The organism is Dokdonella soli (assembly GCF_039523175.1).
GTDB lineage: Bacteria > Pseudomonadota > Gammaproteobacteria > Xanthomonadales > Rhodanobacteraceae > Dokdonella_A > Dokdonella_A soli.
The window spans coordinates 527,696-584,751 of record NZ_BAAAEU010000006.1; the positions used below are offsets into that span (position 1 = coordinate 527,696).

The following is a 57,056-nucleotide window of genomic DNA, read 5'->3' on the forward strand; positions in this document are numbered from 1 at the left end:
GCGGTGCGAAACACCACGCAGCGGCGTTCGTGTCCGGCCAAGAGCTGAGGGGCGAGCGCACAGTGAGAGGACAGGCGTCCGGCCACCGCGTTACGGATCAGCAGGGCAGCGCGGCAATGCGTGCGTATGCAAGTGCTCCCACCGGCGCGACCGGCCCCTGAATTCCAGTCGTCGGCGTGCTCGCATACGCCGTGCGCCGGTGGGAGTGTGCAAGCACGTCAGCATGTTCCATGCCAGCAGCATCCGTGCGCCTTGGTAGAATGCGCGCCATGTACACGTATGACGTCATCGTGGTCGGCGGCGGCCATGCCGGCACCGAAGCCGCGCTCGCCAGCGCGCGCACCGGCGCGCGCACCCTGCTGCTCACGCACAACATCGAGACGATCGGCCAGATGAGCTGCAATCCCGCGATCGGCGGGATCGGCAAGGGCCATCTGGTCAGGGAGATCGACGCGCTCGGTGGCGCGATGGCGCGGGCCGCGGATCGTGCCGGCATCCAGTGGCGCACTTTGAACGCCTCGAAAGGACCGGCCGTGCGCGCGACGCGCTGCCAGGCGGATCGCATTTTGTACAAAGCGGCCATCCGACGTCTGGTCGAGACGCAGCCCGGCCTTGAGCTGTTCCAGCAGGCGGTTGATGCGCTGATCGTCGAGAACGGCCGCGTCGGCGGCGTCGTGACCCAGTCCGGCCTCGAGTTCCGCGCATCGGCCGTCGTGCTGACGGCCGGCACCTTCCTCGCCGGCAAGATCCACGTCGGCTTGACCCAGCACGCGGCTGGCCGCGCCGGCGATCCGCCCGCGCTGAAGCTCGCCGAGGCGCTGCGCGAGCTGCCGCTCGGCGTGGGGCGTCTGAAGACCGGCACGCCGCCGCGCATCGACGGCCGCACGATCGACTATTCCATGCTCGACGAGCAGCCCGGTGACGATCCCGCGCCGGTGTTCTCGTTCCTCGGCTCCGCGGCGGACCATCCGCGTCAGCTCAGCTGCTGGATCACGCACACCTCCGAGCGTACGCACGCGATCATCCGCGGCGCGCTGGACCGCTCGCCTCTGTATGGCGGCGTGATCGAGGGCACTGGTCCGCGCTATTGCCCGTCGATCGAGGACAAGGTCGTGCGCTTCGCCGACAAGACCTCGCACCAGATCTTCATCGAGCCGGAAGGCCTGGAGACGACCGAGATCTACCCGAACGGCATCTCGACCTCGCTGCCGTTCGACGTGCAGGTCGAACTGGTGCGCTCGATCCGCGGCCTGGAAAACGCGCATATCACGCGGCCCGGCTACGCGATCGAGTACGACTATTTCGATCCGCGCGGGCTGCAGGCTTCACTGGAAACGAAGACCGTTGCCGGGCTCTATTTCGCGGGCCAGATCAATGGCACCACCGGTTACGAGGAGGCCGCCGCGCAAGGCCTGGTCGCCGGCCTGAATGCCGCGCGTGCGACACAGGACCGCGAACCGTGGACGCCGCGCCGCGACGAGGCCTATATCGGCGTGTTGATCGACGATCTGGTCACCAACGGCACGACCGAGCCGTACCGGATGTTCACCTCGCGCGCCGAATACCGGTTGCAGCTGCGCGAGGACAACGCGGATCTGCGCTTGACCGAACGCGGCTTCGAGCTCGGTTGCGTGCTGCAGGACCGCTACGACGCGCTGCGTCACAAGCGCGACGCGGTCGCGGGCGAAACCGCGCGCCTGGGTGCGCTGTGGGCGACGCCTGGGAATGCGCTCGGGCGCGCGGTCGAAAGTGCGCTCGGCGTCGCGGTCTCGCGCGAGACCAACGGGCTCGAACTGCTGCGCCGTCCCGAAATCGGCTATCGCGATCTGGTCCGTGTCGATGGCATTGGCCCCGGCGTCGCGGATGCGTGCGTCGCCGAGCAGGTCGAGGTCGTGGTCAAGTACGCCGGCTATCTCGAGCGCCAACGCGAGGAGATCGAGCGCAACCGCCGCCACGACGACACCGCGATCCCGCCCGCGTTCGATTTCGACCGCGTGCGCGGGCTGTCGGTCGAGGTGCTCGCCAAGCTCAAGCATGCGCGCCCGCAGACGATCGCGCAGGCGCGGCGGATTTCCGGCGTGACCCCGGCCGCGGTGTCGCTGCTGCTGGTCCATCTCAAGCGTGGCGGCCAGCGCGTGGCGTGATGCCCGCGGTTCGCCCGAAGAGGCGTTGGCCCACCGCACGTTCGCGACGCAACAATCGGTGGGCTGAAGCCCTAAGGGTCTGTCAGCGAAAAGCGGAGAGCTGCGAAGAACCAACAAAAAGGCCGGGCAGAGCCCGGCCTTTTTGCATTCATGGAGCGCTTGCGCCTACTTCTTCTTGGCTGCGTCGACCTTTTCCTGGGCCATCTGCAAGACCTTCAACGCTTCGTCGTGGAAGCTCCGGATCTCGGCATCGCCCACCGTGCCGCCACCCGGTTTCTCGTTCCACAGCACGTCGCCGTTGTCGCCCCAGCCGACGGTCGCGCCGCCCTTCTGCTTGACCACCATCGGCTTGCCGTCCTTGAACGCGTACTGCACGGCACTGCGGCCGCCCGCATCCGCCTCGGTGTTGACGCGGATGAAGCGCACGGCGCCGGTCTCCGCAAACGCGTCCCAGCCGATCGAGGCGTTGTCGGTCGTATAGGTGCCGGCGACCTTCTTCATGCCGCCGATACGTCCCTGCAGCTTGTTGAAGTCTTCCTTGAGCTTCTCGGCCGGCGTGGCCTCCGCATTCAGCACCACCTGCGCGGTGGTACCGCCGCCATGCGTCAGCACCGGCGAATTCAGCGCGGGCACGAAATGGCGTGGGCCATCGGTCAGGCTCGCGTTGATCACATAGGTGCGCGATGCGGTGATCTTGGCCGGGTCGAAATCCAGCGAGAAATTGAACGGCGGCGTGCCGCCGACATCGAAGACCTTCTCGGCGATCGAGATCTCCGGCTGGGTGATGTCGACGAGCTTGACGTCGAGCTTTGCGCCGGTGCTGATCGGTATCTGGTCGTGGAAGGTCACCGTGCCGGTGATCGTCGTGCCCGGCGCGATCGCCGGGGCCTGCGGCTTGCCGGAAGCGGCAGGGTTCTGGTCTGCGGAATTGCATCCGCCGAGAAGAGTCGCCGCGACGACGATCGCCGCAATCCAATGGTTCCGCATGACTGCAATCTCCAACAATAACGAAAGGTATCGTACATAAGTCGCACCGCGCGGGGTCGCGGGTGGATCGAACGAGCCACGGGAGGCACCGGGGTTTGCGTCGCAGACGGCTGCTGAAGTCCTGCAGTCGGCGAAGAATTTCGATTCGTGCACGATAATGCGGACGGCGCCTGTGTGCAATTCTAGAACCGACGTGCAAATAGCCGAGTTCGTCGCGGCTTTCACACAGCGACTCGTCCGATCGAGGCAAGCGGCAACCACGCGTTGCAGAAATAGCGCGCTTCGCGTCAACCAATTGACGCCCTGATTAAATTTTCGTTACGTTCGAGTTGGCAGAAGGGTTCACCCACGTAATCGTGTGTGGTGGCCAATCACAGCGCCGTGCATGGCCATCCCGGCCAGCCGGGGAACGCAACAAGGCAAAGAGGGCGTTATGAATCAGCGACTGCTCGTGTCGTGCATCATCGTGGCATTGACCGCGTCACTCTCGTTGGGTTCGGTGCACGCGCAAAGCGCCGGCGACCAGGCAGCGCAGGGGCAAACCCAGCCGGACGAATCCAAGCCGAAGAGCGACGAAACGGCGCGCCTCGGCGTGATTACCGTCACCGGTTCACGTATCTCCAACCCGAATGTCGTCTCGCCGACGCCGATCAGCGTATTGACGGCCGCGGACATCCAGGCCGTAGGTGCGATCAACATCGGTGACATCCTGACGCGGATGCCGCAGCTGGCGACCACCTTCACCATGGGCAACTCGGGGCAAGGGCAAATCGGCACCGCCGGGCTGGCCTTGCAGGATCTTCGCAATCTCGGTCCGCAGCGCACGCTCGTGCTGGTCAACGGTCGCCGCTACGTCAGCTCGTCGACGGATTTTGCGGCGGTCGACACGAACCTGATCCCGGCCGACTGGGTCGATCGCGTCGAGATCATCACCGGCGGCGCTTCCGCGATCTATGGCGCCGACGCTGTCTCGGGCGTCGTCAACTTCATCCTGAAGAAACAGTACCAAGGCGCGGACCTGCACGCGCAGTCCGGCACCACGTCCCCGGGTGGCGAAAAATCGGGCTTCATCTCAGCCACTGCCGGCAGCAATTTCGCGCAGGATCGCGGCAACATCGCGTTCTCACTCGAACACAGCCGCCAAGACGAGTTGATGTTCCATGACCGTTTCGGCAACCAGCAGTACGGTACGATCCGGACGCCCGGCTCCGCGTATACGCGCACCCTGTTCCCCGATGCCGGCAGCTATACGATTACCGAAGGCGGCACCTTTTTCTTTGGCAGCGACTCCAAGGCGAGCAGCGGTGAACGCTATGTCTTCGATCCCGATGGTCACGTCCGTCCGCAACGCTTTGACGGCATTTACGACTCTTCGCGTTGCGCAAACTGCGATCACTTGAATGCCAACCAGACCATCCAGCTGCAGCCGAAATTCGAACGCACCACGCTCAGCACCAGCGCAAGTTTCGATCTGACGCCGTCGAACCGGTTGTACTTTGAAGGCAGTTACAACGTCATCGACATCAACAGCAAGTTTCAGCCGGCCTACGGATCGGTGCTCAACGGAGGCGTCGGCTTCGCTGGCGGTGGCTACGCGATCGCCGCGGACAATGCGTATATCCGGCAGGATCTACGCGATCTGATGACGGCCAAGGGCGTCAGTGAGGTCGATATTTCCCGCTTCGACGTGGACAGCGGGCTGCGCATCGAGGACACCCGGCGCGATACCGGTCGCATCGTGCTCGGCGCCAATGGCGTGATTGCCGACAAGTGGGAGTACGACACATCGGTCACCTACGGCAACACGCGGTCGACCGTCGCCAACGTGAACAACCGCGTCATCGAGCGGTTTTTCGCGTCGATCGACGCCGTGCGCGATCCGGTCACCGGCAACATCGTCTGCCGCTCGACGATCGACCCAAGCCACGTCGACATCAACACGGGCGCGCCGATTTCCGATTTCGGTCGCCAGGGCTGCATTCCGACCAGCATCTTCGGAGCTGGTGCGATCAATGCCGCCGCGCGCAACTGGTTCAATAAAACCACCTACGTCCGCAACAAGCTCAGCGAAACCGTGGCCACCGGCAGCGTGACCAACAACGACTTGTTCAACGTGCCGACCGGCGCCGGCAGCGCCAGCCTCGCGGCAGGCTTCGAGTACCGCAAGGAAACCATCCAGCAGACCAACGATCCATTGGACCAGTCCGGTGCCACGTTCAACAACGCGATCGCGAATTTCGATCACGCCTATAACGTGAAGGAAGCGTTCGTCGAATTCGGACTTCCCGTGCTGGCCGACAAGCCGTTCATCAAGAACCTCAGCCTCGATGCGGCGGTGCGCGAGTCCTCCTACAGCACGATCGGGAGCACGCAAACGTGGAAATACGGCCTCGACTGGGCGTTCGACGACAATGTGCGCGTGCGCGGCACGATGTCGTACGCCGTGCGTGCGCCGAACATCAACGAACTGTACAGCGGCCAGTCGCAGAACTTCTTCACGGTCACCGACCCCTGCTCGGCCAGCCGCATCCCGAACGGCCCCAATCCGGCCGTACGCGCCGCCAACTGCGCCGCCCTCGGCGTTCCGCCCGGCGTTGAAATCGATCCTTCCGCAAGCGTGGGCGGCGTATCGGGAAGCAACCCGAATCTCGGTCCCGAAGCCGCCAAGACCTACACCTTCGGCTTCGTCGTCACGCCGCAGTTCGTCGACGGGCTTGGTTTCAACGCCGACTATTGGAACATCAAGCTGAAGAATGCGATCTCGGCAGTCGACGCGCAGGCTATCGTCGACAAATGCGTCGACTCGACGGCAGGCATCAACAATGCCTATTGCAGCAACCTGCGTCGCGATCCGACAACCCATCAGTTGACCTTCATCCGCCAGATCAATCTCAACCTGGCGGGCACCAATACGTCGGGTATCGATTTCGCCGCGTACTACAGCCGCGACCTCGGACCTGGCAAGTTGCGCCTGGACCTGAACGTCACCCGCGTCATCGACTACACGGCGTTCCCGTTCCAGGACGACCCGACCCAGCACGTGCAGGACGTCGGCACCGATGGCTTCCCGGAATGGAAGGCATCGCTCGGCACCCGCTACTCGTTCGAACGGTGGCAATTCGACTGGAACATGCGCTACTTCTCCAGCATGTTGCGCGCCACCATTTCCAACGAAAGCTATGCGACCAAGCCGAACCAGACCACGCCGATCACCGAAGGCTCACGCACCTACAGCGACGTACGCGTCGCCTATGGCTCACAGAAGGAAGGTTGGCAGTTCTACGGCGGCGTCAACAATGTGTTTGACCGCAAAATGCCGGTAAACCTTTTCGGCGACGGTTTCGGCAGCGCGCTGTACGAACCGCTGGGTCGCAGCTACTACGTGGGTTTCAACTACCACTTCTAGACCATCGTCACTCGGGACGGCGGAATGGGCCAGCGATCTGCTGGCCCATTCTTTGTGTTTTCGCAAGAGGCGACTGGCGGCGCGAAGATCACCTTGTCGCGCGCGATGATATCGGTCAGGAATTCGGACCTGCAGCGTGAACTGCTGCAGGTCGCTGCCATTCGCCGTGCGCTCATGGAAGGTTTCGCGCCTGCGTCGCGACCGGTGCGCGGTTGCGCGAGCGATCGACGTAGGCGGGCTCGTACAGGCCGCAGTGCGGCACTGCGACGCTTACACCGTCGGCAGCAACGCAATATCAGCAACGCGCAGGAACAGGCTGCGCAATTGCGCGAGCAGTGCGAGGCGGTTCGTGCGCACGACCGTATCGTCGACCATGACCATGACTGCGTCGAAATACCGGTCGACCGGTTCGCGCAGGCGCGCCAGACGCTTGAGCAAGCCGACGTAGTCGCGTGCCGCGATCAGTGGAGCGCCATCGGCTTGCGCCGCCCGCAACGCGGTCGCGAGATCGCGTTCGGCGCCGCCTTCGAGCCGAGCCTCGTCGATCGTGGTGGTCTTCACGTCGCCCGCTTGGCGCAGGATGTTGCCGATGCGCTTGTTCGCGGCGGCCAGTGCCTGTGCCTCGGGCAACGCCGCAAATTCCACGACCGCGCGCAGGCGGCGATCGAAATCGGTCAGATCGTCCGGCGCGAGCACCCGCACGGCCTCGAAGGCCTCGCCTGAGATGCGCTGTTCAGTGTAGTAGCCGCGCAGGCGGTCGAGGATGAAGTCGTACAGCTCGCCCACCAGTTCCGCGCGGCGAGCACCGGCGTCGAGAGGGGTTGCCTTGCCGTCCTTGCCTTTCGGCAGGCCGGCTGAGAGCGCGGAATCCGGCAGCAAGGCGAACGCTTCCGCGAGTTGCGCGTTCAGATCGAGCGGCAGCCGCGCTTCGATCAAGGTACGCGCCAGTCCGAGTGCGGTGCGGCGCAGTGCGAACGGGTCCTTGTTGCCGGACGGCTTCTGGCCGACCGCGAAGATGCCGGCCAGCGTGTCGAGGCGCTCGGCGACGCTGAGCACCTGGGCGACCTTGCCTTGCGCGATTGCATCGCCGGCGAAACGTGGCGCATAGAACGCGTCGAGCGCTTGCGCGACCTCCGGATGCTCGCCGTTCGCGGTCGCGTAGTAGCGACCCATCACGCCTTGCAACTCAGGGAACTCACCGACCATGCGCGTGAGCAGGTCGCATTTCGACAACGCGGCCGCACGCGTCGCGAGACTCGCATCGACCCCCACGCGATTGGCAATCACGCGCGCCAGTTCGGCGGCGCGCACGCTCTTGTCCCAGACGCTGCCGAGCGCTTGCTGGTAGGTGACGTCCTTCAGCGCTTCCTGATTCGCGGCCAGCGGCGTCTTCAGGTCCTCGTCCCAGAAGAACTTCGCGTCGGCGAAACGCGGCCGGATCACGCGCTCGTAGCCCTTGCGGATCTCGGCCGGGTCCTTCGATTCGATGTTCGCGACGCCGATGAAGTGCTCGGTAAGCTTGCCCTGCGCATCGAACATCGGCACGAACTTCTGGTTCGTCTCCATCGTCGTCACCAGCGCTTCCTGCGGCACGGCGAGGAACTCGCGGTCGAACGCGCAAGGAATCGCGACCGGCCATTCGGTCAGGTTCGCGATCTCGGCCTCGAGCGCCTCCGGCAGCTGCGGCGTGACGCCTGCCGGCGCAACGCGCGCGACCTCGGCGCGCACGCGGGCGCGGCGCGCGACCGGATCGGCGATCACCTTTGCCGCATGCAGCGCATCGAGCCAGGAATCCGCATCGACGATATGCACCAGTTGCGGGTGATGGAAGCGATGGCCGCGCGACATGCGTCCCGAAGTCTGGCCGAGGATCTCGCCCTCGATGACGTCGTGGCCGTGCAGCATGACCAGCCAGTGCGCCGGGCGCACGAACGCGTAGTCGTGATCGCCCCAGCGCATCGGCTTCGGGATCGGCAGCGCCTTCAGCGCCTCGGCGACGATCTCCGGGATCAGCGCGGCGGTTGGCTGGCCCGGCTTGGTCGCGCGATGCACGAACCATGCGCCCTTGTCGGTTTCGAGCTTCTCGAGCTGCGCGACTTCGACGCCGCAGCTCTGCGCGAAGCCGAGCAACGCCTTGGTCGGCTCGCCGTTCGCATCGAGGCCCGCATTCACGGCCGGTCCGCGGCGCTCCTGCTGCTGGTCCGGCTGCGCGGTCGCGACATCGGGAATCCACGCCGCGAGCCTGCGCGGCGAGCAATACGGCTTCGCGCTTGCGACATCGGCGGCGACGCCGCGCCTGGTCAGACCTTCGCAGACGCCATTCGCAAACGCGCTCGCGAGTTCGTCAAGTGCTTTCGGTGGCAGTTCCTCGGTGCCGAGTTCGATCAGCAGCGATGGCGCACGGGCTGCCGACATCACGCGGCCTCCTTCTGGTTCCTGAGTCCGGGGAAGCCGAGCTTCTCGCGCTGCGCGAGGTACGCCTCGGCGACGCTGCGCGACAAGGTGCGCACGCGCAGAATGTAGCGCTGACGCTCGGTCACGCTGATCGCTCGGCGCGCGTCGAGCAGGTTGAACGTGTGGCTGGCCTTCATCACCTGTTCGTAGGCGGGCAGCGGCAGGCCGGCGTCGACGAGCTTCTTCGCCTCGGCTTCGCAGGTATCGAACCACGCGAACAGCTTCTCCACGTTCGCGTGCTCGAAGTTGTAGGTGCTCTGCTCGACCTCGTTCTGGTGGAACACGTCGCCATAGGTCACTACGCCGTGCGGTGCGTTGGTCCAGACCAGGTCGAACACGTTGTCTACGTTCTGCAGGTACATCGCGAGGCGCTCGAGACCGTAGGTGATCTCGCCGGTGACCGGCTTGCACTCGAGACCGCCGGCTTGCTGGAAATAGGTGAACTGGGTGACTTCCATGCCGTTCAGCCAGACTTCCCAGCCGAGCCCCCAGGCGCCGAGCGTCGGCGATTCCCAGTTGTCCTCGACGAAGCGCAGGTCGTGCACGAGCGGATCGACGCCGAGCGCCTTCAGCGAGCCGATGTACAGGTCGAGAATGTCGTCTGGATTTGGCTTCGTCACCACCTGGTATTGGTAGTAGTGCTGCAGGCGGTTCGGATTCTGGCCGTAGCGGCCGTCGGTCGGTCGGCGCGACGGCTGCACGTAGGCGGCCGCCCACGGCTCCGGTCCGATCGAGCGCAGGAAGGTCATCGGATGGAAGGTGCCGGCGCCGACTTCGATGTCGAGCGGCTGGATCAACACGCAGCCCTGCTCCGCCCAATAGCGGTTGAGGGTCTGGATGACTTCCTGAAAGGTCGGTCCTGGCATGGCACCTGGCTCACAAAGTGGCGTGCGAAAAGCGCGCTAGTATAGCGGCCGGCTCAAGTGCCCCGGGGACTCGACGACATGGCCAGCGTGACCCAGCCTCCCGCCAGCGCGCTCCCCGAAGCGACGCTCGGGAGGCATCGTCGCCTCGATCTCGACGAAACGCTCGCCGCGCTGCTCGCCGACGGCGTGCTGGCCGAGGCCGATGTCAAGCGCGTGCGCGCCGACGTGCGCACCGCGCGCGGGCGCACCGAGCTGCACCCGCTGGTGCTGGTCGCGAACCTCAAACTCGCGGACGCGCGCCATCCGGACAAGCCGCTGAGCCTCGAAGTGCTGACCCAGTGGCTTGCCGCACGCGCCGGCCTGCCCTATCTCAAGATCGATCCGATGAAGATCGACGTCGCCGCGGTGACCCAAGTGGTCAGCCACGCCTACGCGAACCGCTACCGCATCCTGCCGGTCGCGGTGACCGAGATGCAGGTCGTGTTCGCGACCTCGGAACCCTTCGATACACGCTGGATCGCCGACCTCGGCCATATCCTGCGCCGTGACATCCAGCGCGTGGTCGCGAGTCCGCTCGACGTCGGTCGCTACCTGACCGAATGGTGGGGCGTGCAACGCTCGATCCAGCGCGCCAAGGACGCCAAGAACGACGTCAACGACGGCCGCGCGATCCTGAACTTCGAGCAGCTGGTCGAGCTCGGCAAGTCCGGGGACATCGGCGTCGACGACCGCCATGTCGTGCACATCGTCGACTGGCTGCTGCAATACGCATTCGAGCAGCGCGCGTCGGACATCCATCTCGAACCGCGCCGCGATTCCAGCCCGATCCGCTTCCGCATCGACGGCGTGATGCACAAGGTGTTCGAGCTGCCGACGCCGGTGATGACCGCGGTAACCTCGCGCATCAAGATCCTCGGCCGCATGGATGTCGCAGAGAAGCGCCGCCCGCAGGACGGCCGTATCAAGACGCGCTCGGCCGGCGGCCGTGAGGTCGAGCTGCGCCTGTCGTCGATGCCGACCGCGTTCGGCGAGAAGATCGTGATGCGTATCTTCGACCCGGACATCGTGGTCAAGGAGTTCCGTCAGCTCGGTTTTTCCGCAGACGAAGAGAAGATCTGGCGCGAGTTCGTCGATCGCCCGCACGGTATCGTGCTCGTCACGGGCCCGACCGGTTCCGGCAAGACGACCACGCTGTATTCGACCTTGAAGGTGCTGGCCACGCCGGACATCAATGTCTGCACGGTCGAGGACCCGATCGAGATGGTCTCGCCCGAGTTCAACCAGATGCAGGTGCACAACGCGATCGATCTCGATTTCGCGGCCGGCGTGCGCACGCTGATGCGCCAGGACCCGGACATCATCATGGTCGGCGAAATCCGCGACCTCGAAACCGCGCAGATGGCGGTACAGGCGTCGCTGACCGGCCATCTGGTGCTGTCCACGCTGCACACCAACGACGCGCCGAGCGCGCTAACGCGCCTGCTCGATCTCGGTGTGCCGCACTACCTGATCCAGTCGACCTTGACCGGCATCGTCGCGCAGCGCCTGGTGCGCACGCTGTGCCCGCACTGCAAGACCGAGACGCCGCTCGACGTGCAAGCCTGGGCCGCGCTGACGCACCGTTGGCACCTTGCGCCCCCGGTCAAGCATTTCGGCCCGAAAGGCTGCCTCGAATGTCGCAAGACCGGCTTCCTCGGTCGCACCGGCATCTACGAGATGTTGCGCGTCTCGCCCGCGATCCGAGCGTTGATCCAGCCGAATCTTGACCTGGCCAAGGTCACCGCGACCGCGTTCAGCGAGGGCATGCAGCCGTTGCGCGCCTCGGCCGCAGCGCAGGTCGCGCGCGGCATCACCACGATTCCCGAAGTCATCCATGTCCTGCCACCGGCCGACTGAAGCGTGCGCCGCGGGAAGCGCTGAACCCTCCAGATTCTCTGCCGGCCATCCAGGAAACTCAGGATGAATGTTGCAGGCCATCGGAAATTTCTCATTGTGCAGACCGGCAGCACGTTGCCGGCGCTGCGCGCGCGCCGCGGCGATTTCCCGGACTGGTTCCGGCACGGGCTCGGCCTGCAGCGCAGGCACGTCGACGTGGTGCGCGTGCATGCCGGCGAGACCTTGCCGAAACCGGAAACGCATGTCGGCGTGATCGTCACGGGTTCGCCTGCGATGGTCAGCGAACGCCTGTCCTGGAGCGAGGAAACCGCCGCGTGGCTGCGCGGTGCGGTCGACGCGGGACTGCCCGTGCTCGGCGTCTGCTATGGCCACCAGTTGCTCGCGCACGCGCTCGGCGGGCGCGTCGACTACCATCCAGCCGGCCGCGAGGTCGGCACAGTCGGCATCGAGCGCACTCCGGATGGTGCGCAGGACGCTCTGCTCGGCATCGCGCCTGCGAAGTTCCTCGCCCACGCCTCGCACCAGCAGAGCGTGCTTGAGTTGCCACCAGGCGCGGTGACGCTGGCGCGCTCGGCACACGACCCGCATCACGCGATACGGTTCGCGCCGAAGGTCTGGGGTCTGCAATTCCATCCGGAATTCAGCGTCGAGATCATGCGCGGCTATCTGCGTGGGCGCTCGCACGCGGCGAATGGCGATTGCCCGGCCGACTGCTGCCTGCAGCGTGCCTATGCGCCGGCCCCTGCGGCGCGGCGGTTGCTGCGCCGCTTCCGGATGATCGCGGCGCAAGGGCTGGCGCGACGCGCGTGAATCCGCGTCGGAGTTCGCGCGGCGACCAGGCGCTCAGCCGGGCTTGCGTGCGCGGCTGGAGCGGCGGATCGCGGCCAGCGGATCGCCGAGCTTCAGCCCGGACAGATAGTCGCTGATCGCCTCGTTGGTCACGTCGTAGAGCGGTCGACCCATGACCGCGGCAGCCGCCTTCAGGCTGTCACGCACGCGTTTGGAGACGCGCAGGCTGGCATCGCGTGCGTCGTCGGTGTCCGTAGCCGGTTTTCTCATGGTGCTTCTCCCGCTAGGCACAGCACTTCTTGCCTCGTGGAGAAGTGTAACTGTGACGCGGGTCACATTGGATACGCCGCGCACCCCATCTATGTGACGATTTGTAAAGGGGGGCGATGAGCCGGCTAGCCGTCCGTCGACGACGAGGCCTTCGGTTCGGTGCGCGTCAGCGTGCGCGCGCCGAAGATGCCGACCTCGTAGAGCAGGCACATCGGCACCGCGAGCATGGTCTGCGAGAGCACATCCGGCGGCGTCAGCACCGCGGCGATCACGAACGAGCCGACGATCGCGTAGCGCCGGCTGCTGGCCAGCTGCTCGGTCGTGACCACGCCGAGCGCTACCAGGATCACCAATACGACCGGTACCTCGAAGCACAGCCCGAACGCGAGAAACAGCCCCAGCACGAAGCTGAGGTAGTGCCCGATATCCGGCATCACCGCGACGCCGGCGGGCGCGACGTGCGTCATGAACGTGAACACCGCCGGTAACACCAGGAAATACGCGAACGCACAGCCGATGTAGAACAGGATCACCGCGGAAACCAGGAGCGGCACCGCCAGCCGCTTTTCCTGTCTGTACAGGCCCGGCGCGACGAACGCCCAGAGCTGGTACAGCACGAACGGAATCGCGATGAGCACTGCGACGAAGAACGCGAGTTTGAGCGGGGTCAGGAACGGCGAGGCGACTTCGGTCGCGATCATCGTGCCGCCCTGCGGCAGATGCCTGATCAACGGCAGCGCGAGCCAGCCGTAAAGCTTGTTCGCAAAAAAGAGCAGCGGGAGCAATACCAGCAGCACCGCGGCGACCGCCTTGAGCAGGCGTTCGCGCAGTTCGACCAGGTGCGAGATGAACGACTGCTCGCCGTCGTCCGGGGACTCAGGTTCGCTCATCGGTCGGCGCAGGTTTGGGCGGGTTTGCGGCGCCGCGCGCGGCCGCGTCGATGTCGGCGGCGGCCGCATTCACCTCGCCGCGCAGGTCCGCGGCACGCTGCGTGTCATGGATGGTCTTCTTCAGATCCTCGGCGGCCAGTTCGCGCTCGATTTCGCTGCGCACATTCTGCCAACTGGCGCGCGCTCGGCGCACCAAGGCACCCGCCGTGCGCGCGACCCGTGGCAGGCGCTCCGGCCCGAGCACAAGCAGGGCCACGACCGCGATCAGCGCGATTTCGCTGAAGCCGATATCGAACATGCGTGTTTCCGGAAAACCTCAGGGAGCGCGGCGTTCGCCGCGCGCGATGACGCGGGGGCGCGTCTATTCGACGTGATCGGGCTTGCGCTCACCCGCTGTCGTCTGCGCTGCCGGCGGCGGATCGGCCTTCAATTGCGGCTGGCCATCAGCGTCGCCGTCCTGCATGCCCTTGCGGAAACTCTTGATTGCGGCGCCGACGTCCTCGCCGATGTTGCGCAGGCGCTTGGTACCGAACACGAGGGCGACAATCGCCAACACGATCAGCCAATGCCAGATGCTCAAACCGCCCATAAAATGCTCTCAGTACGAATTGCGGACGCCTAGCGTCACGTTACTTTGTAGTGTACTCCTCGAGACGGTCGCGGAAATCGACGACCGCGTTCGGCACGTTGCGGACGCCGCCGTCGAAGATGCGCCGCGCCGTGACGCCATCGCCATAGACGGCCTGGTTTGCGCTGTTGTCGATGGTGATTGCGGTGCCATCGAGCGCCGCGCCGGCGAACAGGCCGCGCGCGCGCGAGTACGAGTAGATCTCCGCCTTCAGCTGCGCATCGGTCGACGCCTGCGCGGAACGGCCGACCGGGCCCGCCGCGGCGGAGGCGTCCGCGCCCAGCGTGAACTTGCCGTGCACGATCGAATCGACGCCACGTTCGGTGCGGAACACCAGGATCACGTCGGTCGAGGAGACGCCGGCCTGGAAACCGATGCTGCCGCCGGTCAGGCCGACGAAACTCGGGTTCGACCAGGTGCCGTCGCGCGTCTTCACCGCGATCAGCCCTTCGCCATGCCGGCCGCCGACCACGAAGCCGGCCTTGATCACGTCCGGTATCACCGCGACCGCGTGCGCGTTCTGCAGCAGGTCCTTCGGGATCGCCTTGTCCGGCGCCTCCATGACCTCCTTGAGCACGCGCAGCGCGTTTTCGGCGCGCTTCTGTTCCGCCTCGCCGGCATGGGCCGGCAGTGTGGCGGTCGCAAACAGGGCCAGGATCAGGGTGAACACGGCGCGATGCATCGGCGTCTCCGGAAGGGATATCGGTCCCAAGTTAGCAGCCGGACCTGAGCCTGCGATGAAGCGCGCAGCGCACGTGAGCGCTCACGCGCGCAGTTGATTCCGACAGCTCCACAAACCCGTCGCCACAAGCAGCGCACCGAGCAAGGTCAATGCCCATGGTGATCCGACGGGCAATCCGGTCGGGTCGATCGCACTGCCGGTGCATTGTGCAGGCCCCACGGTAAAGCCCTTCATGCCGACCTGGCGCAGCGAATCCGGGCCGGTGATCGGACCGAGCACGGTGACGGCGCCGGTCGCGGGATTGATGGTGGCGAGGTCACTCCAGTCCGGAACGGGGTCGGAGTCGTGCTGGGGCGGCACATAGTTGATGACCGCCCAGAGCGTGCCGTCGGCGTCGAAGCTCATGGAAATCGAATTCACCCAGCGCGTCAGGCCGGGTCCGAAGCTGCCGATCAGGGTCGCCGCGCCGGTCGCCGGGTCGATCCGGTAAAGATTGTTGTCACCCTTGCCACCGGCGCCATAGAGCTTGCCGCCACGCGCGACGAGGCCGGTGATCGGGTGTCCGGTCGGGCCGACCAGGGTTGCCGCACCGGTGCCCTGATCGACGGTCCAGAGCTTGTTCGCGATCGAGGAGGACAAGTAGAGCTTGCCGTCGCAGGCGACGATCATGCTGAGGTCGAGCGCATCGTTGCGCGCCGGATCGCCCTGACCCGCGAGGCCCAGGCTGCCGAGCACATTCGCGCGACCGCTCGCCGGATCCACCTTCGACAGCAGTTTGAGCCCGCCCGCTACGGCGTACAGCGTGCCGTCGGCCGCGGTCGTCAGGCCGCTGACGTTGCCGATCCGGACGCCACCATACATGCCGGCAGCACCGATCGCGGTCGCCTGCCGGGTCACAAGGTCGATCTTGTAGAGCGTGTCGAACGCCTCTCCATAGGCGGTCGTCGCTGCATTCGCGGAGAATGAGGCGACGGCAAGCATCCCTGCTGCCAACAAGCAGGTCAGTGGGCGCATGGCGGCATGTTATCGTTATGGCAATCGTCTGCTCCGCGGTGGTCCGCGGTAGCGGCCCGAGTCTATCAGCAATTCCAAGCCCGTCAAAACCTTAGCCGCAGCGGCCTGCCGCATCGAACCGGGTCATGCGCTCCGGTCGCAGCACGCGCCTTTCGCCGGACCCAGCCCCTCTACCCATGCCGCGCTATTTCGGACAGCCCAAGCACCGCCACGGCAGCGAGCCGACAGCGGCGGTGCTCCTCGTCAACCTCGGTACGCCGGACGCGCCGACCAAGCGTGCGGTGCGGCGCTATCTGGCGCAGTTCCTGGCCGATCCGCGCATCGTCGAGCTGCCGCGCTGGCTGTGGCGGCTGGTCCTGCACGGCGTGATCCTGCGCATCCGGCCGGCGCACTCGGCTGCGCTGTACGCGAAGATCTGGACGCCGGAAGGCTCGCCGCTGCAGACCGGCACCGCCGCGTTGGCCGCGAAGCTGCAGGCCGCGCTGCGTGCGCAGCGACCAGGACCGATCCTGGTGCGCCATGCGATGCGCTACGGCAACCCCGGCATCGGGCCTGTGCTGCGCGAACTCGCCGCGAACGGCGCGCGCCGCGTGCTGGTCGTGCCGCTGTTTCCACAATATTCGGGAACGACCACGGCGTCCGTGTCCGATGCGGTCGGCGCCGAGTTCGCGACCTGGCGCTGGACGCCAGAACTGCGCTTCGTCACCGATTACCACGCCGAGGCGCGTTACATCGAAGCGCTCGCGCGCAGCGTCGAGGCACACTGGCAGCGGCACGGCCGTGCGCAGCGCCTGCTGCTGTCCTACCACGGCATCCCGGAGAAGTATTTCCGCGCCGGCGATCCGTACTTCTGCCAGTGCCAGGCGACCGCACGACGCCTGCGCGAGCGGCTCGACCTGAGCGAGGACGAGGTCATCGTCGCGTTCCAGTCGCGGGTCGGCCGTGCCGCGTGGCTGAAACCGTACACCGAAGCGACGCTGGACGCGCTGCCCGCTGAGGGCATCAAGCACGTGCAGGTGCTCTGCCCGGGTTTCCCGGTCGATTGCCTGGAAACGCTCGAGGAGATCGCGATCCGCAACCATGCGCGCTTCCTGCACGCCGGCGGTGAGCGCTTCGAATACATTCCAGCCTTGAACAGCGGCGACGATCACGTCGGCGCGCTGACCGAGCTGATCCTGCGTCAGGCCCAGGGCTGGCCCGAGTTCGATCCGGGCTGGGATGCGGCACGCACGTCGGCGCAGCAGAACGCCGCACGCTCACGCTACGAACGCCTGCGCGATGGATAAGCTCGCATTGTTCGCACAGCTTCTACTGCGGCCGCCGATCCACTCGGCCGGAGGCGCTCTGCTCCCTCAGGCCGGCTCGACGTACCGTCATGTACGCCTTCGTCGCCCTTCAGTCCGCCGAGCGCCCCCGGCCGGCGCCTCGACAGCCTCGCTACGGACCTGCGCAAACAATGCAAGCTATCGCTGAGGAACTCTCAATCGAGCTGCCGCAGGCGACGCTGGCGGCTAAGCGCTGGGGGGATCCGTCGCTGCCGCCGCTGCTCGCGCTGCACGGCTGGCTTGATAACGCCGGCAGTTTCGATTTCCTCGCGCCGCGGCTCGCGCGCGACTGGCAGGTCGTCGCGCTCGACCTGCGCGGCCACGGCCGCTCGTCGCATATCGCGACCGGCGCGTGGTACCACTACGTGGATTATTTCGACGAGCTGCGTGCTGTGCTCGACCACTTCGGCTGGGCGCGTGCGGACCTGCTCGGGCACTCGCTCGGCGGCACGCTGGCGAGCCTGTTCGCGGCGCTGTATCCGGAGCGCGTCGGCGACCTGCTGCTGATCGAGGCGCTGGGCCCATTGACCACGACGTTCGACGATGCCTTGCCGCAACTGCGGCGCGCGCTGGACCAGCATGCCGCGTTCGCGGCGCGGCGGCCGCTGCGCGTGTTTCCGGCACTTGATGAGGCCATCGGTGCGCGCGTGACCTCGAACGACCTCTCGGAACCCGCCGCGCGCGCGATCGTCGAACGCGGCGTCAACACGGTCGAAGGCGGTTTCGTCTGGTCCAGCGATCCGCGGCTCACGCTGGCGAGTCCGCAGCGCTATACCGAAGCGCAGGTGCTGGCGATGCTGGCCGGCATCCGCGCGCGCACCTTGCTGGTGCTCGCCGATCCGGCGACCAGCTACCTGCCGAGTGCGATGATGGACGCGCGCGCCGCACAGGTCGCCGACATCCGCGTGGTGCGGCTACCGGGTCATCATCATCTGCATATGGAAGAGGCGGCAGCGGTTGCGGACGCGATCAACGCGTTTCGCACACGTTGACCGCGACGTGGCTTGGCAGGAGCGGCTTCAGCCGCGATGCCTTTGGTCGAAAAGCATCGCGGCTGAAGCCGCTCTACAGAATCTACAAGGCTTCGCTCAATCCAGCGGCGCGTGGATCAGGCGCGTCAACTCCGCTTTCAGGGCCTGACCGTGGATGCGCAGCCAGTCGCGTTGTTCGCGCCAGTCCGGATACAGGCTCTCAACCAGCGCCCAGAAGCGCGGCGAGTGGCTGCGGATGCGCAGGTGACACAGTTCATGCACGACCACGTAGCGCAACGCGGCCGGCGGTGCGAGCGCGAGCGCGAGGTCGAGCGTGACGCGGTCGCGCGTGTCGAGGCTGCCCCACAGGCTCTTCAGCGGACGCAGTTTGATCGCGGTCGGCGCACGCCCGAGTTCCGGACAGTAGCGGGCGAGATAGCGGCTGACGTCGCGACGGATCTGCGCTTCGAGGAACGAGCGCAGCAGCGCGCGTGCGGCCGGCAGCGTCGACTTGCCGTGCGGACGCGGCAAGGTCAGCACGAGACGGTCATCGAGCTGTTCGATCTGCGGATACGCGCCGTCGCGCCACGACAGGCGCGTGGTCTCGCCGCGCAGCGGCATCACGGTCGCCGCGCCGGGCTTCAGCGGCGGCGGCGCGGAACCGAGGTTGAGCTCGTCGAGCTTGCGTTCGAGCCACTCGCCGTGTTTGCGCAGGAATGCGAACACCTGCGCCGGATGCGTGCCTTCGGGATAGGTGACGCGTGCACCACCGGGCGTCACGGTCAGGCGCAGCCGGCGCGCCCGCGGGTGGCTCTTGCGCAGCACCTTGATCGTGTCGCCCGCCGTAGTGGCCAGTTCAAGGTAGTTGTTCGCAAGATCCACTTCTTCTTCTCCAGCCGACCCGCCGATGGCGCTAGTCGCGCTCGCCCGGACGGGGCAATCCAAACCATTTTTCCAGGTACCCGAACAGGTTCGTGAGTTCGAGCGTCATCAACGCAAAGCTGGCATCCAGTTCGGCGCGTGCCGATTCCGCGGTGCCCTCGCCAAGCTGGTCGAGAACCACATCCAGGAACTTGAGCTTGCGCACGACGAGGTCCTCGCCGAGCACGAAGCTGATGCGTTCGTCGAACACGAGGCCAAGCTGAAACACCTGCTTGCCTGACTTCAGATGCTCCCTGACTTCGTCCGATTCAAGGTCCTGGCGGCGGCAGCGGACCACCGCGCCGGCCTCGGCCGGATCGCGCAGTTCGCATTCTTCGCCGAGGACCAATCCTTCCGGCAGCTTGCCACCAATCAACCAGTCCGTCATCAGCGCCCGGGGGGATTCCTCGGGGGCCATCGGGGTGGCCGGAAAGCGGCCCAGCGCCTCACGAATCTGGCTGACCGCGTCCTCAGCCGCCTTGCGGCTGGCGCTGTCGACGACGAACCAACCGTTGTCCGCGTCCAGATAAGCAGAGAGTCGTGACGGGCGTATGAAGGCGCGCGGCAGGAGTTCTGAAATCACCTCTTCTTTCAAGCGCTTGCGTTCTTTTGCGCCGATCCGGCGGCCTTCCTTCTCGGCGATCTTCGCGAGCCGGTCGGACAGTTCCTCGTTGACGACGACGGACGGCAGCAGGCGCTCCTCGGCGCCAATCGTGACCAGGCTGAATGCACCAATCTGGTGCAACAGCTCCTCGCTGTCGCGGCCGAAGGGCGACACGAAGCCGCGCGTCGCGAGCTCCAGCGGGCCGCACTCGCGCAGGCGCTGCGAATCGAGTTCCTTTTCGAGTTTCTTGAGGGATTTGCTGGTGCTTTCGGGGAAACGGAACAGGCTGAGGTTGCGAAAGAACATGGTTTTGAGGGCCGAGGGCTGAGGGCGTGAGCCAGGGAATATTTGTCGTCGTTCCGGCGCAGGCCGGAACCCAGTGCCTTCAGCGAAGTGCGAAAGATGCTGGGTCCCGGCCTGCGCCGGGACGACGGAGGGTGGGGGTTGTCAGGCCGAATCGTGCTCGCGACCCGCGAGCCACGCCTGCGCATCCGTGCGCGGCAAATCGTCGCGCGCACCGAGCCCGGCGAAATCGAACAGGTCGGTGTCGGCCAGATGCGAGGGCTCGACCTTGCCGAGCGCGCGGAAGATCGTCTCGATGCGGCCCGGGAACTTCTTCTCCCACTCGGCCAGCATCGCCTTGATCGCCTTGCGCTGCAGGTTCTCCTGCGAGCCGCACAGATTGCACGGCATGATCGGGAATGCGCACTGCTCCGCGTACTCGGCGATGTCGCTCTCGGCGCAGTACGCGAGCGGGCGGATCAGGATGTTGCGGCCGTCGTCCGAACGCAGCTTGGCCGGCATTGCCTTCAGCGTGCCCTGGTGGAACAGGTTCAGGAACAGCGTCTCGACGATGTCGTCACGGTGGTGGCCGAGCGCGATCTTGGTGAAGCCATTCTCGGCCGCGAACGTGTACAGCGAACCGCGGCGCAGCCGCGAGCACAGGCTGCACATCGTTTTGCCTTCCGGGATCACGCGCTTGACGACGCTGTAGGTGTCCTGCTCGAGGATATGAAACGGTACGCCGAGCGCACGCAGGTACGTCGGCAGCACGTCGGGATCGTAGCCCGGCTGCTTCTGGTCAAGATGCACCGCGGCCAGCTCGAAGCGCACCGGCGCCTTCGCTTGCAGCTTCAGCAGGATGTCCAGCAGGGTGTAGGAATCCTTGCCGCCGGACAGGCAGACCATCACGCGATCGCCGTCCTCGATCATGTTGAAGTCCGCGATCGCCTGACCGACTTGATGGCGCAGGCGCTTGGCCAGCTTGCCGGCTTCGTATGCGTGCTTGCGGGCGAGGATCGCGTTCATCAGCCGCGCATTGTAGTCGTCGCGGTCTCAAGTTCCGAGATCCGCACGCCTGCAAACGGCGGCCCTTCACTTTCGCCGCCGCCGCCGATACGGCAAAATTCGCCATTCTTTCCGCGCCGACATTCGCCGTCCGGCGCGCCGGGACGGAACCCGAGCATCCCCTTCACGCCGTTCGTCTGCCGCGTTCCCGAACGCTCGCGGCAAGGCATTGCATATCTTGGAGCGCGTCGCATGAGCAGTATCCCTTCCGTCATTCCGGCCAGCGTCGACACGGCCCGCATGGCCAACGCGATCCGTTTCCTTTCCGCCGACGCGGTCGAGAAGGCGAAATCCGGCCATCCCGGCATGCCGATGGGCATGGCCGAGATCGCGGTTGCGTTGTGGACGCGCCATCTCAAGCACAACCCGACGAACCCGCACTGGGCCGACCGCGACCGCTTCGTGCTGTCGAACGGTCATGGCTCGATGCTGCAGTACGCGTTGCTGCACCTCGCCGGTTACGACCTGTCGATCGACGAGCTGAAGAACTTCCGCCAGCTGCACTCGAAGACACCGGGCCATCCCGAAGTCGGCGTCACGCCGGGCGTCGAGACCACGACCGGCCCGCTCGGCCAGGGCCTCGCCAATGCGGTCGGCCTCGCGCTCGCCGAGAAACTGCTCGCTGCGGAATTCAACAAGCCCGGCCATGCGGTCGTCGACCACCACACCTACGTGTTCCTCGGCGACGGCTGCCTGATGGAAGGCATCTCGCACGAGGCCTGCGCGCTGGCTGGCACCTGGCAGCTTGGCAAGCTGATCGCGCTGTACGACGACAACGGCATCTCGATCGACGGCGAAGTGCAGGGCTGGTTCACCGATGACACCGCCGCGCGCTTCCGCGCCTACGGTTGGCAAGTGATCGGCCCGATCGACGGCCACGATGTCGACGCGGTCGATCGCGCGATCGCCGAGGCGAAGAAGGACACCGCGCAACCGAGCTTCATCCTCTGCCGCACCGTGATCGGCAAGGGTGCGCCAAGCCGCGCCGGCACCGCGAAGGCGCACGGAGAAGCGCTCGGCGCCGACGAGCTCGCGGCAACGCGCAAGGCGCTGGACTGGCCGTACGCGCCGTTCGAGATTCCGGACGACATCTACGCCGAGTGGGACGCGCGCGCCGAAGGCGTCGCGCTCGAAGCCGAGTGGAAGCGCCGCTTCGAGGCCTACCGTTCGGCGGAACCGGCTGCAGCCGCAGAACTGCTGCGCCGCCTCGCCGGCGACTTGCCGGCGAACTTCGCCGACGTCGCCGCGAAACTGGTTGCTGAAGCGAACGCGAAGGCCGAGACCGTCGCCTCGCGCAAGGCCAGCCAGTACGCGATCGAGGCGTTCGCACCGGCCGTGCCGGAGATGATCGGTGGCTCGGCCGATCTCACGCACTCCAATCTGACCTTGTGGAAAGGTGCGCCTTTGCTCAGCGGCGCCGGCACCGGCCGCCACATCAGCTACGGCGTGCGCGAGTTCGGGATGGCCGCGATCATGAATGGCCTTGCACTGCACGGTGGCTTCATCCCGTTCGGCGGCACCTTCCTGACCTTCAGCGACTACAGCCGCAACGCGCTGCGCATGGCCGCGTTGATGAACCTGCGCGTGATCCACGTGTTCACGCACGATTCGATCGGCCTTGGCGAGGACGGCCCTACGCACCAGTCGGTTGAGCATGTGTCTTCCTTGCGCCTGATTCCGAACCTCGAAGTCTGGCGCCCTTGCGACACGGTCGAGACCGCGGTCGCGTGGAAGCTCGCGCTGGAACGCAAGACCGCACCGACCGCGCTCGCGCTGTCACGCCAGAACCTGCCGTTCGTGCCGCGCAGCGACGCGCAGATCGCCGCGATCGAACGCGGCGGCTACGTGCTGGCCGAGTCCGAAGGCGGCGCACCGCAGCGCATCCTGATCGCGACCGGCTCGGAGATCGGTCTCGCACTCGCCGCGCAAACGATCCTCGCCGGCGAAGGCATCCGCACGCGCGTGGTGTCGATGCCGTCGACCGAAACCTTCGATCGCCAGGACCCGGCGTATCGCGAGCAAGTGCTGCCGACCGAGGTGCCGAAGATTGCGATCGAGGCTGGCGCGACCGCACTGTGGTGGAAATACGTGCGCGGAAACGGCAACGTGATCGGCATCGACCGCTTCGGCGAATCCGCGCCGGCGCCGAAGGTGTTCGAGTTCCTCGGACTCACCACGGAGAAGATCGTCGACGTCGCGCGCCGCGGCTGACGAGACGCGAGGCGGTGCGCGTCGCCGCGATCCTCTGCGACCTCGACGGTACCTTGCTGCACACGGTGCCGGACATCGCGGTCGCGGTGAATGCGGTGCTGCGCGGACTGGATCGCGCGCCGATCGCCGAACGTGTCGTCGCGGACTACGTCGGCCGGGGAGTCGACGTGCTGCTGCGCCGCGCGTGACGGCCGCGTCGATGCCGACGTGTTGCAGCGTGCGCGTGCGCTGTTCGACGTCGCCTATGCCGAGGTCAACGGCCGCCACGCGACGATGCTATCCCGGTGTCATCGAAGGCCTCGCTGCGTTCAAGGCGCTGGGCCTGCGTCTCGCCTGCGTGACCAACAAGCCGCAGCGTGCGGCCGAGAGTGTGCTCGCGCAATTCGGCCTGGCGCGCGATTTCGGATGCGTGATCGGCGGCGATGCCTTGCCGCAACGCAAGCCGCGACCGGAGCCGCTGTGGCGTGCCGCCGAACTTCTCGGCGTCACGTCGGATACGTGCATCACGCTCGGCGATTCCGCGAACGACGCCAATGCAGCGCGTGCGGCCGGTATGCCGGTCGTGCTAGTCGACTACGGCTACACGGAAGGCCGCCCGATCAGCGAGATCGACTGCGACGCAGCGATCTCGAGCTTCACCGAGCTTGCGGATGCGCTGACAGCGCCGACGTCCGACCTGCGCTTCGCCTTCCTCCGGCGTGCACGCGTATCGCCATCGGACAGGGCGGGCGGCGTAGTCTGACGTCTGCTCGTACCGAAGCATCGAAATACAAGCTTCACGATCCAGTGGCCGTTCGCGCCGAGGTATCGAAGCGCGCAACCCACCCGCGCCGTGACGGCGCTACACTGCGCACATCGCGAGTGCCGCCATGTTCGCCGACGATCCCGCCACCATCGTGCGCAGACTCACCGAGCTCAAGCTCGAACATCGTGACCTCGACGCCGCGATCGCGCGACTGCCGAGCGGCCCCGGCTGCGACGAGCTGCAATTGACGCGCATGAAGAAGCGCAAACTGCGCCTCAAGGACATGATCGCGTACCTCGAGAACAAGCTGATTCCGGATCTCGACGCCTGAATTGTGCCTGGCGTGCTGCCGAGAGAACGCTCACGCGTGGTCAGTGCTGGGTCGCAGCGACGAGGCGCTCAGCCAGACGCCGAACGGTCGAACGGGTCTCTCCGCTGCGAGTGACGATGTAGTGCTTGTCGGGGTTGGCGAATTCCGGACCCGCGATGCGGACCAGATGCCCCGATTCGAGGGCCGGGGCAGCCAGCGGCCAGCGTGCCAGTGCGACGCCGATACCTGAGTCGGCGGCAGCCAGGACGAGATCGTAATCCTCGAAACGCCGCTCACCGCCGCGTGGGCGATAAGCAATTCCCGCGTGTTGACACCAGAGTCGCCATTGTCGGGTGTCGGTGTCGTGCAGCAGCGTCTGATCGAGGACCGCGGTCGCGTCGCGTCCGTGCAGGGCCTGCGCGATCTTCGGCGTTGCCACCGCAAACAATCGCTCGTCCAGCAGCGGGAGAGCGTCGACGCCGGGCCAGCTGCCACGTCCGTACCGAATCGCAAGGTCGGCTTCGCCCGCATCGAAACTGGCGATGCGATGCTCCGGCAACACCCGGATCGCCAGATCCATTGGCTCGCCCTGCAGTTCGGCGAGCCGGGGCATCAGCCAGAGTCGCGCGAACGAGGGCAGGACGCTCAAGCGCAGGCTGGCCGTCTGCCGCGCGGCGCGAAGATCGACGGCGAGTTCGGTGATCCGGGACAACGCGAGTTCGACCTGACGGGCGAAGTGTTCTCCGGTCGGTGTCAGACGTACGCCGCGGCCATGGCGCTCGAAGATCGACGCGCCCAGCCAGGACTCCACTGCATGCACGCGCCGGCTCACCGAGCCGTGCGTGATGCCGAGCTCCACGGCCGCCGCCGAGAACGAACCCAGACGCGCCGCCGAAATCATCGCGGCAAGTGCATCGAGTGGCGGCAGTCCGATCGTGCTGTGCATGGTGCGCACATTTCCTTACTCAACGCCGGCATATGTCAAGCATTGATGGCGCGATAGAGTCCTGACGAGACAGTTCCCTGGAGATAAACATGAAGACCGCGCTGGCATTCGATCAACACGACATGGCGACGAGATGGGTCGATGACGTACCTGCCGTTGAAGTCGGACCCGGCTGCTTCCGGCGCGACTTGCCGAGCGACGACGGCGTGCGCGTCTGGGTGGTCGACATGCGGGCCGGCGCCGAGTGACCATACGTGGATGTTCACGGTCCGCTGGGCGAGGACATGTTCGTCGTGAGCGGCGAGTTGATCGAAGGCGACAAGCGCCTCGGACCGGGACACCACGTCCGATTCGGTCCTCGCAGCAGCCATCGCCCACGCACCGAGGTCGGCGTTCGCCTGTTCGGATTCAATCTGCTTCGTTGAGCGCAGCGCACTCGACTACTTCACCCATCAGCGAGCAGCAACCATGTCATTGATCAAGAACGAGCCCGTCATGAAGGACATTCCGGCGATGCGCGGGCGCAGGGATTTCCTGCGCTCCGCGACGGCCATGCTGGCCGCCGCAAAGCTGGGGTTTCCACGGAATGCGATCGCGGAAGACCCCGCCCCGCTCTCATTGCGCGCTCAGCGGCTTGCCTGGGCAGGCGTTCGGCTGCAACTCGAAACGGGAACCCTGTTTCTCGATCCGCTCACCAACAGGAATGTCTGGGGCACGGCACTGAAGGATCCGCTGATCCCGGTGACGGATGCGACCGGTGATCGGTTCGTCGTCGTCACGCACCGTCATCCGGATCACTGCGATCCGGACACCATCCGACAAGCGCTGGGAGACGACGGAACCCTCGCCTACGCTGCGAACGCGGGCGTGCCGAACGTTCCTGGCGTGAAGATGCGCGCCGGCGCGCTGTACGAGCCGCTGTTGCTCGGCGACTTCACCGCGACGGCCGTGCCAGCGGTGGATGGATACGGCGATCCACAGGTGTCGTGGATCATCAATGCGGGCGGCAAGCGCATCATCCACTGCGGCGATACGCTGTGGCACGGATCGTGGTGGCATATCGGCCGCCAGTATGGCCCGTTCGATGCGGCTTTCCTGCCGATCAACGGCGCGCGCTTCAGCTGGCGCAAACCGGTCAGTGATGTCGCTGCGGTGATGACGGCGGAGCAGGCGGTGGCGGCGGCGGTCGTGATCGGCGCGCGACTCATCGTGCCCATTCACTACGGCGTGGTCGGCGCCGAGGGATACAGCGAGGACCCGCATGCGGAGGAAGAGCTCCAGACCTTCGCACGCAAGCGTCACGTGGCCGTGGAAATCCTGAAGCCGGGCGCCTGGCTCTCGTGGCGCACGTGAAAGCCGGCCCTTAAAAGTAAGTCACAAGCAGGCCGACCTGCGATGACCGTCAGATGGGCAACTGGCCAGGAGCCCGAGCGTTCACTTCCACTCGTACAGTGTGTAGTAGACGGGCGAGATCGGCCCCGCGTTCGGGTCGCGCACGAGTCGACCGCTGCCGTCATTGTCCATGAAGGTCTGGGCCGGACCGTTCCGCGGCACGATCTTGATCATCCAGACGTGGCCGTGCTCGCGGTATTCCTCGACGGTGTCGCTGCCCTGCTTGCGCGTGGTGACTTCGCTGGCCGCGATGCGCTGCGCGGTCGCGGAAGCGTCGCGCGAGGCCTTGTCGCGAATCAAGCGCGCATCCGGCTTCGGCAACGGCGCGAGCGGGTCCTCTTCCGTCGCGTTTTCGGTGGCGGCGGGCGCGGAATCCTTGGCCGCACTCGTCGCCGGCGTGCTCACGCCGGGGTCGTTGAGGCCGGGCGGGCGCGGCACGTCGGCCTTCGTCGATTTCGGAGCGGCTGCCGCAACGGTCGCGGCGAAGCCGGCCATGCAGGCCAGCAGGATGGCAGTGAACAGCAAGCGGATGGTCGGCTTCATGACAGACTCCTTCGGCTCGAAGAGCCTAGCAGACCTGCGGCGAATTTCATCGGCGCGATGCATCGGTGACGCCGGAACGCGCGCAGGCGTTGCAGGCCCGTGCCCATCGATCGACATGCGAGCTGATCGCGTCGCTTCCAAGCGATCACCGCCGCGCACGTGCACTGCGTTCAGGTGCGGTATCAGCCGGCGCGGGCGATACCGGTGGCGAGACGACGCGTGTTCGCGAACGGCTGCGACGCGCGCACGTCATGAACGCATCGGCGTTGCAAACGCCACGGGTCCGCGCCAAGCTGCGGGCCCATTGCCGCCCCACCTCGCCATGTCGTCATCCCGCACGCGCCTCGTCCTGATCGACGGCTCCTCGTACCTGTACCGCGCATTCCACGCACTGCCGCCGCTCACGAACGCCGCCGGCGAGCCGACCGGCGCGCTGTTCGGCGTGGTCAACATGCTGCGGGCCACGCTGAAGGCCAAGCCCAACTATGCGGCGTTCGTGCAGGACGCGCCCGGACCCACCTTCCGCGACGATCTGTACGCCGAGTACAAAGCCAACCGGCAAGCGATGCCGGACGACCTCGTCGCGCAGGTCGAGCCGATGCTCGCGATCGTCGCCGCGCTCGGTTTTCCGATCCTTCGCGTCGACGGCGTCGAGGCCGACGACGTGATCGGCACGCTGGCGACCCGCGCGGCCGCCGATGGCATCGACGTGACCATCTCCACCGGCGACAAGGATTTCGCGCAGCTGGTGCGCCCCGGCATCACGCTGGTCAACACGATGACCAATTCGACCATCGACGAGGCCGGCGTGGTCGAGAAGTTCGGTGTGCGGGCGGACCAGATCGTCGACTACCTCGCGCTGATGGGCGACAGCGTCGACAACATCCCCGGTGTCGAGAAATGTGGCCCGAAGACGGCGGCGAAGTGGCTGGCCGAATACGGCAGCCTCGATGGCGTGATCGCGAGCGCGGACCAGATCGGCGGCAAGATTGGCGAGAACCTGCGCAAGGCGCTGCCGCAGCTGCCGTTGTCGCGGCAGTTGGCGACGATCAAGACCGATGTCGAGCTCGATCGCGGGCCGGCCGACCTGAAGCTGCTGGAGCGCCATGCCGAGCAGCTTCGCAAGTTGTACCGACGCTATGAGTTCAATGCCGCGTTGAAGGAACTCGATGCCGGCGGCGCGCCCGCCGCACCGGATCTGCCCGCAGCCGAACTGCCGGTGCACCGCGAGTTCGGCGTGCGCGGCATCTCCGCACCGCCGGCGGTCACGACCGATCCCGCACTGACCGGCGCGGGCCACTACGAACTGGTGACGACGCAGGAACGGCTGGATGCGTGGCTGGAGAGGCTGCGTGCGGCGGAACTGGTCGCGTTCGACACCGAAACCGACTCGCTCGACCCGATGCAGGCCGCGGTCATCGGCGTATCGATTGCGGTCACGCCGCGCGAGGCCGCCTACATCCCGCTCGGCCACGACTACCCCGGAGCGCCCACGCAACTCGATCGCGCGCAGGTGCTGGCGCAGCTGAAACCGCTGCTTGAGGATGCGCGCAAGGCGAAGCTCGGCCAGCATGCGAAGTACGACATCAACGTGCTGTCGAATTATGGCATCGCCGTGCGCGGCGTCGCCCACGACACCATGCTCGAGTCGTATGTGCTCAATTCCACCGCGTCGCGGCACGACATGGATACGCTGGCGAAGCGCCATCTCGGCTACGAAACGATCCCGTACGAGCAGGTCGCCGGCAAGGGCGCGAAGCAGATCCCGTTCTCGCAGGTCGACCTCGACACCGCGTGCCGCTACGCGGCCGAGGACGCCGATATCACGCTGCGCCTGCATCGCGCGCTGTGGCCGAAGCTCGAGGCGGAACCGGGTCTGCGCTCGGTGTACGAGTCGATCGAGATGCCGCTGGTGCCGGTGCTCGCACGCATGGAGCAGCGCGGCGTGCTGATCGACACCGCGGCGTTGAAGAAGCAGAGCCACGAACTGGCCAAACGCATGCACGAGCTGACCGCGCAGGCGCATGCGCTGGCCGGGCGCAGCTTCAGCATCGACTCGACCAAGCAGCTCGGCGCAATCCTGTTCGACGAACTGAAGCTCCCGGTTGTCGTGAAGACGCCAGGCGGCCAGCCGTCGACGAACGAGGATGCGCTCGAGGCGATCGCGGACCAGCACGAGCTGCCGCGCCTGATCCTCGAGTACCGCGGCCTTGCCAAGCTGCGCTCGACCTACACCGAGAAACTCGCCGACAACGTGAACCCGCGCACCGGACGCGTGCACACGAGCTACAACCAGGCGACCGCCGCGACGGGACGCCTGTCATCGGTCGATCCGAACCTGCAGAACATCCCGATCCGCACCGAGGAAGGCCGGCGCATCCGCCAGGCCTTCGTCGCGCCGGACGGCTGGCGCATCGTCGCTGCCGACTATTCGCAGATCGAGCTGCGCATCATGGCGCACCTGTCCGGTGACGCCGGCCTGCTGGCCGCGTTCCACGGCAACCAGGACGTACACCGCGCGACCGCGGCCGAGGTGTTCGGCCTGCCGCTGGACCAGGTCGACGCGAACCAGCGCCGCGCCGCCAAGGCGATCAACTTCGGCCTGATGTACGGCATGAGCGCGTTCGGCCTTGCGCGCCAGCTCGGCGTCGGCCGCGGCGAGGCGCAGGATTACATGGCGCGCTATTTCGCGCGCTATCCCGGCGTGCGCGAGTTCATGGAGCGCGTGCGCGAGCAGGCGCATCGCGACGGCTACGTCGAAACCGTGTTCGGGCGGCGCCTCTATCTCGACTACATCCACTCGCGCAACGCCGCACAACGCGCCGGCGCAGAACGCGCCGCGATCAACGCGCCGATGCAGGGCACCGCGGCTGACATCATCAAGCGCGCGATGATCGCGATCGACGGCTGGCTCGTCGACCGCGAGGATTCGGCGCGCATGCTGATGCAGGTCCACGACGAACTGGTGTTCGAGGTGCATGAGACCCAAGTCGATGCGATCAGCGCCGGCGTGCGCGAACGCATGGCCGCGGCGGCCGAGCTCGCGGTGCCGCTGGTCGTCGACGTCGGCGTGGGCGCGAACTGGGACGAGGCGCACTAGGCGATCCGCGCAACCGTGCCGCGCGCATGAACGGTCGCTAAACGCCCCCGTATGGACTCTGGAAACTTTTGGGCTGTATGCCCATCTATGTTTCCGGGCGCACGCAACGGCGCCCTGGTTCACTCACCTCCCTGAGTGCAACCCGCGAAGGCCGGTCCCTCCCCAGACCGGTTTTCCCGCCCCGAGGGCTCCCCCTGGCCCTCGGGGCATTTTATTTTGCGATCCGTCCGGGATCGCTGCGCTCCCGGCGCGATATGAGGTCGTGGCGTCCATCGTCTTCGGATGATCCACCAGCGGCCATCCATGGCTGCACTCAAAACGGCATTCCTATGTGCCGGACTCCGAGCCCAAGGCAGCCAGCAGCGCCGCGCGCGGCAGCTTGCCGGTTTCGTTGCGCGGCAGTGCGTCCAGCCGGCGCAATGGCCGCGGCAGGAACGCCGGATCGATCGCCTCGCGCAGGCCGTTCAGCAATTCCGCCTCGGACCGCTCCGGCGCGACGACCAGCGCGGCGATGCGCCGTACACCCATGCTGTCCGCCTCGTCGAGCTGCAGCACGACCGCGTCGTGCACGCCGGGCAGCGCCAGCACGCGGCGGGTCAGGTCGGCGAGCGAGGCGCGCTTGCCGGCGATCTCGACCAGATCGGCATTGCGGCCGCGCAGGCGGAAGCGATGCCCGGGCAGCACCTCCACGACATCCTGCAGGATCACCGGCTGGCTGAAATACGGCGCTTCGACCACCGTCCCGTCCGGCTGCGGTCGCAAGGTCACGCCGGGATACAGCCGCCAATCCGGTTCGTGGGCGCTGCGACGTTGCGCGATCACGCAGGTCTCGGTGGAGCCGAACATTTCCAGCACCGTCGCGCCGTAACGCGCCTCGGCCTGCGCAGCGAGTTCCGGCGGCAGCGGTGCGGTTGCCGAGGTGATCACGCCGAGTGTCGGCAGCGGCGTCGGGTCGCTGAGCAGCGCGCGCAGATGCACCGGCGTGGTGACCAGCACGCGCGGCTCGGGCACCTCGGCCAGCGCAGCCGCCACGTCGGCAGGAAACAACGGCCGTCCGCCGTGCACCGCGAACGGGCCAAGCAGCGGCAGCAGGACCGACAGCTCGATGCCGTACATGTGTTGCGGCGGCACCGTTGCGACCACATGCGCGATCGCGCCGGGAGCGAGGTTCAGTACATCGGTGAGCGCAGCGACGTTGCGTTGCGTGCTGGCATGGAACGCCTGCCAGCTCTTCGGGTTCGGCTTCGGCTGGCCGGTGCTGCCCGAGGTGAAGCCGATTGCGACGACAGCGTCGGCCGCGAGCGCTGGCACGGCCACGGCGCCGCCGCGCGCTGCTGGAAGCGGCGGCATGCACAGGCTGCGCGCCGGTGCCGGCGTCAGCTCCGCCTCGCCGAGCGCGTAGCTGCCCGGATACGCGGCCAGTGTTTCCTCGACCGCTTGCGACGCGCGCGAGGGCGGCAGCAGATTGGTCTGGCCACGGCACGCGATCGCGCAGAACGCGACCAGGAACGCGTAGCGGTCCTCGCAGAGATTGATGGCCGCGCGCGCAGCAGGAAGTTCCGCCGCGACCGTGGCGACGTCGGCAAGGAATCCGGTGACGTCGACCGCGCGCGCGCCATGCCAAGCGAAGATGCGACCGCCCTCGGCATGCTTGACCAGCGGCAGCGCACGCGACTCCGGTGTGGCGCTTTCCAGTACAGCCGACATCCTGTTCCTCCCCTGCTTCAGGAACGCACGAAATCCCCGCTGATAGCGTCGCGGATTGGCGTTGGCCGCTCAAGTCCCCCTAGCGCGCCGTTCAGGATCGCGTCGAGATGGTCGCCGAACGCGTTGCGCACGTCTTCGGCACTGCGTGCCGGCGCCTCGCCGTGGCGATTCGCGCTGGTCGAGACCAGTGCGCCGCCGAACGCGCGACACAGCGCCGCCGCCACGGGATGCGCGGTTACGCGCAGTGCGATGCCGGCGTGGGTGCCGGCGACCCACGCGGGGACGTCGGCCGCGCGTGGGAAAATCCAGGTGTGCGGGCCGGGCCAGCTCGTCTGCGCACGTGCGAGCGCGGCGGGTGGTGTTGCGGCCAGATCGATGTACGGCGCTACCTGCGCGAACTCGGCGCCGAGCAGCAGCACGCCCTGCGTCGGCGGGCGTTGCTTCAGGGCGAACAGGCGTTCGAATGCCATGCGATTGTGCGGATCGCAGCCAAAGCCCCAAACCGCCTCGGTCGGATACGCGACGACGCCGCCTGCGCGCAGCGCGGCAACAGTAGCGGCGAGGTCGGTGTCGGTCGTCATGGCAACGAGCTGCTCGATCCTGATCCACGAGTGGATGGGCACCCTTCTTCCGTCGGGAGAGAGGTGGCGCGACCGCGGTCGACTCGATCGACCGCGAACGGCGTTGGCCGGCGCGAAGGGCGAACGCCAAGGACGGTGTGAGTCACCGCCGGATGAGGGTTCGGGCCGAGCAGTGGCGTCACGTTCCGAGCCGAACCTTCACCCCGACCCCTCTCTCGAGGGAAGAGGGGTTCACTCAAGGGCTGAACTTTGACTCAATCAGCAGCGCTCCGCATCCATCGACGTCATTCCCTCGTCACGAAGCAGCTGAACGCTTCTTCGCGGCGGTCTTCTTCGCCGCCTTCTTGGCCGCCTTCTTCGCCGCGGCTTTCTTCACGGCCTTCTTCGGCGCCGCCGCCTTCCTGGCCGGTTCGGCCTTAGCAGTCTTGGTCGCCTTGCTCTTGCCGAAGCGCCCACCGCCGCGCTTGGGCCGGTTCGGCGCCGCGGCGAGCAGTTCGACGCATTCGGCCTCGGTCAGCTCGCGCGGTTCCTTGTCTTTCGGGATGCGTGCGTTCTTCTCGCCATCGGTGATGTAGGGGCCGTAGCGGCCATTCAGCACCTGGATGCCATTGCCGAAATCCTGGATGACGCGGTTGGCGATCGCCTCGGCCTTTTCGCGCATCAGCTGCAGCGCGCGTTCCAGTTCGATCGTGTACGGATCGTCCTCGGGCTTCAGCGACGCATACACCGCGCCGTGCTTGACGAACGGGCCGAAGCGGCCGACGCCGACCGTGATGTCCTCGCCGTCGTCGGCCTTGCCGAGTGTGCGCGGCAGCTTGAACAGCTCCAGCGCTTCCTCGAGCGTGATCGTGTGCATGCTCTGGCCGTTGCGCAGGGAGGCGAACGTCGGTTTGTCCTCGTCATCCTTGGTGCCTATCTGCGCGAACGGCCCGTAGCGCCCCAGGCGCACCTGCACGGGCTTGCCGGACTTCGGATCGGTGCCGAGCTCGCGCGCGCCGGTTGCCTCGGAGCGGTCGACGGTCTCGTTCTTGTCGTCGACCTGCGCCTTGAACGGCTTCCAGAACTTCTCCAGCAACGGAACCCAGTCCTCCTCGCCGCGGCTGACCGCGTCGAGCTCGTCCTCGAGTTTCGCGGTGAAGTCGTAGTCGACGTACTTCGCGAAATGTCCGGCCAGGAACTTGGCGACCGCGCGGCCGACGTCGGTCGGCTTGAAGCGGCGCGCATCGAGGATCACGTATTCGCGGTTCAGCAGCACCTGGATGATGCTCGCGTAGGTCGACGGGCGGCCGATGCCGTATTCCTCGAGCGCCTTGACCAGCGAGGCTTCCGAATAGCGCGGCGGCGGTTCGGTGAAATGCTGGTCGGCGTTGATCGCGGCCAGCGGGACGGCTTCGCCGATCGTCATCTTCGGCAGCTTGCGACCCTCGTCCTCGTCCTCGGCGTTCTTCTGGTCGCGACCTTCCTCGTAGACGGCGAGGAAGCCCGGATCGATCACCGTCGTACCGCTGGCGCGGAACATCGAATCGCCACCGGCGTCGAGGTCGACGCTGACCGTGTTCAGCGTTGCATGCTGCATCTGGCTGGCCAGCGCGCGCTTCCAGATCAGCTCGTAGAGCTTGCGCTGCTCGTCGTTGAGAAAATGCGCGATGTCCTTCGGCCGGTGCAGCGCCGAGGTCGGTCGGATCGCCTCGTGCGCTTCCTGCGCGTTCTTCGACTTGTTGCGGTAGAAATGCGGATGCTCGGGCAGTGCACGCGGGCCGTAGTCGCGGCCGATCACCTCGCGCAGCTCGTGGATCGCGTCGGCCGACAGCGACACCGCGTCGGTACGCATGTAGGTGATCAGGCCGACCACGCCCTCGTCGCCGAGCGCAACGCCCTCGTACAGGCCCTGCGCGATCTTCATCGTGCGGCTGGTCGTGAAGCCGAGCTTGCGCGCAGCTTCCTGTTGCAATGTGGACGTGGTGAACGGCGGCGACGGTCGGCGCTTGCGTTCCTTCGATTCGATGTTCGCGACGACCAGGCGGCCCTGTGCGGATTTCTCCAGCGCACTGCGCGCGGCCAGTGCATCGGTCTCGTTGGTCAGGTCGAACTGTTCGAACTTCTTGCCGCGCAGCTTCAGCAGGCGCGCCTTGAACGCCATGTCCGGGTGCGCGCAGTCGGCGTCGATCGTCCAGTACTCGCGCGCCTTGAACGCCTCGATCTCCTCCTCGCGCTCGGCAATCATGCGCAGCGCCGGCGACTGCACGCGACCGGCAGAGAGGCCGCGCTGCACCTTGCGCCACAGCACAGGCGACAGGTTGAAGCCGACCAGGTAGTCGAGCGCGCGGCGTGCCTGCTGCGCATTGACCAGGTCCATCGAGAGCGCGCGCGGATGCGCAACCGCCTCCTTGATCGCCTTCGGGGTGATTTCGGAGAACACCACGCGATGCAGCGCGCGGCCCTCGAGCAGGCCACGCTGTTTCAGTATCTCGGCGATGTGCCAGGAGATCGCCTCGCCTTCGCGATCCAAGTCGGTCGCCAGATACAGGGAGTCGGCCTGCTTGGCGGCTTTCGCGATCGCATCGACGTGCTTCTCGTTGCGGTCGATCACTTCGTAGTTCATTGCGAAGTCGCGTTCGGTGTCGACCGCGCCTTCCTTCGGCACGAGGTCGCGCACGTGGCCGTAGGACGCCAGCACGTGGAAGTCCTTGCCGAGGTATTTGTTGATCGTCTTCGCCTTGGCCGGCGATTCGACGATCAGGAGATTCTTTGCCATCTGGATTCCTTGGCCGTTCGGACTGCAGTGCGGCTCAGGTGCCGCGCGGACCATCCGCGGGAGCCATGAACGACGGTGCGCAAGAGTTGCGCCTTATTTAGTGGAAACACGCCATGAGGCGGGCTGTCAAGCAAAATGCCTGTGGTTCATGTCCCGCGTGCGGCGAACCGTGGATTGGGTCGTGTTTTCGCAACACAAGGGAATCGTTGAAGATTTCATCCATTCGCGGTCAGCCCTGGCCGGGCACGCGGCGCGCGTAACCGCCGCCGCGCGCGGCGACGACCTCGCCTTCGAGTTCGAGCATCAGCAGCATCGAGGACAGCGTAGCGACCGCGAGCCCGGTGCGTTCGGCGAGCTGGTCGATGCCGAGCGCGTCGTGGCCGAGCGCGGCAAACAACTTCGCGTAGTCCGCGCGCGGCGGCGTTGCGGGCCGCGTGCCTGGTGGCGGCGGCTGCGACGTCACGACAAGCGGCGCCGACTGCGGCGCATCCAGCCGCTCACGCAACGAACTGCCCAGCCGCTGCGCAAGCGGGGCGAGTTCGCTGATGATTTCCTCGGCGGTCTCGACGAGCTTGGCTCCGCTGCGGATCAGCTGGTGGCAGCCGCGCGCCAGCGGATTGTGGATCGAGCCCGGGATCGCGAACACCTCGCGCCCGCTCTCGCTCGCGTTGCGGGCGGTGATCAGCGAGCCCGAGCGCACGCCCGCCTCCACGACCAGAGTGCCGAGACTCAGCCCGGCGATGATCCGGTTGCGGCGCGGAAAGTGGGTCGGCTGGCCCGGCGTGCCGGGTGGGAATTCGCTAACCAGTGCGCCCTGCATGGCGATCCGCGCGGCGAGTTCGCGATGCTTCGGCGGGTAGACCAGGTCCGGCCCGGTACCGAGCACTGCGATGGTGATGTCGCCGGCGTCGAGCGTGGCCGTGTGGGCGGCACCGTCGATACCCTCGGCGAGGCCGCTGGTGACCGCGAAGCCGGCCGCGGCCAACGCCCGCGCAAACGCGGCAGCGGTCGCGAGTCCACCCTGGCTCGCATTGCGGCTGCCGACGATCGCGATTTGCGGCCGCCATAGCGCGCTTGCGTCGCCCGCCACGAACAGCGCCGCGGGCGGCGACGGGATCTCGTTGAGCAGGGCCGGGAAATCGCTGGTGTCGAAGGTCAGCAGCGCGTGCTCGGGTGCGGCCAGCCAGGTGAGGTCGTTCGCGATCGTGGCCGCGTCCGGTGCGCGCAGCCAGCCAGCACAGGCCGCGTCGGCCGCGCGCTCATGCTCGCCGCGCCGCGCCGCCGCGAGTGCCGATTCGGCGCTGCCATGGCGTGCCAGAAGCGCGCGCAGCGTGGCCGCGCCAAGGCCGGGCGCGCGCAGCAGGATCAGCCAGGCCTCGAGCGAGGCGCGATTCGATTCGACATCCATGGCGCAGTGTAGCCAGCCCGAAAACGGCCGCGGCGCGATGTTGCCATCGCGCCGCGTAGGAAATTGCCGATCGAAAGCCGCGGCTATGGTGTCTTGTTCGGATCGTGCAGGAAGTCGCCGAGGTGGACCGGCTTCACCTCGTCCATGACCAGGCCGTAGCTGACGCGCTGGAACGTGCGGAAGACCATCACATGACCGATGAATTCCGGCGGCAGCGTGACCCTGGCATCGCGAGGATGGAAGAACTTGCGCACGCTGCCCTCGGTGTAGTCGGTGCGGTCGACGACTTCCTCGCCCGGATGATAGATGCTGAACGTGGTGCCGTTGTCGACGCCGTCCTCGGCGCCGCGCGACAACGCGACAACCTGGCGCGGCCCGATCGCGTTGAGCGCGTCGGAGAACGCGATCACGCGCATGTTGTCGGGCGCCTTGGCCGGCGAATGCGGTACGTACTGGTCGTCGTAGGGCTTGTCGTCGATCGGCAGTACGTAGTCGCCGGGACGCACCTCGAAATCGGAATAGGTGACGAGAGCAGAGCTGACGTCGGCGCTGCGGGTCACCTCGGCGACGCCGAAGTCGAGCATCTCGTAGCCGCGGAAGCGCACGCTGCCGTGCAGCGTGAACTCGTTCGGGCCGTGCCGCCACAGCATCGCCGGGCGGCCATCGCGCGCATCCGGTTTGTCATAAGGGCCGCCGCTGGTGCCTTGGCGGTAGACCTCGCGCGGCGCGTTGTCGTCGGTCGGCGGCATGTCGTAGTAGCGGCCCATCGGACGCACCAGCGCGAGCTTCTGGCCCGGCTGCGCGCTCAGGCCGCGCACATAGACCAGCTGACCGGCGGTGCCACGCAGCTGGTTCTCCTCGATGCCGACCACGTGCGGCGCGTTCTTGTATTCCTCCTCGCTGACGATGCGCGTGTTCTTCAGCCACTGCTTCAGCGCCGACAGCGGGATCGGCGGGATCGCCGCGCCGAGCTCCGTCGAGCGCGCGTGCGGTCCGATCGAGCCGCTGCCGTGACCGACATGGTTGCCGGACAGCACGAGCTCGTCGCCCGGATAGATCAGGTGCGGATTCTTGACCTGCGGGTTGTCCTGCCAGATTTCCGGCCAGGCCCACGGCTTCTTCAGGAAGCGCGCCGAGATGTCCCAGAGCGTGTCGCCCTTCTTGACGGTGTAGCGGTCCGGGTGGTTTTCCGCCCATTCGACGGTCGCGGCATACACCGTCAGGGTGAAGAGCAGCCCGGCGCAGACCGAAAGCAGTTTTTTAAGCATGACTGCCAATCCCCTCATCCCCAACGGTTTTCCCGAGTGTAATGCAAAAGTTAATGCGTAGAAAACGAACTGCGTCGCACCGTCCGACAGTCGTCGGGGCTGCCGAGGCGCAGGATCCCCGGGTAGCCGCGTGGGCTGAGCGGGCGGCTGCAGGCGGCCTGCCACGTGGGGTTTGTGCCGAGCGACGAAGGCCTGGACCCCGCGAAAACGTGACGCACGGGGCACTATGACGATGGAGTTCCCGCTCGTCGGCATGACCTGTCAAATGGAAGCCGCGCGTGTGCTGCATCGCGCCAGCGCTCGCCTCCCGCTAGAATGGCCGATCGTCCCGCACTTGGAACCGCGCAGCCGCACCCGCATTTCGGCCTCGTGGTGATCTCATGGCCAAACTGAACATCCTCGAATTTCCCGACCCGCGCCTGCGCACCAAGGCGCAGCCGGTAACCGTGTTCGACGCCGCATTGAAGCAGTTCGTCGCCGACATGTTCGAGACCATGTACGCCGCACCCGGCGTCGGTCTCGCCGCGACCCAGGTCGACGTGCACAAGCAGCTGCTCGTCGCCGACATGTCCGAGAACAGCGACCAGCCACTGGTGCTGATCAACCCGCGCATCCTCGAGAAGGACGGCGTGCAGGTGTTCCAGGAAGGCTGCCTGTCGTTCCCGGGTATCTATGCGGACGTCGAGCGCGCGATGCATATCAAGGTTGCCGCGCAGGATGTCGACGGCAAGGAGTTCGTGCTCGACGTCGAGGGTCCGCTCGCAGTCTGCGTGCAGCACGAGATGGACCACCTTGTCGGCAAGCTCTTCGTCGATCACCTGTCGGCGCTCAAGCGCACGCTGCTGCTGAAGCGCCTCGAAAAGAAACGCCGCCAGAGCGCCTGACGCGCACCGTCACCCCGAGCGTTGCGTAGGAGCGGCTTCAGCCGCGATACTTTTCTTTTCCACGAGCGATTTACGGCAGGAGCATCGCGGCTGAAGCCGCTCCTGCAGGGCGCGGTGGATCGTCCATCAGGGTTTCCGCCTACACTGCGTGCCCGAAACGCGCCGATCGTCCGACCCGGATCACCATGACCCCACCGCTGCGCCTGGTCTTCGCCGGCACGCCCGACTTCGCCGTACCCTCGCTGCGGGCCTGCTTCGCCAGCGGCGCCGACGTCGTAGCGGTCTACACGCAGCCGGACCGGCCGGCCGGGCGCGGCCGCAAGCTGGCTGCGAGTCCGGTCAAGGAAGCCGCACTCGTGGCCGGCGTGCCGGTCGAACAACCCGAAAGCCTGCGTGACCCGGCCGCGCGCGAACGGCTGCGCGCACATGCGCCGGACCTGATGATCGTGGTCGCCTATGGCCTGATTCTGCCCAAATCTGTGCTCGCGATCCCGCGCCTCGGTTGCTGGAATGTGCACGCCTCCCTGCTGCCGCGCTGGCGTGGCGCCGCGCCGATCCAGCGCGCGATCCTCGCCGGCGACATCGAAACCGGGGTCGATCTGATGCAAATGGAAGCCGGCCTCGACACCGGTCCGGTGCTGCTGGAACGGCGCACGCCGATCGCGCCCGACGACACCGGCGGCTGCCTGCACGACCGCCTCGCCGCACTCGGTGCCGAGACGCTCGCGAGCGGTCTCGCGCGCGTGCTGCGCGGCGAGACGCTGGTCGCGCAGCCGCAAGTGGTCGAAGGCGTCACCTACGCGCACAAGCTGGACAAGGCCGAAGCGAAACTCGACTGGAACGCGCCGGCTGCCGCGCTCGCGCGCAAGGTGCGCGCGTTCAATCCGTGGCCGGTCGCGGAGGCGGTGATCCACGGTGAACGTGTGCGCATCTGGTCCGCCGAGGCGATCACCAGCCGCGTCGATGCGGCGCCGGGCAGTCTGGTCGCAACGCACCGTGACGCGATCGATGTCGCGACCGGCGAAGGCCTGCTGCGCATCCATGAATTGCAACGTGAGGGTGGTCGGCGCATGCCGGTACGCGACTGGCTCAATGCACGCCGCGATGCGGGAGCGCGCGGTGGCTAGCGGTCCGCGCAAGCCGGCGCCGCGCCAGCGCGCGCCGAAGCCGCAAGTGCAGGCGCCCGGTGCGGCGCTGCGCGCCGAGGCCGCGCGCGCGCTGGCACGCATCGCGTACGAGGGCGTTTCGCTGCGCCACGCGCTCGCCGACGCGAACCCGCGCATCGCCGACTCGCGCGACCGCGCGCTGCTCGCCGCCTCGTTGTTCGCCGCCTCGCGCTGGTGGCTGCGCCTCGACGCGGCGCTCGATGCGTTGACCGAGAAACCGCTGCCGGCCAGGGCGCGCGAAGTGCGCGCCCTGCTGGTCGTCGGCGTCGCCCAGCTCGCGGTGCTCGGCCTCGCCGACTATGCGGCGGTCGGATCGTGCGTCGATGCCGTGCGCTTGCTCGGCCACACACCGTACGCGGGCCTGGTCAATGCGGTGTTGCGTCGTTTTCTGCGCGAGCGTGCGATGCTCGATGCGCGGCTCGATCGCGAACCGGTCACTCACCATGCGCATCCACGCTGGCTGATCGACGCGATCCGCCGCGACTGGCCGCAACAAGCCGAAGCGATCCTCGAGGCGAACAACCACGAGGCGCCATTGACGCTGCGCGTGAACCGCCGCCGTTGCACTCGCGACGATCTGCTCGGCAAGCTGCGCGACGCTGCGGTCGACGCCAGCGCGCATGTAGAGCTGCCCGAGGCAATCGTGCTCGCCGCCAGCACCGACGTGACGCGCCTGCCCGGCTACGCGGACGGGCTGTTCTCGGTGCAGGACGGCGCCGCGCAGCGCGTCGTCGACCTGCTCGACCTCGCCGCCGGCCAGCGCGTGCTTGACGCCTGCGCGGCGCCGGGCGGCAAGGCCGCGCATATCCTCGAGTGCGCGGAAGTGGAGCTGTTCGCGCTCGACAGCGATGCCGCGCGCCTGCCGCGCGTGCGCGAGAATCTTGCGCGACTCGGCCTCGCTGCGACGGTGGCTGTCGGCGACGCCGCCGAGCCGGCCGCATGGTGGGATGGCCGGCCGTTCCAGCGCATCCTCATCGACGCGCCGTGTTCGGCGACCGGGATCATCCGTCGCCAGCCCGATATCAAGCTGCATCGGCGCGGCGCCGACATTGCGCCGCTGGCGGTCACGCAGCAGAAACTGCTGCGTGCGCTGTGGCCGCTGCTCGCGCCAGGCGGACGGCTCGTCTATGCGACCTGTTCGCTGCTGCGCGCCGAGAACGAGGCGGTGCTCGCCGAATTCCTCGCCGCTTGCGATGATGCGCGCGCGCTGCCGCCGCCGGAGCGCTTCGGTCATGCGGCCGGCGCCGGCCGCCAGAACCTGCCGGGCGAGGGCGGCATGGATGGTTTCTACTATGCGGTGCTCGAGAAAATTCCCTAGTCTGCTGCTCGCCATGCTGCTGCTCGCTGGCTGCGGCAGCGTGCTGCAGCAGGCGCCGGGCAGCCTCGCCGTGCGCAACGCGCATCTCGCCCGCACTGGCGGCGCCGCGATCCTCGACCTCGGCCTCGACTGTCGCCTCAGCGGCCCGATGCAGGACGCGCTCGATCACGGTATTCCGATCACCTTGCGCATCGACCTGCGTGCCGGTCACTGGCCGCGTGCACTGACCGCGACGCAGCGCGTCGAACTGCGCTATTTCCCGCTGTCGCGCCGCTACCAGCTGCGCGAGCTCGATGCCGACGACGTGCGCAGTTTCTCGACGCCGGCGTATCTCGTCGCTGCGCTCGGAGCGCTGCGCCTGAACCTGCCGGCGGCGTTCCTGGCGCTACCGCCGGCGACACCGCTGCGCGTGTCCGCCGAAATTGATCCCGGCGCACTGCCGGGTGCGCTGCGCCTGCCGGCGCTATTCGAGCCGGCCTGGCGGCTGTCTGCCACGGACTACGCGTGGACGCTCGCGGCGCGCTGAATTTCTTCTTCCGGCGCGCGCTGCCGGCACTCGCCGTCGCGGCGCTGCTGGTCGCGTCGCTGAAACTGGCCGAGGACGCGGCCGGCGACACCGGCCGCTTCGCCGCGCATTACCGCTGGGTGCTCGGTGCGGCCGTGGTCGCACTGGCGGTGCTCGCCATCGCGATCGGCCAGCGCCTGTGGCGGCTGCGCGCGGACCTGATCCGCGAGACGCCCGGCGCGCGCCTCAACCGGCGCCTGCTGCGCGTGCTGATCGTGCTGGCGGTGCCGCCGATCGTGGTCGTCTACGGTTTCGCGCTGCGCTTCCTCGATGCGACCGTGGACAACTGGTTCAACGTGCGCCTGGAGCAGGCGCTCGATGATGCGCTCGAACTCGGCCGCATCGTCGTCGACGAGCATCTGCGCAGCGCCGAGACCGCAAGCGAGGGCCTTGCGAAACGCCTCGCGATCGATCCGCAGGGATCCGCGCAGGCCGCACTCGACGAGGCGATCGATCCGCTCGGCGCGATCCAGCTGACCGTGTTCGGCGACGACGGCCGCGTGCTCGCGACCGCGAGTTCGGATCCGCGCTATCTCAATCCGCCGCTGCCGGACAGCGCGCTGCTGATGCGCGTGCAAAGCGATCGCCGCTATGCCGCCGCCGAGCCGCTCGGCGATGCGCTGGCCCTGCGCGTCGCGCTGCCGATCGAGGCCAGCGGCGGCGAGCCCGGCCGCCTGTTGCAGGGCCTGTTTCCGCTGCCGGCGCGGCTGCAACCGCTGACCCGCGGCATCGAGAGCGCGAGCTTCGATTTCCAGCGCCTGAAGTTCCTGCGTGGTTCGCTGAAGCTGACCTTCGCGCTGATCCTGACCTTCGTGCTGCTGCTGTCGGTGCTGGTTGTCGTGCTCGCCGCGTTCGGCGTCGCACGGCGGCTGGTTGCGCCGATCGGGCGGCTCGCCGCGGCGACGCGCGCGGTCGGCGCCGGCCGCTACGACACGCCGCTGCCGGCCGCGAGCAACGACGAGCTCGGCTTCCTCGTGCATTCGTTCGCGCAGATGACGCGCGAGCTCGAATTCGCCGGCGCGCGCGCGCAGAAGAGCGCGCGCGAGACCGAACAGCAGCGCGCCTGGCTGGAGGCGGTGCTGGAGCGCCTGTCCGCCGGTGTGCTCGGCTTCGATCGCGACGGCCATCTGCGCGTCGCCAACCGGGCCGCCGAGGCGATCCTCAGCGTGAACCTGTCGCGTCATCTCGGACGCAATCTCGCCGAGGTCCGCGGCGAGCGTGCCGATCTCGCCGCGTTCGTCGATCCGCTCGCGCGGCATCTGCGCGAGAGTCCGCGCGAGTGGCGCGAGGAAGTCGTGATAGACACCGCCGAGGGCCGGCGCATGCTGATGTTGCGCGGCACCGCGCTGCCGGACCATGCCGGCTACGTCGCGGTATTCGACGACCTGACCGTGCTCAACCGCGCGCAGCGCGACGCGGCCTGGGGCGAGGTCGCGCGGCGTCTCGCGCACGAGGTCAAAAATCCGCTGACGCCGATCCAGCTGGCCGCCGAACGCCTGCGCCGGCGCTTCCTCGGTCGTCTGTCGCCGGAGGAGGGCGAGCTGATCGACCGCGCCACGCACACGATCGTGACCCAGGTCGAGGCGTTGAAGACGATGGTCAATGCGTTCGGCGACTACGCGCGGCCGCCACAGCTGGCGACGCGGCCGATCGCGCTGCATGCGCTGCTCGGCGAGGTGCTCGATCTCTACGAGAACGACCAGCGCATCAGCCTGACCCGGCAGCTCGCCGACGGCGAGCCGCGGGTGCGCGTCGATGCGGTGCGCCTGCGCCAGGCGCTGCACAACCTGCTCAAGAACGCGCTCGAGGCGATTGGCGAGACGCGCAAGCCGCAGATCCAGGTCACGACGCGGATCGTGCGTGACGACGAGCAGGACTGGGTCGAGCTGTCGGTGGCCGACAACGGCCCCGGCCTGCCGGCGGATTTCGGTGAACGCTGGTTCGAGCCGTACACGAGCAGCAAGTCACGTGGCACCGGACTCGGCCTCGCCGTGGTCAAGAAGATCGTCGAGGAGCACGGCGGAAGCGTACGCGCAGGCAATCACGCTCATGGCGGGGCGGAGTTCACGTTGCGGCTGCCGCTGGAAAACGTCGCCGCGCAGGGCAACCCGGCGCCGGCCTGACCGCTGTCGCGAATGATGGAGCCATCCGAATCGGACGTGCGCGATTCAGGAATCGGCAAGATGGCCGACCGCGGCGACCAGCCGGTTGCGGAACTCGCGATCGTTGCGCTCATACCAGGCACGCGCGTTGTCGCTCAGTGCGCGACGCTCGTCTTCGCTGAGCGCGAGCATGCGCTCGACGCCGGCCTCCAGCCCTTCGGCATCCACGAAATACGTCGTCGCGAGCCGCTGCACGCCGGTGCGCGCGTAGGGAACGAGAATGCCGCGGTCCGCGGCCACCATCTCGTTCATCGGCGGCGCCTGCGTGGTCAGCACGATCGCGCCCACGCTCATGCCCTCGACGAGGTAATGGCCAAAGCCCTCCGTCTCCGATGGGCAGAGATGGAAAAGATGGCGGTTCTGCAGGATGCGCAATTGCTCGTCGTCGAGATACTCGGTGACGAAACGCAGGTTCGGAGCGGTGATCGCCTCGCGCTGCATGCGCGCGCGCCGCACGATGGTCAGCGTCGGCCACGACGGCTTGCGCAGCCAGAGATCGATCAGTGCCTGGGTGCCCTTGTTGCCGCTGCGGCCGGCGAGATGGAAGAAGGTCGGTTCGCGCTTCACCTCGCTGCGCAGGCGGTCCGCGCTGGTGAAGCCGATGAATTCCGTGCGGGACGTCCTGGCCGCGAAGATCGGCACCGCATGCTGCGTCTTGACCAGGACGCGATCGAGCGCTTCAAGTTGCGATTCCCATGCCGGCTGGAACCACTCGGGATTGGGTACGAGCGCGTTGCGCCGCGCCAGCGGCAGGAAATTCGCCAGCAGCCGCTCCATCATCAGGTTGACGTCGAAGCGGCCATGCGCGGGACCTTCGCGCCAACCCTGCAACGCCAGCCGCGTGCGCAGCTGCAGATAGCGCACGTGGCGCGCCACGCCGCCCTGCCCGATCGTGCTGACGGTGACCGCAAACCCGGCCTCCGCGAGCGTCTGCGCGACCAGTTCGAGGTCGCGCGCGAGCCCGGCGTGGCGGTCCGGCGCGATCAGGTGGACGCCGCTCATGCCGGGTTCCGGATCTCGCGCACATCGGCCGGCGGTTCGGCGAACTCGGCCAGATAACGATCGATGCCGAGATCGCAGCGGACCGTCCGGTTGTGCACGGTCTCGCGCAGGATCCGGTTGTTCGGCAGAGTCGGGTCATCCGGATCGGCCGGTGCCCGCGAACCGTGCTCGAGATGGATAGCGAGCCCGGCGAACTTGAGCTGGCTGTGCCGAAGCCCGGCGTTGCGCGCGCGTGCCGCGAGCTCGAGGTCTTCGGAGCCGTAGCCCTCCATGCGTTCGTCGAAGCCATTGATCGCGAGAAGGTCGCGCCGCCAGAAGCCCATGTTGCAGCTCATGACGTGACCGCCGCGCCGGGAGCGGGCCATCAGCCGCGCGAGCAGCGGCGAGCGGAACGCGTAGTAGCGCTTGCCGTAGTGGAGCTTCTGGCGATCCGTGGCCGAAGGGCGGAACGTCGCGTCGATCCGCATGTCGAAGCGCGGCTTGCCACCATCGAGCAGGCGCCGGGTTTCGGCTTCGGTGGCGCGCAGGCGGGTGCCCTGGAAGAACTTTCCCGGCGCGGCGAGCAGCAGGTGATCGGCGACGAAGTGCTTGTGCAGCAGCATGTCGCCGTCGATCAGGATGATGTAGTCGCCGCGCGCGGCGGCGATCGCGCGATTGCGCGCGCGTGCGGCGCGAAAGCCCAGGTCTTCCTGCCAGAGGTGCACGAGTCGGCACGGGAAGTGCTGCGCGATTCGCGCAATCAGCAGCCGCGTTTCGTCGCGCGAGCCATCGTCGGTGACGATCACCTCGTCGGGGAGACGCGACTGCCGTGCGACGCTGTGCAGCACCAGCTCGAGTGCCTGCGGCCAGTTGTAGGTGATGATGACGAGACTCGTGCGCATGCGGTCGGGATCCCTGCTCAAATGCGTTGGCCGCGATCGAGCAGCCAGAGCTTGATGAACTTCTGGCGCACGTAGTTCGCCTCGACATAGGCGTAGACGAGGCCACGCCAGCCATCGCGGAAGCCGGCGCGCAGCACGTAGCCGCGCAGGAAACGCCAGAATGGATTGAATACGATGTTCGCGATATGTGCGCGGCGGCCCTGCGCGTGCATATGCCCGGCCATCAGCCGCGCGTAGCGCTCGAGGCGCGCGAGCTGGTCGGCGAGCGAGCGGTACGCATCGTGTTCGAGATCGCCGGCGAGCGTCGCGACCGGTCCGTCGACGCTCGCATGCTCATGGATTTCGCGCGCGCCGCGCCAACCGCCGAGGCGGCGGTCGAACAGGCGCATGACGCGATCCGGATACGCGTTGCCGTGGCGCAGCCATGCGCCGAAATAGCCGGTCAGGCGTGCGAAGCGGTAGCCGGCCGCGCCGGCGAAGCCGGCATCGCGCGCGTGCTCGATCGACGCGCGCAGCGCCGCAGTCACGCGTTCGTCGGCATCGAGGCAGAGCACCCAGTCGTGGTGCGCCGCGTTCACCGCGAAATCCTTCTGCGCGCGATAGCCGTCGAATGCGCGTTCGAGGACGCGCGCACCTTTCGCCGCGGCCATCTCGCGCGTGCCGTCGGTCGAACCCGAGTCGACCACGACGATCTCGTCGCAGAATGCGAGCGAATCAAGGCAGGCCGCGATGCGGTCGGCCTCGTTCAAGGTGATGATGCAGGCCGACAGGGCCGTGCGGTCGGGTGGTGCGGACATGGAAGATCGGATGGCGCGCGGGCGCGTAGCGTAGCCGAGCGGGCGGCTGCAGACACTTCATGTGTTGGCGGTATGCCGCGGCGCGCGTGCTGCGCTATCCTCGCTGTCTCCTTTTCGCAACGAGCAGGTTCGGGAATGGCGGCTGGTGCGCGCGTGCTCGTGGTCGACGACGAGCCGGACATCCGGCAGACGGTCAAGGACATCCTCGAGGATGAGGGCTATGTCGTCGACCTCGCCGAATCGGCCGCGGCCGCGCGCGAGGCGCGGCGGCGCCAGCGCCCCGATGTCGTGCTGCTCGACATCTGGATGCCGGATCTCGATGGCATCAGTCTGCTGCGCGAATGGAGCGAGCGTGGCGGACTGCCATGTCCGGTCATCATGATCAGCGGTCACGGCACGGTCGAGACCGCGGTCGAGGCGACCCGCCTCGGCGCCTGGGACTTCATCGAAAAACCCATCTCGCTGGCCAAGCTGCTGCTGGTCGTCGGTCATGCACTCGAAGCCGGTCGGCTCAAGCGCGAAAACGAAGGCCTGCGCCGCCAGTTGCCGGCGCCCACGGAACTGGTCGGCTCGGGCAAGGCATTGCAGGCGCTGCGCGCGCAGGTCGAGAAGATCGCCGGGCACGACACCGGTGTGCTCGTGCAGGGCGAACCCGGCACCGGCAAGGAGACGCTCGCGCGCGCGCTGCACGAACGCAGCGCACGGCGTGCGGGGCCGTTCGTGACCGTCGCCGCCGGTGCGATCGCGCGCGAGCACGCCGCACTCGCGCTGTTCGGCGCCGAGGATGCGAACGGCGTGCAGCACGGTCTGGTCGAGCAGGCGAATGGCGGTACCCTGTTCCTCGACGAAGTCGCCGACCTCGATCCGGAACTGCAACTGCGCCTGTCCAGCGTGATCGAGCGCCGCGCGCTGATCCGCTGCGGTGGCCACGAGGCGGCCGTGATCGATGCGCGCGTGATTGCGGCGACCGCGCATGACCTCGAGGCGCTGGTTGCGGCCGGACGTTTCCGCGAGGAGCTCTACTACCAGCTCAAGGTCGTGCCGCTGACGATGCCGCCGCTGCGTGAGCGTGGCGACGACATTCCCGAACTGCTGCGTTACTACGCGGACTATTTCGCGAATCGCGACACCCTGCCGTACCGCAATTTCCCGGTCGCGGTGCAGAACCGGCTGCGCCACTACGCCTGGCCCGGCAACCTGCGTGAGCTGCGCAATCTGGTGCAGCGCCTGCTGGTGCTTGGCAGCGCCAGCGATGTCGGCCTCGACGAGGTCGAACTCGCGCTGGGCAGTGCTTCGCCCACGTCGACCGCAGCATCGATGTCGGCCGCAGGCACGCCGCGCGTGGATTTCACGCTGCCGCTGCGCGAGGCGCGCGAACAGTTCGAGCGCGCCTACCTGCTGCACCAGCTCAACGAGGCCGGCGGCAGTGTCGGCAAGCTGGCCAAGGCGGTCGGCATGGAGCGCACGCATCTGTATCGCAAGCTCAAGGACCTCGACATCGATCCCCGCCAGGGCGGGGACGGCGCACGTTGAGCGGGCGACGCGGCGCGCATCATCCACGGCAACAGGAACGGGAGGGAACCGATGCATCGTCTTGCATGGATCGCCATCACCCTGGCGGCTTTCGCGATCGGGTCCAGCACGGCGACGGCTGCCGCAGCGCTGAAGATCGAGCAACGCAAGCTCACCGACCACGGCGCCGCGCTCGAGATCACGGCGATGTATCCGCACACCGGTGTCGCCAGCATCGACGACGAGATCGAGACCTGGGTCCGCAAGGAAGTCGCAGACTTCCGCAAGCAGGCGGCGCGCGATGCGGATGACCACAGCGCCTACACGCTCCATCTCGCGTACGAGGTCGCGCGCAACGACGCGCGGCTGCTCGCGTTCGAGTTCACCGAATCGACCTACACCGGCGGCGCGCACGGCGGCGTCGCGATGCGCAGCTGCAACTACCTGATGCCGGACGGGCACCGCGTCGACCTGCCGGAGCTCCTCGATGGTGGCAAAGCGCTCGCGCGGCTCAGCGCGCTCGCGATCGCCGACCTGCAGCGACAGAGCAGCGCGCAGGACGACCTGCTGGATGACGAAACGATCAAGCTCGGCGCAGGCCCGGACTGGGACAACTTCGCGGTGTTCGTGCTGCTCAAGGACGCGCTGAGGATCGTGTTTCCGCCGTATCAGGTCGGGTCGTGGGCCGCGGGTCCCCAAGAGGTCGACATCCCACTGGCGCAGCTGCGCACGTCGATGCGCGCGGACTGGCGCGCCCCGGCGGCTTCGTTCGCCTGCGCGAAGGCGGCGAGCGTCATCGAACACGCGATCTGCGCTGATGTCGCGCTGGCGCGGCTGGACCGCGAAGTTGCGCAGGCCTATGCGCGGCAGACGGCAACGCCGGGACCCCGCGCCGCCATGCAGGCGCGCCAGCGTGCCTGGCTGGGCGAGCGCGACGCGGCCTGCAAAGACAAGCCTGCAGCCGCGCTCGGTGCCTGCCTCACCGGGCTGTACCGGACCCGCCTGGCCGAACTGGCGCCGACGCCGTGATTCGGCCACACGCGATGCATCCGTTCAGCTGCCGTTTGCTGCAGTGCGGAACTTCGCTGTCATCGGCGGGTCATATCCGTCAGTTTCATTCACACTCCCTGGGCGCCGCCGTCGCAACGCGCGGCGCTTTTTTTTGCCCGCGGTGGAGCGCACCGCTTGATTGGAGGAATCGGCAATGCGACTTGATGGCAAGGTGGCGATCGTCACCGGGGCGGCCAGCGGCATCGGCAGGCGCATCGCCGAGGTCTACGCGCAGAACGGCGCGGCGGTCGCGATCGCGGACCTCAATCTCGCCGGCGCGCAGGCGACCGCAGCGGAACTCGTCGCGCAGGGCGCGAAGGCGATCGGCATCGCGATGGACGTGACCGACGAGCAGGCGGTCGAAGCCGGCGTCGATAACGTCGTGAAGCAGCTCGGCGCGGTCGATATCCTGGTCTCCAACGCCGGCATCCAGATCGTGAATCCGCTCGACAAGTTCGCCTACGCGGACTGGAAGAAGCTGATGGCGATCCACGTCGACGGCGCGTTCCTGACCACGCGCGCCTGCCTGCGCCACATGTACGCACGCGGCAAGGGCGGCGCGATCATCTACATGGGCTCGGTGCATTCGAAGGAAGCTTCGAAGCTGAAGGCGCCCTATGTCGCCGCGAAACACGCGCTGATCGGCCTCGCCAAGGTCGTCGCCAAGGAAGGGGCCGAACACGGTGTTCGCGCGAACGTGATCTGCCCGGGTTTCGTGCGCACGCCGCTGGTCGAGAAGCAGATTCCGGAGCAGGCGAAGGAATTCGGCATCTCCGAGGACGATGTCGTGAAGAAGATCATGCTCAAGGACACGGTCGACGGCGAGTTCACCACGGTTGACGACGTCGCTGCCTGCGCTTTGTTCTTCGCGGGTTTCGAGACCAACGCACTGACCGGCCAGAGCCTCGTGGTCAGCCATGGCTGGTACATGCAGTGAACCGGCCGCGCGCACGCGGCGCTGCGCCGCGCAAGGTCGCGCGCGAACGCGCCGCCCGTGCACCGGTGCCGGTTCGCGCGAAAACGAAGACAAAGGCAGTGCCGACTCCGCCCGAATCGGCGCGCGGCTACGAGACCGTCGCGCTGGTGCTGCAGGGCGGCGGCGCGCTCGGTTCGTACCAGTGCGGCGTCTACGAGGCGCTGCACGAGGGCGGCATCCGCCCGAACTGGTTCGCCGGCACCTCGATCGGCGCGATCAACGCGGCGATCCTCGCCGGCAATGCGCCCGAGCGGCGCGTCGAGCGCCTGCGCGAATTCTGGAACACCGTCTGCGAGCCGGCCGGCGCGTTTGCCTGGCCGTTCAACACGATGGCCACGATGGCCGACTGGCTGCCGCCGAATGGCCCGCTGAACGCGTGGATGAACGCGCTGAGCGCATTCGGCGCGATCGCGCAGGGCCAGCGCGGCTTCTTCACGCCGCGTCCGGCCACGCCGTTCGCGTTCGCGGACGGCAGCGCCGCGGCGACCAGTTTCTACGACACGGCGCCGCTGAAGGCGACGCTGGAACGCCTCGTCGATTTCGACCGCATCAATGGCGACGGCGTGCGCCTGTCGGTGGGTGCGACGAATGTCGGCAGCGGCAACTTCCGCTATTTCGATTCGGCGATCGAACGGATCCGGCCCGAGCACATCCTTGCCTCGGGCGCACTGCCGCCCACGTTTCCGGCGATCGCGATCGATGGCGAGCATTACTGGGACGGCGGCATCGTCTCGAACACGCCGCTCGAGTACCTGCTCGAATCGGTGCCGCGACGCGACACGCTGGTGCTGCAGGTCGATCTGTGGAGCGCGTGCGGCGCGCTGCCAAAGACGATGCTCGACGTGCTCGAGCGCCAGAAGGACATCCAGTATTCGAGCCGCACGCGCCTCGGCACCGACGTGGTTGCGGCGCGCCAGCGCCTGCGCAATGCGCTCGGCGTGCTGCTCGACAAGGTGCCAGGCAAGAGCCTGCCCCCCGAATTGCTCGCCGAGCTCAAGCCCTGGCTGTGCGACCGCGTGTTCAACATCATCCACCTGATCTACCGCGCGAAGTCCTACGAGGAGCAGTACAAGGACTATGCGTTCGGCGCGGCGACGATGCGCACGCACTGGCAGAGCGGGCTCGAGGACATGCGCCGCAGCCTCGGTCACCCCGAATTCTTCGTGGCTCCGGCGCGCGGCCTCGGCGTTGTCACCCACGACATCCATCGCCGCCCATCCTGAGCACGGATGAAAAACCTGCTGCACGGATCGCGCCGGCGCGCGATCATGGCGACATGGAACGGGACATCATTGCCAGCCTGCGCGCGCAGATCGGCGGCCCGCGCGACGGCGCGCTGCTGCGCTTCTCGCTGGGCAACGCCTTGCTCGGCCACGGCGATGCGATCGGCGCGGTGATCGCATTGCGCGAGGCGGTCGCGTTCGACGAGCACTATTCGGCGGCGTGGAAGCTGCTCGGCCGCGCGCTCGAAGCGAGCGGCGACCCGGCCGGTGCGATCGCCGCGTTCGAGCATGGCATCGGGATTGCGCATGCGCGCGGCGACCAGCAGGCCGAGAAGGAGATGACGGTGTTCCTGCGCCGCCTGCGCAAGCCGCCGGCGCGTTGACCGCACGCGTCGATGCGTCGCCTCGCGATCGTCCTGTGCGCACTGGCCCTGCTCGGCGCCGCACACTGGTACCGGCAGCGCCCGATCGGGCACGTTGCCGGCGTGCTGGTCGCGGGCGAGCCACTGCAGACCGAGCCGTCCAGCCGCGCGACGATCCGGCACGGCGATTTCGACCTGTTGCCGCTGGCCGACTTCGACGTCGAGGCGCGCGTGCTGTCGCGGCATGACTATTCATTCGGAACCGAGAGCGTGCTGTCGCCCACCGATTTCGCGCTCGGCTGGGGACGCATGTCCGATACGGCGGTGATCGAGCGCCTCGACGTCGAGCAATCCGCGCGCTGGTACACCTACCACTGGAACGGCGCGCCGCCGATTCCACTGGACGAGATCGTGCGTTCCAGCGCGAACATGCATCTGATTCCGGGCGACGCCGCGGTCGCGCGCGGCATCGCGCACGTGCGCGTCGGCGAGATCGTCGAGCTGCGCGGCCGGCTGGTCGAAGCACGGCGCAGCGATGGCTGGCACTGGGTCAGCTCGCTGCGCCGTGACGACACCGGCGCCGGCGCCTGCGAGCTGGTGCTGGTCGAATCGGTCGAGCGGCGCTAGGGCGCGGTGGGCAGCGACAGCTCGGCCGGAAAGCGCTTGTACGTCCACTGGTACTGCGCGAACGCGAGCCGCACGCAGTCCTCGACGCCACGGTTCAGCGCGGCGCAGGCGACTTCGAGATCGGCATCCGCGACGCCGGCCGGCGCCGGCAGGAAATGCAGGCGGTAGCCGGCGCCACGCGGCAGGCGTTCGACGAAACTGAAAAGCACGCTCGCGCCGGTGCGTTCGGCGAGTCGCGGCAGCAGCACCATCGTCTGTGCGGGAACGCCGAAGAATGGCGCGGGCACGCCCTCGCCATGGCGCGGGCGCTGGTCGGGCAGGATGCCGACCACGCCGCCGGCGCCGAGGCGGCGGTACAGCGTGCGCACGCCGGCGCCTTCCGCGCGCACCTGTTCGACCGGCAGCGCGCCGCGCGCCTTGCGCAGCAGCGGTTCCATGGCCGCAAGACGCGGCGCGCGATACAGGATCGCCAGCGGCGTATGCGCGGCCAGCCAGTAGTTCAGCAGTTCCCAGCAACCGAGGTGCGGAGCAGCGACGATCAGCCCGCGGCCCGCCGCGAGCGCCGCGTCGAACAGCGCCTGGCCGCGCACCTCGCGCACCAGCGCGAGCGCGGTGTCCGGACGGTTGCCCCAGATCTTCGCGGTCTCGGCCAGTGCCTTGCCGGTCTCCACCAGCGCTTCGCGACCGAGGCGTTGTCGGCTTTCGGCGCTCTTTTGCGTCAATACGAGAGAGAGATTGCGTTCGGCGATCCGGCGTGCGGTTCCGCCGATCCACCAGGACACGCCACCGAGCGCGGCGCCCAGCGCATGCAGCACGGAGAGAGGCAGGCGACCGGCAATCCACAGGCTGCCGTAAAGCAGCCGGGCCGGCCAGGACATCGAGGGGGCATTCATGGCGGCGGCGATTGTAGACGGTGCCGATGGAGTGGTTGCGGGCGCATTGACCGCCTCGCATCGTCGCGGCGACGATGCGGGAACCGTTTCCGGAGTTCCGCATGATCGCCCTGATCCAGCGTGTCAGTGAGGCGCGCGTCGATGTCGACATGGAGACCGTTGGTGCGATCGACGCCGGCCTGCTCGCGCTGGTCGCGGTACAGCCTGGCGACGGCGAGCCACAGGCGCAGCGCCTCCTCGAGCGCGTGCTCGGCTATCGCGTGTTCGCGGACGCAGAGGGACGCATGAACCGCTCGCTGGCCGACTGCGGCGGCGGCCTGCTGCTGGTCTCCCAATTCACGCTGGCGGCAGACACGCGCTCGGGAATGCGCGCGGGCTTCTCGACCGCCGCCGCGCCGGAGGAAGCCGAACGCTGGTTCAACAGGCTGGTTGAACTCGCGCGCAAACGGCATCCGGGGGTGGAAACCGGGCGCTTCGGTGCCCATATGAGGGTGCATCTGATCAACGATGGGCCAGTGACGTTCTGGCTCGAGGCGCGTTGAGGTGGTGCTGCAAAGCAGGGTGGGATACCAGCCGTCCCTGGGGCGTGGCGCCGGTCCGGCCATCCGTGGCCGGCCGCTCGCCGGCTCGCGATGCCTGAGGGCATCGCTCGAAATCCCGACTCGCCCTTGACGCGGCTCCTATACTTTTTTCCCTCGCAATACAGAACTTTTCCGGAACCGACATGGCCGCAGAGCACAACCAGGAGCAGCAGTCCGAGATCAAGACCCTGATCATCAAGGGCAAGGAGCAGGGCTACCTGACCTACGCCGAAGTCAACGATCACCTGCCGGACGACATCGTCGATCCGGAGCAGATCGAAGACATCATCGGCATGATCAACGACATGGGCATCGAGGTGCACGAAGTTGCGCCCGATACCGAGACGCTGTTGCCGGAGACGCCGGTCGCGACCGATGACGACACCGCGACCGAGGAAGCCGTGGCCGTGCTCAGCGCGGTCGACGCCGAAGTCGGCCGCACTACCGATCCGGTGCGCATGTACATGCGCGAGATGGGCACGGTGGAACTGCTGACCCGCGAGGGCGAGATCGCGATCGCCAAGCGCATCGAGGAAGGCCTGAACCAGGTCCAGTCCGCGCTGGCCAGTTTCCCGTGGTCGATCCAGCTGCTGGTCGAGGAATACGACCAGCACACCGAGGGCAAGAAGCGCCTGTCCGAAGTGCTCGCCGGCTTCGCCGACGTCGAGCAGCCGGAAGTCGTGGTCGCCGAGGCGGCCGTGGACTCCGATGCCGAAGCCGAGGAAGACGAGGACGAAGCCGAGGGTGACGCCGAGGAAGCCGGTCCCGGCGACACCGGCATCGACCTGGCCGAAGTTGCGCGGCGCATGGACGAGCTGCGCCAGCTCTACGCGAAGTTCCAGAAGACCGCCGACAAGCACGGCATCGCCGACAAGAAGGCGCAGAAGCTGCGCGACGAGATGGCCGAGGCGTTCCTCAAGCTGAAGCTGCCGTCGATCATGATCGACAGCTTCGTGCGCAAGCTGCGCGAAGTCGTCAACAGCATCCGCCACCATGAGCGCATGATCGGCGAGCTGTGCATCAAGCACTCGCGCATGCCGCGCAAGGACTTCCTCAAGCTGTTCCCGTCGAACGAGACGAACGTCGAGTGGGCCGACGAACTCGCGCGCAAGCGCCAGAAGTGGTCGCCGAGCATCAAGGCGCATCGTGACGGCATCGTCTCCGAGCAGGAGAAGCTGATCTCGATCGAGCGTGCGCTTTACCTCGCGGTCGCCGACATCAAGGAAATCAACCGCGCGATGTCGATCGGCGAGGCCAAGGCCCGCCGCGCGAAGAAGGAGATGGTCGAGGCGAACCTGCGCCTGGTCATCTCGATCGCGAAGAAGTACACGAACCGCGGCCTGCAGTTCCTCGACCTGATCCAGGAAGGCAACATCGGCTTGATGAAGGCGGTCGACAAGTTCGAATACCGCCGCGGCTACAAGTTCTCGACCTACGCGACCTGGTGGATCCGCCAGGCGATCACGCGCTCGATCGCCGACCAAGCGCGCACGATCCGCATCCCGGTGCACATGATCGAGACGATCAACAAGCTCAATCGCATTTCCCGCCAGATGCTGCAGGAAATGGGTCGCGAACCGACGCCGGATGAGCTCGCGATCAAGATGGAGATGCCCGAGGACAAGATCCGCAAGGTGCTGAAGATCGCCAAGGAACCGATCTCGATGGAGACGCCGATCGGCGACGACGAGGATTCGCACCTTGGCGACTTCATCGAGGACGCAGCGATCGTCTCGCCGGTCGATTCGTCGACGAACATCGGCCTGATGGAAACGGTACGCGACGTGCTCGCCGGCCTGACCCCGCGCGAGGCGAAGGTGCTGCGCATGCGCTTCGGCATCGACATGAACACCGACCACACGCTGGAGGAGGTCGGCAAGCAGTTCGACGTGACCCGCGAGCGCATCCGCCAGATCGAAGCGAAGGCGCTGCGCAAGCTGCGTCATCCGAGCCGTTCGGAGCAGCTGCGCTCATTCCTCGATCTGGAGTGATCGAGATCGGTCCGATGCCCGAAAACGCCCGCCGCAAGCGGGCGTTTTCGTTTCCGCACGCGGCGGTTAGACTCGCGTGTTCCTGATGCGGGCCTGTAGCACAGCGGTTAGTGCAGGGGACTCATAATCCCTTGGTCCTCGGTTCGAATCCGAGCGGGCCCACCAAATTTCAGTTGCCGATGCTCTTGTTGTGCGTGAAGGCATAAGTTGGCCATCTGGCCAGCTTATGGTTGTACGTGAAGGCATAAGTTGGCCGCGGCAACCTGCATTGGTTCAGGCCAATATTGCTGACCGCACCTGCTTACGTATCGCGATAGCATGCCCTCCAATGCTTCCTATTCGTCACGCCGACAAAAGTCCGGACTCTCCTACCAAAGCGTGCCGAGACATTGGAGTTAGCAGTCGTTCAGCGCTTATGGCAAGGTCACCATCGCTGTCCGGTCCAAGGGTGATGCGTTTGGCGGCACCGAGTGCCTTGACAGGAAGGCGACGGCACAGCAAATCAGCCAGCGCTGCGTCCTCCACCGCGCATACGATCTGACGGCCTTCTGTTACAAGCTGCGCAGCAAGTTCCGCTAGATGGACAGTACGAAAGTCGTCCACGTGCTGGACGGGATCATCGAGCATGATTGTCCGCCAACGGCTCCAAGCGAGCGATAGGTTGACCGATAGTAGAAAGGCCAAGCCCGTCGCTCGACGTTGGCCGCTTGAGAAAAGGAACTGCGGATTCAGCTCGCCGCCTACTTGGAGTTTCAAGAATCTCCGAACGTCACCACGGATCGAATATTCAATGTCCCGCCAGACGGGGTGTGGGCGTAAACGACGATAGAGTTCAGACATTAGTGGCAAGACGCGGTCTAGGCGTCGATCAAGCGTTTCACCCGCGGCTCGGCGCGCGGCATCGTG

General features: G+C 67.0%; 50 protein-coding genes and 1 tRNA gene (1 of these 51 cut by a window edge). 27 read left to right on the forward strand and 24 right to left on the reverse strand.

The window, feature by feature from the left end; all coding sequences use genetic code 11:
* Window positions 1-260: 260 nt before the first annotated feature.
* Window positions 261-2,144, forward strand: a complete 1,884-nt coding sequence (gene mnmG, locus ABD002_RS08050; RefSeq protein WP_379988776.1) for a tRNA uridine-5-carboxymethylaminomethyl(34) synthesis enzyme MnmG — start codon at window positions 261-263, stop codon at window positions 2,142-2,144.
* A gap of 165 nt (window positions 2,145-2,309) precedes the next feature.
* On the opposite strand, the gene ABD002_RS08055 is transcribed toward mnmG, so the two are convergent.
* Window positions 2,310-3,131 carry a YbaY family lipoprotein gene (locus ABD002_RS08055; protein ID WP_343789197.1) on the reverse strand — a complete coding sequence of 274 codons (822 nt, stop codon included), beginning with the start codon at window positions 3,129-3,131 and terminating at the stop codon, window positions 2,310-2,312.
* A gap of 433 nt (window positions 3,132-3,564) precedes the next feature.
* Between ABD002_RS08055 and ABD002_RS08060 the strand changes: the two genes are divergently transcribed.
* Entirely contained in the window at window positions 3,565-6,537 is a 2,973-nt protein-coding gene (locus ABD002_RS08060) for a TonB-dependent receptor domain-containing protein (protein ID WP_343789200.1), read from the forward strand.
* A 270-nt stretch (window positions 6,538-6,807) separates the two neighbouring features.
* On the opposite strand, the gene glyS is transcribed toward ABD002_RS08060, so the two are convergent.
* Together glyS and glyQ are read right to left on the reverse strand one after the other, a co-directional pair.
* Entirely contained in the window at window positions 6,808-8,952 is a 2,145-nt protein-coding gene (glyS, locus tag ABD002_RS08065; RefSeq protein ID WP_343789202.1) for a glycine--tRNA ligase subunit beta, read from the reverse strand.
* Entirely contained in the window at window positions 8,952-9,857 is a 906-nt protein-coding gene (gene glyQ, locus ABD002_RS08070; RefSeq protein WP_343789204.1) for a glycine--tRNA ligase subunit alpha, read from the reverse strand. Before glyQ ends, glyS begins: the two co-directional genes overlap by 1 nt.
* A 78-nt stretch (window positions 9,858-9,935) precedes the next feature.
* Between glyQ and tfpB the strand changes: the two genes are divergently transcribed.
* Together tfpB and ABD002_RS08080 are read left to right on the forward strand one after the other, a co-directional pair.
* Window positions 9,936-11,753 (forward strand): type IV pilus assembly ATPase TfpB, encoded by a 1,818-nt coding sequence (gene tfpB / locus ABD002_RS08075; protein ID WP_343789207.1) that lies wholly within the window; start codon window positions 9,936-9,938, stop codon window positions 11,751-11,753.
* 63 nt (window positions 11,754-11,816) lie between these two features.
* Window positions 11,817-12,563 carry a glutamine amidotransferase gene (locus tag ABD002_RS08080; RefSeq protein ID WP_343789210.1) on the forward strand — a complete coding sequence of 249 codons (747 nt, stop codon included), beginning with the start codon at window positions 11,817-11,819 and terminating at the stop codon, window positions 12,561-12,563.
* A 33-nt stretch (window positions 12,564-12,596) separates the two neighbouring features.
* Here the strand turns inward: ABD002_RS08080 and ABD002_RS08085 are convergent, their stop codons facing one another.
* The 6 genes from ABD002_RS08085 to ABD002_RS08110 form a co-directional block, all read right to left on the reverse strand.
* Complete coding sequence (locus tag ABD002_RS08085; protein ID WP_343789212.1) at window positions 12,597-12,812, reverse strand: hypothetical protein; 216 nt, start codon at window positions 12,810-12,812, stop codon at window positions 12,597-12,599.
* A gap of 125 nt (window positions 12,813-12,937) precedes the next feature.
* Window positions 12,938-13,702 carry a twin-arginine translocase subunit TatC gene (gene tatC, locus ABD002_RS08090; RefSeq protein ID WP_343789215.1) on the reverse strand — a complete coding sequence of 255 codons (765 nt, stop codon included), beginning with the start codon at window positions 13,700-13,702 and terminating at the stop codon, window positions 12,938-12,940.
* Window positions 13,689-14,000 (reverse strand): Sec-independent protein translocase protein TatB, encoded by a 312-nt coding sequence (tatB, locus tag ABD002_RS08095; RefSeq protein WP_343789218.1) that lies wholly within the window; start codon window positions 13,998-14,000, stop codon window positions 13,689-13,691. Before tatB ends, tatC begins: the two co-directional genes overlap by 14 nt.
* A 63-nt stretch (window positions 14,001-14,063) precedes the next feature.
* Entirely contained in the window at window positions 14,064-14,291 is a 228-nt protein-coding gene (gene tatA / locus ABD002_RS08100; RefSeq protein WP_343789220.1) for a Sec-independent protein translocase subunit TatA, read from the reverse strand.
* 40 nt (window positions 14,292-14,331) lie between these two features.
* The gene (locus tag ABD002_RS08105; protein WP_343789223.1) at window positions 14,332-15,012 is read right to left on the reverse strand and encodes a lipid-binding SYLF domain-containing protein; all 681 of its coding nucleotides are present in this window, start codon (window positions 15,010-15,012) and stop codon (window positions 14,332-14,334) included.
* Window positions 15,013-15,093: 81 nt separating this feature from the next.
* Entirely contained in the window at window positions 15,094-16,026 is a 933-nt protein-coding gene (locus ABD002_RS08110) for a DUF6923 family protein (protein WP_343789226.1), read from the reverse strand.
* 176 nt (window positions 16,027-16,202) lie between these two features.
* On the opposite strand from ABD002_RS08110, the gene hemH reads away from it, so the two are divergent.
* Window positions 16,203-17,312 (forward strand): ferrochelatase, encoded by a 1,110-nt coding sequence (hemH, locus tag ABD002_RS08115; RefSeq protein WP_343789229.1) that lies wholly within the window; start codon window positions 16,203-16,205, stop codon window positions 17,310-17,312.
* Window positions 17,313-17,482: 170 nt separating this feature from the next.
* On the forward strand, window positions 17,483-18,343 hold the full coding sequence (locus ABD002_RS08120; RefSeq protein ID WP_343789232.1) for an alpha/beta fold hydrolase: 861 nt from the start codon (window positions 17,483-17,485) through the stop codon (window positions 18,341-18,343).
* Between the two features lie 96 nt (window positions 18,344-18,439).
* Here ABD002_RS08120 and ABD002_RS08125 read toward each other — a convergent pair whose 3' ends face one another.
* The 3 genes from ABD002_RS08125 to ttcA all read right to left on the reverse strand — a co-directional run bounded on the left by ABD002_RS08125 (window position 18,440) and on the right by ttcA (window position 21,155).
* Window positions 18,440-19,204, reverse strand: a complete 765-nt coding sequence (locus ABD002_RS08125) for a M48 family metallopeptidase (protein ID WP_343789235.1) — start codon at window positions 19,202-19,204, stop codon at window positions 18,440-18,442.
* A 31-nt stretch (window positions 19,205-19,235) separates the two neighbouring features.
* Window positions 19,236-20,153 carry a recombination-associated protein RdgC gene (locus ABD002_RS08130; RefSeq protein WP_343789238.1) on the reverse strand — a complete coding sequence of 306 codons (918 nt, stop codon included), beginning with the start codon at window positions 20,151-20,153 and terminating at the stop codon, window positions 19,236-19,238.
* A gap of 141 nt (window positions 20,154-20,294) precedes the next feature.
* Window positions 20,295-21,155, reverse strand: a complete 861-nt coding sequence (ttcA, locus tag ABD002_RS08135; RefSeq protein WP_343789241.1) for a tRNA 2-thiocytidine(32) synthetase TtcA — start codon at window positions 21,153-21,155, stop codon at window positions 20,295-20,297.
* A gap of 231 nt (window positions 21,156-21,386) precedes the next feature.
* Here ttcA and tkt point away from each other — a divergent pair, with 231 nt between their 5' ends.
* The 4 genes from tkt (at window position 21,387) to ABD002_RS08155 (ending at window position 24,481) form a co-directional block, all read left to right on the forward strand.
* Window positions 21,387-23,405, forward strand: coding sequence for a transketolase (gene tkt / locus ABD002_RS08140; RefSeq protein WP_343789244.1), 2,019 nt, complete (start codon window positions 21,387-21,389; stop codon window positions 23,403-23,405).
* Between the two features lie 14 nt (window positions 23,406-23,419).
* Entirely contained in the window at window positions 23,420-23,593 is a 174-nt protein-coding gene (locus ABD002_RS08145) for an HAD family hydrolase (protein WP_343789247.1), read from the forward strand.
* Between the two features lie 56 nt (window positions 23,594-23,649).
* A complete protein-coding gene (locus tag ABD002_RS08150) occupies window positions 23,650-24,147 on the forward strand; it encodes an HAD-IA family hydrolase (protein ID WP_343789250.1) in 498 nt (165 codons plus the stop codon).
* Between the two features lie 127 nt (window positions 24,148-24,274).
* On the forward strand, window positions 24,275-24,481 hold the full coding sequence (locus ABD002_RS08155; protein WP_343789253.1) for a YdcH family protein: 207 nt from the start codon (window positions 24,275-24,277) through the stop codon (window positions 24,479-24,481).
* A gap of 40 nt (window positions 24,482-24,521) precedes the next feature.
* Here the strand turns inward: ABD002_RS08155 and ABD002_RS08160 are convergent, their stop codons facing one another.
* Window positions 24,522-25,406 carry a LysR substrate-binding domain-containing protein gene (locus tag ABD002_RS08160; RefSeq protein ID WP_343789256.1) on the reverse strand — a complete coding sequence of 295 codons (885 nt, stop codon included), beginning with the start codon at window positions 25,404-25,406 and terminating at the stop codon, window positions 24,522-24,524.
* An 89-nt stretch (window positions 25,407-25,495) separates the two neighbouring features.
* Here ABD002_RS08160 and ABD002_RS08165 point away from each other — a divergent pair, with 89 nt between their 5' ends.
* Window positions 25,496-25,654, forward strand: coding sequence for a hypothetical protein (locus ABD002_RS08165; RefSeq protein WP_343789259.1), 159 nt, complete (start codon window positions 25,496-25,498; stop codon window positions 25,652-25,654).
* Window positions 25,655-25,874: 220 nt separating this feature from the next.
* Entirely contained in the window at window positions 25,875-26,759 is an 885-nt protein-coding gene (locus ABD002_RS08170; RefSeq protein WP_343789262.1) for an MBL fold metallo-hydrolase, read from the forward strand.
* Between the two features lie 81 nt (window positions 26,760-26,840).
* On the opposite strand, the gene ABD002_RS08175 is transcribed toward ABD002_RS08170, so the two are convergent.
* The gene (locus tag ABD002_RS08175) at window positions 26,841-27,341 is read right to left on the reverse strand and encodes a DUF2782 domain-containing protein (protein WP_343789265.1); all 501 of its coding nucleotides are present in this window, start codon (window positions 27,339-27,341) and stop codon (window positions 26,841-26,843) included.
* A gap of 322 nt (window positions 27,342-27,663) precedes the next feature.
* Here ABD002_RS08175 and polA point away from each other — a divergent pair, with 322 nt between their 5' ends.
* Window positions 27,664-30,441, forward strand: a complete 2,778-nt coding sequence (gene polA, locus ABD002_RS08180) for a DNA polymerase I (protein WP_343789268.1) — start codon at window positions 27,664-27,666, stop codon at window positions 30,439-30,441.
* A gap of 327 nt (window positions 30,442-30,768) precedes the next feature.
* Here the strand turns inward: polA and ABD002_RS08185 are convergent, their stop codons facing one another.
* From ABD002_RS08185 to ABD002_RS08205, 5 genes are all read right to left on the reverse strand, one after another.
* The gene (locus tag ABD002_RS08185) at window positions 30,769-32,148 is read right to left on the reverse strand and encodes an AMP-binding protein (protein ID WP_343789271.1); all 1,380 of its coding nucleotides are present in this window, start codon (window positions 32,146-32,148) and stop codon (window positions 30,769-30,771) included.
* A 17-nt stretch (window positions 32,149-32,165) separates the two neighbouring features.
* Window positions 32,166-32,729, reverse strand: a complete 564-nt coding sequence (tsaC, locus tag ABD002_RS08190) for an L-threonylcarbamoyladenylate synthase type 1 TsaC (RefSeq protein WP_343789274.1) — start codon at window positions 32,727-32,729, stop codon at window positions 32,166-32,168.
* A 295-nt stretch (window positions 32,730-33,024) separates the two neighbouring features.
* On the reverse strand, window positions 33,025-35,484 hold the full coding sequence (locus tag ABD002_RS08195) for a DNA topoisomerase I (protein WP_343789277.1): 2,460 nt from the start codon (window positions 35,482-35,484) through the stop codon (window positions 33,025-33,027).
* Between the two features lie 229 nt (window positions 35,485-35,713).
* Window positions 35,714-36,892 carry a DNA-processing protein DprA gene (dprA, locus tag ABD002_RS08200; RefSeq protein ID WP_343789280.1) on the reverse strand — a complete coding sequence of 393 codons (1,179 nt, stop codon included), beginning with the start codon at window positions 36,890-36,892 and terminating at the stop codon, window positions 35,714-35,716.
* 83 nt (window positions 36,893-36,975) lie between these two features.
* Entirely contained in the window at window positions 36,976-38,160 is a 1,185-nt protein-coding gene (locus tag ABD002_RS08205; RefSeq protein ID WP_343789283.1) for a LysM peptidoglycan-binding domain-containing protein, read from the reverse strand.
* A 380-nt stretch (window positions 38,161-38,540) separates the two neighbouring features.
* Between ABD002_RS08205 and def the strand changes: the two genes are divergently transcribed.
* From def to ABD002_RS08230, 5 genes are all read left to right on the forward strand, one after another.
* On the forward strand, window positions 38,541-39,044 hold the full coding sequence (def, locus tag ABD002_RS08210) for a peptide deformylase (protein ID WP_343789286.1): 504 nt from the start codon (window positions 38,541-38,543) through the stop codon (window positions 39,042-39,044).
* Between the two features lie 185 nt (window positions 39,045-39,229).
* On the forward strand, window positions 39,230-40,171 hold the full coding sequence (gene fmt, locus ABD002_RS08215) for a methionyl-tRNA formyltransferase (protein ID WP_343789289.1): 942 nt from the start codon (window positions 39,230-39,232) through the stop codon (window positions 40,169-40,171).
* A 46-nt stretch (window positions 40,172-40,217) separates the two neighbouring features.
* Complete coding sequence (gene rsmB / locus ABD002_RS08220) at window positions 40,218-41,528, forward strand: 16S rRNA (cytosine(967)-C(5))-methyltransferase RsmB (RefSeq protein WP_343789413.1); 1,311 nt, start codon at window positions 40,218-40,220, stop codon at window positions 41,526-41,528.
* A gap of 13 nt (window positions 41,529-41,541) precedes the next feature.
* The gene (locus ABD002_RS08225; RefSeq protein WP_343789292.1) at window positions 41,542-42,054 is read left to right on the forward strand and encodes a DUF4390 domain-containing protein; all 513 of its coding nucleotides are present in this window, start codon (window positions 41,542-41,544) and stop codon (window positions 42,052-42,054) included.
* Window positions 42,033-44,216 (forward strand): sensor histidine kinase, encoded by a 2,184-nt coding sequence (locus tag ABD002_RS08230; RefSeq protein ID WP_343789295.1) that lies wholly within the window; start codon window positions 42,033-42,035, stop codon window positions 44,214-44,216. The genes ABD002_RS08225 and ABD002_RS08230 overlap by 22 nt, the downstream gene beginning before the upstream one ends.
* Before the next feature lie 45 nt (window positions 44,217-44,261).
* Here the strand turns inward: ABD002_RS08230 and ABD002_RS08235 are convergent, their stop codons facing one another.
* Genes ABD002_RS08235 through ABD002_RS08245 form a run of 3 tightly spaced genes read right to left on the reverse strand, consistent with a single transcriptional unit; the run spans window position 44,262 to window position 46,935 of the window.
* Window positions 44,262-45,257: a glycosyltransferase gene (locus tag ABD002_RS08235; RefSeq protein WP_343789298.1), complete on the reverse strand. Its 996-nt coding sequence runs from the start codon at window positions 45,255-45,257 to the stop codon at window positions 44,262-44,264.
* Window positions 45,254-46,138, reverse strand: a complete 885-nt coding sequence (locus ABD002_RS08240) for a glycosyltransferase (protein ID WP_343789301.1) — start codon at window positions 46,136-46,138, stop codon at window positions 45,254-45,256. Before ABD002_RS08240 ends, ABD002_RS08235 begins: the two co-directional genes overlap by 4 nt.
* A 17-nt stretch (window positions 46,139-46,155) precedes the next feature.
* Window positions 46,156-46,935 (reverse strand): glycosyltransferase family 2 protein, encoded by a 780-nt coding sequence (locus ABD002_RS08245; RefSeq protein WP_343789304.1) that lies wholly within the window; start codon window positions 46,933-46,935, stop codon window positions 46,156-46,158.
* 135 nt (window positions 46,936-47,070) lie between these two features.
* On the opposite strand from ABD002_RS08245, the gene ABD002_RS08250 reads away from it, so the two are divergent.
* The 6 genes from ABD002_RS08250 to ABD002_RS08275 all read left to right on the forward strand — a co-directional run bounded on the left by ABD002_RS08250 (window position 47,071) and on the right by ABD002_RS08275 (window position 52,685).
* Window positions 47,071-48,468 carry a sigma-54-dependent transcriptional regulator gene (locus ABD002_RS08250; RefSeq protein WP_343789307.1) on the forward strand — a complete coding sequence of 466 codons (1,398 nt, stop codon included), beginning with the start codon at window positions 47,071-47,073 and terminating at the stop codon, window positions 48,466-48,468.
* Between the two features lie 51 nt (window positions 48,469-48,519).
* Entirely contained in the window at window positions 48,520-49,476 is a 957-nt protein-coding gene (locus tag ABD002_RS08255) for a DUF3298 domain-containing protein (RefSeq protein WP_343789310.1), read from the forward strand.
* A gap of 175 nt (window positions 49,477-49,651) precedes the next feature.
* Window positions 49,652-50,434, forward strand: coding sequence for a 3-hydroxybutyrate dehydrogenase (locus ABD002_RS08260; protein ID WP_343789313.1), 783 nt, complete (start codon window positions 49,652-49,654; stop codon window positions 50,432-50,434).
* Entirely contained in the window at window positions 50,431-51,696 is a 1,266-nt protein-coding gene (locus ABD002_RS08265; RefSeq protein WP_343789316.1) for a patatin-like phospholipase family protein, read from the forward strand. Before ABD002_RS08260 ends, ABD002_RS08265 begins: the two co-directional genes overlap by 4 nt.
* A 53-nt stretch (window positions 51,697-51,749) precedes the next feature.
* Window positions 51,750-52,079 (forward strand): hypothetical protein, encoded by a 330-nt coding sequence (locus ABD002_RS08270; protein ID WP_343789319.1) that lies wholly within the window; start codon window positions 51,750-51,752, stop codon window positions 52,077-52,079.
* Window positions 52,080-52,091: 12 nt separating this feature from the next.
* The gene (locus ABD002_RS08275) at window positions 52,092-52,685 is read left to right on the forward strand and encodes a hypothetical protein (protein WP_343789322.1); all 594 of its coding nucleotides are present in this window, start codon (window positions 52,092-52,094) and stop codon (window positions 52,683-52,685) included.
* Here the strand turns inward: ABD002_RS08275 and ABD002_RS08280 are convergent.
* A complete protein-coding gene (locus ABD002_RS08280) occupies window positions 52,682-53,578 on the reverse strand; it encodes a lysophospholipid acyltransferase family protein (RefSeq protein ID WP_379988638.1) in 897 nt (298 codons plus the stop codon). The two genes, ABD002_RS08275 and ABD002_RS08280, sit on opposite strands and share 4 nt — an antisense overlap.
* A 101-nt stretch (window positions 53,579-53,679) precedes the next feature.
* Between ABD002_RS08280 and dtd the strand changes: the two genes are divergently transcribed.
* From dtd to ABD002_RS08295, 3 genes are all read left to right on the forward strand, one after another.
* A complete protein-coding gene (gene dtd, locus ABD002_RS08285; protein WP_343789325.1) occupies window positions 53,680-54,120 on the forward strand; it encodes a D-aminoacyl-tRNA deacylase in 441 nt (146 codons plus the stop codon).
* Window positions 54,121-54,302: 182 nt separating this feature from the next.
* On the forward strand, window positions 54,303-56,150 hold the full coding sequence (gene rpoD, locus ABD002_RS08290; RefSeq protein ID WP_343789328.1) for an RNA polymerase sigma factor RpoD: 1,848 nt from the start codon (window positions 54,303-54,305) through the stop codon (window positions 56,148-56,150).
* Window positions 56,151-56,239: 89 nt separating this feature from the next.
* Window positions 56,240-56,315 (forward strand) — tRNA-Ile (locus tag ABD002_RS08295).
* A 177-nt stretch (window positions 56,316-56,492) separates the two neighbouring features.
* Here the strand turns inward: ABD002_RS08295 and ABD002_RS08300 are convergent.
* Window positions 56,493-57,056, reverse strand: partial view of an AAA family ATPase gene (locus ABD002_RS08300; RefSeq protein ID WP_343789331.1) — the final stretch only. Its footprint extends 888 nt past the window's final position; 564 of the gene's 1,452 nt are visible here — the last part of the coding sequence; its start codon lies beyond the right edge, outside the window — the gene reads right to left on this strand; it ends in the stop codon at window positions 56,493-56,495.

Coding starts and splice junctions, on each gene's coding strand:
- tatA (WP_343789220.1), bottom strand. CDS start 14,291: ATGGGCGGTTTGAGCATCTGGCATTGGCTGATCGTGTTGGCGATTGTC.
- ABD002_RS08165 (WP_343789259.1), top strand. CDS start 25,496: ATGAAGACCGCGCTGGCATTCGATCAACACGACATGGCGACGAGATGG.
- ABD002_RS08270 (WP_343789319.1), top strand. CDS start 51,750: ATGGAACGGGACATCATTGCCAGCCTGCGCGCGCAGATCGGCGGCCCG.
- ABD002_RS08225 (WP_343789292.1), top strand. CDS start 41,542: ATGCTGCTGCTCGCTGGCTGCGGCAGCGTGCTGCAGCAGGCGCCGGGC.
- ABD002_RS08060 (WP_343789200.1), top strand. CDS start 3,565: ATGAATCAGCGACTGCTCGTGTCGTGCATCATCGTGGCATTGACCGCG.
- ABD002_RS08205 (WP_343789283.1), bottom strand. CDS start 38,160: ATGCTTAAAAAACTGCTTTCGGTCTGCGCCGGGCTGCTCTTCACCCTG.
- ABD002_RS08240 (WP_343789301.1), bottom strand. CDS start 46,138: ATGCGCACGAGTCTCGTCATCATCACCTACAACTGGCCGCAGGCACTC.
- ABD002_RS08255 (WP_343789310.1), top strand. CDS start 48,520: ATGCATCGTCTTGCATGGATCGCCATCACCCTGGCGGCTTTCGCGATC.
- ABD002_RS08245 (WP_343789304.1), bottom strand. CDS start 46,935: ATGTCCGCACCACCCGACCGCACGGCCCTGTCGGCCTGCATCATCACC.
- tkt (WP_343789244.1), top strand. CDS start 21,387: ATGAGCAGTATCCCTTCCGTCATTCCGGCCAGCGTCGACACGGCCCGC.
- ABD002_RS08280 (WP_379988638.1), bottom strand. CDS start 53,578: ATGAATGCCCCCTCGATGTCCTGGCCGGCCCGGCTGCTTTACGGCAGC.
- ABD002_RS08120 (WP_343789232.1), top strand. CDS start 17,483: ATGCAAGCTATCGCTGAGGAACTCTCAATCGAGCTGCCGCAGGCGACG.
- ABD002_RS08250 (WP_343789307.1), top strand. CDS start 47,071: ATGGCGGCTGGTGCGCGCGTGCTCGTGGTCGACGACGAGCCGGACATC.
- ABD002_RS08055 (WP_343789197.1), bottom strand. CDS start 3,131: ATGCGGAACCATTGGATTGCGGCGATCGTCGTCGCGGCGACTCTTCTC.
- rpoD (WP_343789328.1), top strand. CDS start 54,303: ATGGCCGCAGAGCACAACCAGGAGCAGCAGTCCGAGATCAAGACCCTG.
- ABD002_RS08275 (WP_343789322.1), top strand. CDS start 52,092: ATGCGTCGCCTCGCGATCGTCCTGTGCGCACTGGCCCTGCTCGGCGCC.
- dprA (WP_343789280.1), bottom strand. CDS start 36,892: ATGGATGTCGAATCGAATCGCGCCTCGCTCGAGGCCTGGCTGATCCTG.
- ABD002_RS08260 (WP_343789313.1), top strand. CDS start 49,652: ATGCGACTTGATGGCAAGGTGGCGATCGTCACCGGGGCGGCCAGCGGC.
- glyS (WP_343789202.1), bottom strand. CDS start 8,952: ATGTCGGCAGCCCGTGCGCCATCGCTGCTGATCGAACTCGGCACCGAG.
- def (WP_343789286.1), top strand. CDS start 38,541: ATGGCCAAACTGAACATCCTCGAATTTCCCGACCCGCGCCTGCGCACC.
- tatC (WP_343789215.1), bottom strand. CDS start 13,702: ATGAGCGAACCTGAGTCCCCGGACGACGGCGAGCAGTCGTTCATCTCG.
- ABD002_RS08150 (WP_343789250.1), top strand. CDS start 23,650: ATGCCGAGGTCAACGGCCGCCACGCGACGATGCTATCCCGGTGTCATC.
- ABD002_RS08105 (WP_343789223.1), bottom strand. CDS start 15,012: ATGCATCGCGCCGTGTTCACCCTGATCCTGGCCCTGTTTGCGACCGCC.
- tfpB (WP_343789207.1), top strand. CDS start 9,936: ATGGCCAGCGTGACCCAGCCTCCCGCCAGCGCGCTCCCCGAAGCGACG.
- dtd (WP_343789325.1), top strand. CDS start 53,680: ATGATCGCCCTGATCCAGCGTGTCAGTGAGGCGCGCGTCGATGTCGAC.
- fmt (WP_343789289.1), top strand. CDS start 39,230: ATGACCCCACCGCTGCGCCTGGTCTTCGCCGGCACGCCCGACTTCGCC.
- ABD002_RS08185 (WP_343789271.1), bottom strand. CDS start 32,148: ATGTCGGCTGTACTGGAAAGCGCCACACCGGAGTCGCGTGCGCTGCCG.
- ABD002_RS08170 (WP_343789262.1), top strand. CDS start 25,875: ATGTCATTGATCAAGAACGAGCCCGTCATGAAGGACATTCCGGCGATG.
- ABD002_RS08175 (WP_343789265.1), bottom strand. CDS start 27,341: ATGAAGCCGACCATCCGCTTGCTGTTCACTGCCATCCTGCTGGCCTGC.
- ABD002_RS08155 (WP_343789253.1), top strand. CDS start 24,275: ATGTTCGCCGACGATCCCGCCACCATCGTGCGCAGACTCACCGAGCTC.
- ABD002_RS08080 (WP_343789210.1), top strand. CDS start 11,817: ATGAATGTTGCAGGCCATCGGAAATTTCTCATTGTGCAGACCGGCAGC.
- ABD002_RS08160 (WP_343789256.1), bottom strand. CDS start 25,406: ATGCACAGCACGATCGGACTGCCGCCACTCGATGCACTTGCCGCGATG.
- ABD002_RS08110 (WP_343789226.1), bottom strand. CDS start 16,026: ATGCGCCCACTGACCTGCTTGTTGGCAGCAGGGATGCTTGCCGTCGCC.
- glyQ (WP_343789204.1), bottom strand. CDS start 9,857: ATGCCAGGACCGACCTTTCAGGAAGTCATCCAGACCCTCAACCGCTAT.
- ABD002_RS08195 (WP_343789277.1), bottom strand. CDS start 35,484: ATGGCAAAGAATCTCCTGATCGTCGAATCGCCGGCCAAGGCGAAGACG.
- tatB (WP_343789218.1), bottom strand. CDS start 14,000: ATGTTCGATATCGGCTTCAGCGAAATCGCGCTGATCGCGGTCGTGGCC.
- ABD002_RS08130 (WP_343789238.1), bottom strand. CDS start 20,153: ATGTTCTTTCGCAACCTCAGCCTGTTCCGTTTCCCCGAAAGCACCAGC.
- ttcA (WP_343789241.1), bottom strand. CDS start 21,155: ATGAACGCGATCCTCGCCCGCAAGCACGCATACGAAGCCGGCAAGCTG.
- ABD002_RS08235 (WP_343789298.1), bottom strand. CDS start 45,257: ATGAGCGGCGTCCACCTGATCGCGCCGGACCGCCACGCCGGGCTCGCG.
- ABD002_RS08085 (WP_343789212.1), bottom strand. CDS start 12,812: ATGAGAAAACCGGCTACGGACACCGACGACGCACGCGATGCCAGCCTG.
- mnmG (WP_379988776.1), top strand. CDS start 261: ATGCGCGCCATGTACACGTATGACGTCATCGTGGTCGGCGGCGGCCAT.
- hemH (WP_343789229.1), top strand. CDS start 16,203: ATGCCGCGCTATTTCGGACAGCCCAAGCACCGCCACGGCAGCGAGCCG.
- polA (WP_343789268.1), top strand. CDS start 27,664: ATGTCGTCATCCCGCACGCGCCTCGTCCTGATCGACGGCTCCTCGTAC.
- tsaC (WP_343789274.1), bottom strand. CDS start 32,729: ATGACGACCGACACCGACCTCGCCGCTACTGTTGCCGCGCTGCGCGCA.